The organism is Ruegeria sp. AB9 (assembly GCF_056542585.1).
The window spans coordinates 173,015-219,583 of sequence record NZ_JBQGAA010000006.1; the positions used below are offsets into that span (position 1 = coordinate 173,015).

Consider the following 46,569-nt stretch of genomic DNA (forward strand, 5'->3'; position numbering starts at 1 on the left):
ACCGTATCGATCATGGACGTCACCAAGCTGGACGCCCTGTTCGAAAGCGATGCCGATCCGCGGTCCTGCATCGTGGGCGAGCCGCAGCTGGGTCTTGGCCCGCTTCACACCGCATATGACGGTCAGGGCAACGCGTTCACTACGCTGTTCCTCGACAGCCAGATCGTGAAGTGGAACATCGATAAAGCAATCGAAGCGTACGGTGGTGCTGACGTCGACCCGATCATCTCGAAGGTCGATGTGCATTATCAGCCGGGTCACAACTCGACCTCCATGGGTGAAACCAAGGACGCCGATGGCAAGTGGCTGATTTCGATGAACAAGTTCTCGAAAGACCGCTTCCTGAACGTGGGTCCGCTGAAGCCCGAGAACGAGCAGCTGATCGATATCTCGTCCGATGAGATGAAGGTGGTTCACGACGGCCCGACCTTTGCCGAACCGCATGACTCGATCATCGTTCGCAGCGACATCGTCAACCCGGTCAACGTCTGGGACCGCAACGACGTCACTTGGGAAGACGCCCGCAAACAGGCCGAAGCCGATGGCATCGATCTGGAAGAAGGCGCCGAGGAACCGATCCGGGACGGCAACAAGGTGCGGGTCTACATGACTTCGCAAGCCCCAACCTTCAGCCTCGAGAAGTTCACCGTCAAACAGGGTGACGAGGTGACGGTTTATATCACCAACCTGGATGACGTGGACGACGTGACCCACGGCTTCTGCCTGGGTAACTATGGCATCGCAATGGAAGTTGCACCGTTGGCAACCGCCTCGGTCACCTTCACCGCTGACCGTCCGGGCGTACACTGGTTCTATTGCCAGTGGTTCTGCCACGCGCTGCACATGGAAATGCGCGGCCGGATGCTGGTCGAACCGCAGGGAGCATAACCCATGCGCTGGTCCCTGCTCATACCGCTCCTGCTCGGCTCGCCCCTTTGGGCGGCGGACTGGGATGTGCCCAACCGGGCGGGGGCCATCAATGAAACACTGGCGCAGGCGGCGGATGGCGACACCCTCCGCCTGAGCCCCGGTGTCTACACCGAAACGCTTGTGCTGGACCGGCCCGTCACGATTGACGGGCTGGGACAGGCCACCATCGACGGACAAGGCGCAGGCAGCGTCATCACCGTGACCGGACCGGGCGTGATCGTACGCGGTCTGACAGTGATCGGCTCGGGTTCAAGCCATGACGGGATCGACAGCGGTATCCAGCTGACCAAAACGGCAAAAGCGCCGGTGGTTGAGGATAATGTGCTGCTGGGCAATCTCTATGGTGTCGACATTCATGGTGCCAAGGACAGCATCGTCCGTGGTAACCGGATCGAAGGTCGCCAGGACCAGCGGATGAATGACCGCGGCAATGGCGTCTATGTCTGGAACGCGCCGGGTGCGGTGGTTGAAGGAAACGACATCCGCTATGGGCGTGACGGGATCTTTGTGAACTCGTCCAAGAAAAACACCTTCACCGGCAATCTGTTCCGCGATCTGCGATTTGCCGTGCACTATATGTATGCCGACGACTCTGTCGTCAGCGACAACATCTCGATCGGCAACGATCTGGGCTATGCAGTGATGTTCACGACCAATGTGCGGGTGGCCAACAATGTCTCGATCAGTGACCGTGAGCATGGCGTTATGCTGAACTACGCCAACAAAAGCGTTATCACCGGCAACGTGGTGAAAGGTGCAAAGGAAAAATGCACCTTCCTCTATAACTCCAACAAGAACGAATTCACCGACAACTGGTTCCAGGGATGCGGCATCGGCATCCACTTTACCGCCGGCAGCGAACGCAACCGCATTGTCGGAAATTCATTCATCGGCAACCGGACGCAGGTAAAATACGTCTCGACCAAATGGGTCGAGTGGTCCGAAGACGGGCGCGGCAATTACTGGTCCGACTTCGCCGCCTATGATGTGGATGGCAACGGTATCGCCGACGCCCCATATCGCCCCAATGACAGTATGGACCATGTGCTGTGGACCCAACCCTCAGCCAAACTCCTGCTCGGCTCCCCTGCCGTGCAACTGGTGCGCTGGTCTCAATCCGCCTTCCCGGCCCTGCTGCCGGGCGGCGTGATGGACAGCAACCCACTGATGCAAGCCCCTGAACCCCCAGCTATGAAAAAGGTGCCTCATGACGGACAAGGCCCTGTCAATTGACCATGTCTCAAAGGACCGCGGGAAGACCCGCGTTCTTGACGATATCACCCTGTCTCTTGCCCCCGGTCAGCGCGTTGCGCTGCTGGGCCACAACGGCGCGGGCAAGTCGACCCTGATCAAATCCATCCTCGGCCTGACGCCAATCCACGGCGGAGCCATTCGAATCGGAGATGCCACTCCCGGCAGCGCGCAGGCACGTCGCGAAACGTCCTATCTGCCCGAAGCGGTGTCGTTTCACCCAGCCCTGACCGGGCGCGAGCAGTTAACGCTGTTTGCCAAATTGTCCGGCACCAAGGCGGATGTACCCGGCCTGCTGGAGCGTGTTGGTTTGAGCGACGCCTTGGACCGTCGGATCGGAACCTATTCCAAAGGCATGCGGCAACGTCTGGGTCTGGCGCAGGTGCTGCTGGGTCAGCCGAAAGTGGCGCTTCTGGACGAACCGACAAGCGGGCTGGACCCGATCTCGCGCCAGGACCTTTACGCCATTATCGACGAGCTGGCGGCGCAGGGCACCGCCGTTCTGATCGCGTCTCATGCGTTGACTGAAGTTGAGGCGCGCACCGACCGCATTGCTATCATGCGCAAAGGCCGGATGGTCGCCGATGACACGTTAAACAACCTCTCGGCGCTGGCGGGTCTGCCAATCCGCCTGAAGGTGCGCGCAAGCGCAAACGTCGATGCCCTGGCCGCCGAACTGGGCGGCAACCGGATAAACGGCGCGTCAGTTGAACTGCTCTGCAGCCCCGACGACAAGATGGAGGCCCTGCGCCGCATTGCCGGGCTGGGCGACGCGGTGGCGGATGTGGAAATGACGCCGCCCAAGCTGGAAGACCTGTATCGCCACTACGCACAGGAGGGAATTCAATGACCCGCTTCCTCGCCATCACCCGAACCGAAATGCTGATCCTGCGCCGCAACCGCTGGCTGCTGGTCGCCACGCTGATCATGGTGCTGTTCGCTTTGGCGCTGACCTTTGCGGGTAGCGCACCAACCGGTACGTTGGGCGTTGATATGCTGACCGTCTCGGTCGCATCAATGACCACTCTGTCGGTCTACCTCGCGCCCCTTCTGGCGCTGATGATCTCATTCGACGCCATCGCGGGAGATGTGGACCGGGGCAGCCTGTCGCTGCTGTTGTCCTACCCGGCCGGGCGAGGAGAAATCCTGCTGGGCAAGTTCACCGCACACCTTGCAGCACTCGCATTTGCCATGACCATAGGCTTTGGCACTGCAGGTGCAGTGGCCGCCTTCTTTGGTGGTGCCGGGCCGGAAAGCCTGATGGCTTTGGTCCGCCTCATCCTCACCTCGATTCTGTTGGGCGCCGTGTTTCTGGCGCTGGGATACCTGCTGTCCGCTCTGGCGAGGGGCGCTACAGCGGCGGCAGGTCTGTCGGCCGGGCTTTGGCTGGTCTTTGTCGTCCTCTATGATCTGGGCCTGTTGGGGGCTGTCGTCATGGACAAGGGCGGCACATTCACCCAATCCGTCTTTCCATGGGTGATGGTAGCCAACCCGGCCGACGCATTCCGACTGTGGAACATCGCTGCGACTGAAGGCGTGGCAATGGCATCAGGCATGACCGGGGCCGCGCAGGCCCTGCCAGTCTGGGCCGCGCCTGCCTCTTTGTTGATCTGGCCGGTCATAGGCTTTGCTCTTGCGCGGTTGGCATTCCGGAGGGTCGAGCCATGAAACACCTCGCCCTGATCGCGTTGATCGCGTTGACCGCTTGCAAGGAAGAGGTCGCCGAGGCCCCCGATCCGGTCGATCTGACCCCCGATGCGCTGAGCTTTTTCTGCCAGATGAACATAGCCGAGCACGGCGGCCCCAAGGGCCAGATCCATCTGGAGGGGTATCCCGCACCCCTGTTCTTTGCGCAGGTACGCGACATGGTGGCATACCTCAAAAGCCCCGAACGTGATGCCGACATCACCGCTGTCTATGTCAGCGATATGGGCGTCGCGCCAAGTTGGCGACAACCGGGTATCTCGAACTGGATCGCGGCCGAGGGCGCGACTTTTGTTGTTGGCGCCAATGTGGCTGGCGGCATGGGCGCGCGCGAAGTGGTGCCATTTGCCGATCCTGCTGATGCCCAGGCCTTCATTAAGATCTACGGCGGAACCCCATTGAGTCTGCCTGACATCCCGGATACCGAAGTGCTCGGCCCTGTCGATCTTGAACTGCCGTTGGAGACCCCCGTATGACCGCCCTGTCCCGCCGCCGATTTCTGATCATCTCAGCCGCTTGTGCTGCGGCCACACCGGCTGCGGCCTCTGACGCGCGCTGGCAGGGCACTGCGCTGGGTGCCGCCGCAAGCCTGCGGTTGGTCGGGCTGACGGATGCTGAAGCCGCACCTGTCATTGCCGCCGTTGAGACGGAGGTTGCCCGGCTGGAGGACATCTTTAGCCTGTACCGCCCTCAGTCGCAGCTCAGCCGGTTGAATCGCGACGGAGTTCTGACAGCGCCCGCTCCTGAAATGTTGAACGTGCTGAGCCTGTGTTCAGCGCTGCATCAGGCCTCGGACGGAGCATTTGATCCAAGCATTCAACCTCTGTGGTACGCTTTGGCCACTGGGGCACGTCCTGAAGATTTGGTTGAAATTCAGCAAGTGATAGGCTGGGAACAGGTATCCTTCGACGCTTCGGTCGTGCGTCTTTCCGTGCCCGGCCAGTCGGCCCTGACATTGAACGGCATTGCGCAGGGCGCGATCACGGATAGGATCGCTGCATTGCTGCGCGACTTCGGTCTGCGCGACATTCTGGTTGATATGGGCGAGGTTGCTGCCGTGGGTGCACGGGGCGATGGTACGCCTTGGAAAGTCGGTTTGGCAGCGCCGGATCAGACGGTTCTGAAGCGGATCGCATTGCGCGACCGGGCCGTTGCGACATCGTCTTCGCTGGCGACTCAGCTTAGCCAGGGATTCGGACACATCATTACCCCGGATGGACCTGCAAGCCGCGACAGAACCGTTTCGGTTTCCGCCCCGGAAGCGGCAATTGCAGATGGGCTGTCCACGGCGATTTGCGCGGCATCTGCCGACAAAGCGAATAAGATCGCAGGGCGCTTCCCCGAAGCCCGTGTCGAGTTGAATGTATGACAATGGATCACAATTCTCAGACCGATCAGAAAAATTCTCAAAAAATATGATATAGGTCAAATCGTGCGCGGTTTCAGACCGCTAGGAAGTAGAGACGCGAACCTATCTATCCAAATTCGAGTCGCCAGCTATGAGCCAGATGACGAGCAGACGCGCTTTTCTGAGCGCGCGTGTCCTGCGGGAGGACCACGATGCGATCCGCCCGCCGGGAGCAGTCGCAACTGGCTTCAGCGATCTGTGCACGCGTTGCGAAGACTGCGCCGGGGCCTGCCCGGAAGACATCATCACATTCGACGACAGCGGTTTTCCTGTTCTGGACCTTTCCGCAGGCGGCTGCACAATGTGTGGTGACTGCGCAGAAGCCTGTCCAACACCGGCATTGTTGCCCGAGCGTGTGGCCGAGTGGCCATGGCGCGCTCGGATCGACGCCGCAAGCTGCCTGTCGATGAACGGGGTGAGCTGCCGCCTGTGTCAGGACAACTGCGAGCAGGATGCCATCCGCTTTCGCCTGCAACTGGGCGGACGCGCTGAACCGGCGCTTGAAACTGAAACCTGCATCGGATGCGGCAGTTGTTCCGCCGCCTGCCCTGCCGGGGCCATCGCGATGCACCGCCCCGCCCCACAACACCCGGAGGTGACCCAATGAATATCTGTGGCTGTCTAGTCCACATCGCCCCCGATCACACCGACGCCGCACGCGCGGCGATGACCGGCACCCAAGGCGTCGAGCTTCATGCCGAAGCCGAGGATGGCCGGTTCGTGGTGGTTGTCGAGGATACAGCCGACCGGTTGGCCTCGGACACCATTATGGATCTGCACCAGATCCCTGGCGTGATCTCACTGTCACTGACTTATCACCATTTCGAAGATCTCGCGGAGAAAGCTCCGCGTCCTGATGCTCCAAGCCAACCGTCCAGCAGGAGGCCCATGCAATGACCATATCTGAATCCCGTCGTACATTCCTGAAAGCGTCCGCAGCTGCCGCTACTGCCTCGGCTGCGGGCATCCCCATGGCCGCAGGTCAGGCCAACGCTCAGGCCGCCGCACCTGACATTCGCTGGGACAAGGCCGCCTGCCGATTCTGCGGTACAGGCTGTTCTGTTCTGGTCGGCACCAAAGATGGCCGCGTAGTCGCCACTCAGGGCGATCCTGACGCGCCGGTGAACCGGGGCCTGAACTGCATCAAGGGCTATTTCCTGTCCAAGATCATGTATGGCAAGGACCGCCTGACAACGCCGCTGCTGCGCAAGACCAATGGCGTATATGACAAGAATGGCGAATTCGAGCCGGTCAGCTGGGACGAAGCCTTTGACGTGATGGCCGCCAAGTGGAAAGAGGCCCTGGCCAAGAAAGGCCCGACCAGCGTGGGCATGTTCGGTTCAGGCCAGTGGACAGTCTGGGAAGGCTATGCCGCTGCCAAGATGATGAAAGCTGGCTTCCGGTCGAACAACATTGACCCCAACGCGCGTCACTGTATGGCCTCGGCTGTGGTTGGCTTTATGCGCACCTTCGGCATCGATGAGCCGATGGGTTGCTATGACGACTTCGAGCACGCCGACACTTTCGTGCTGTGGGGCTCGAACATGGCCGAGATGCACCCCATCCTGTGGTCACGCCTGACCGATACCCGCCTGACCAAGCCCGGCTCGGAAGTTCATGTTCTGTCGACCTACGAGCACCGCTCGTTCGAGCTGGCCGACAATGGCATGGTCTTTGCGCCGCAGACCGATCTGGCGATCCTGAACTATATCGCGAACTACATCATCCAGAATGGCGCGGTGAACGAAGAGTTCGTCAAAAACCACGTCAACATCACCAAAACGGCAACTGATATCGGCTATGGCCTGCGGGACAACAACCCGCTGCAACAAGAGGCTGAAAATCCGAACTCGGGCAAGATGGAACCGATCAGCTTCGAAGAATATGCCGAGGCCGTTTCGGAATACACGCTGGAATACACTTCGGAACTGTCCGGTGTACCGGCGGACAAACTGGAACGTCTGGCCAAGCAATACGCCGACCCGAACCGCAAGGTCATGAGCCTGTGGACCATGGGCTTTAACCAGCACACCCGCGGGTCGTGGGTGAACTCGCTGATGTACAACGTGCACCTGTTGGTCGGCAAAATTTCGGAACCCGGAAACTCGCCCTTCTCGCTGACCGGTCAGCCATCGGCCTGTGGCACCGCGCGCGAGGTTGGCACATTCGCCCACCGTCTGCCTGCGGACATGGTGGTGATGAACGACAAGCACCGTGAGATCTGCGAGACTGCCTGGAACGTGCCTGCCGGCACCATTCCACCCAAGCCAGGCTTCCACGCCGTGCTGCAACACCGCAAGCTGAAAGACGGCGATCTGAACGCCTATTGGGTTCAGTGCACCAACAACATGCAGGCCGCGCCGAACATCAACGAAGAAGGCTATCCAGGTTATCGCAACCCGGAAAACTTCATCACTGTTTCGGACCCTTATCCGACCGTTACTGCGGTTTCTGCTGACCTGATCCTGCCGACCGCCATGTGGGTCGAAAAGGAAGGCGCCTACGGCAACGCCGAGCGCCGCACCCAGTTCTGGCGCCAGCAGGTGAAAGCTCCGGGCGAGGCCAAGTCGGACGTCTGGCAGGTGATGGAGTTCTCGAAACGCTTCACCGTCGAAGAGGTCTGGGGTGAAGAGTTGCTGGCTACCATGCCGGAACATCGTGGCAAGACCATGTACGACGTTCTGTTCGCCAATGGCAGCGTCGACAAGTTCCCGCTATCGGAAACCGCCGAGGGCTTTGACAACGACGAATCCGAGCATTTCGGCTTCTACGTTCAGAAGGGTCTGTTCGAGGAATATGCAGAATTCGGACGCGGCCATGCACACGATCTGGCACCGTTTGAAACCTATCACCAGGCTCGTGGCCTGCGCTGGCCGGTCGTCGACGGCAAGGAAACGCTCTATCGTTTCCGCGAAGGTTATGACCCCTACGTGTCCGAGGGCGCTGGTGTTGAGTTCTATGGCCACAAGGATGGTAAGGCCAAGATCATCTTCGCGCCATATGAACCGGCCGCAGAGGAGCCGGATGCGGAATTCGATCTGTGGCTGTGCACCGGTCGCGTACTGGAGCACTGGCATTCAGGTTCGATGACTCGCCGGGTACCAGAGCTGCACCGCGCCTATCCGGCTGCCGTGGTTTACATGCACCCGCAGGACGCCAAGGATCGCGGTTTGCGCCGAGGTCAGGAGATTGTTCTGTCCACCCGTCGCGGCGAAGTCACCAGCCGGGTTGAAACCCGGGGCCGGAACAAGGTGCCGCGCGGTCTGGTCTTTATGCCGTGGTTCGATGAGCACCAGCTGACCAACAAGCTGACGTTGGACGCGACCTGCCCGCTGTCGAAAGAGACCGACTTCAAGAAGTGCGCCTGCAAGGTCGAGCGCGCGTAACCAGCTAAGGATCGTACGGGTCGTTTCCCATGTCTCTTGTCGATAAACCCCTCTCGCCGCAGCGGCGCCGGTTCCTGCAGGACTCGGCGCGGGCGGCAGGCGGCTGCGTGGTCGCCGGGACGGTGCTGGCCTATCTGGCCCGCGACGCCCGCGCCCTGCCCGCCGAAGCCTTGCGCCCTCCCGGTGCATTGCCGGAGAAGGAGTTCCTGTCGGCCTGCATCCGCTGCGGTTTGTGCGTGCGGGACTGCCCTTACGATACCCTGAAACTGGCCGAACTTGGGTCGGATGCGGTGGCGACGGGAACGCCGTATTTCACCGCCCGGGATATTCCCTGCGAAATGTGCGACGACATTCCGTGTGTCGCCGCATGTCCGACCGGTGCATTGGACCCTGGCCTGGACAATATCGACGATGCCGAGATGGGTGTTGCTGTGCTTGTCGATCAGGAAAACTGTCTGAATTTCCTCGGCCTGCGTTGCGACGTCTGTTATCGCGTTTGCCCCGTCATTGACGAGGCGATCACATTGGAAACCGCGCATAATACCCGGTCGGGGCACCATGCGTTGTTTATTCCCACTGTACATGCCGACCGCTGTACCGGTTGTGGCATGTGCGAAAAAAGCTGTGTTCTGCCCGAGGCCGCCATCAAGGTTTTGCCTACCCGGCTGGCGCGTGGCAGTTCGGCAGAGCATTACCGTAAGGGCTGGGAAGAAAAGGCTGCCAAGGGCGCGCCGGTGGTTGAGGGGATCATCGATCTGCCCGACCGTTTGCCTGGACCGGGCACTGACAATCTTGTCACGCCGGGCGGGTTTGCCCCGGGATATGATTTGCCGGGGGTCGGACAATGAGCACCCGCACACATATGCCCGTCGGTCAGGAAGCTGTCGCCAGCAAAGGCTGGATTGGCGCACATCGATACCTGCTGTTGCGTCGCGCAAGTCAGGTGTTCTTTCTGGTTCTGTTTCTACTGGGCCCGTGGTTCGGCATCTGGATTGTTGAAGGCACTCTGGCCGGGTCACTGACGCTGGGCGTGTTGCCTTTAACCGATCCGTTCATCTTGTTGCAAAGCTTCGTCGCGGGTCACTGGCCCGAGATGACGGCGCTTATCGGTGGGGTGATCGTTCTGGCGGCCTATGCGCTGATTGGCGGTCGGGTCTATTGTTCCTGGGTTTGTCCCATCAATCCGGTGACGGATGCGGCCAACTGGCTGCACCGCAAGTTGGACCTGCCGAAAGGCTGGCAACCCAAGCGCGGCACCCGCCTGTGGATCCTTGCAGCCGTCCTGCTTGTCTCGGGCCTGAGCGGCGTAATCGCGTGGGAACTGATCAACCCGATCACCATGCTGCATCGCGGGCTGGTTTTCGGCATGGGCTTTGTCTGGGCCATGATCGCGTCCATCTTCGTCTTTGACGTTTTCGTCTCGCGCCACGGATGGTGCGGACATCTGTGCCCCGTCGGAGCGTTTTATGGTCTGATCGGGTCAAAAAGCCTGCTGCGGGTCAGCGCCACAAATCGCGCCGCCTGTGACGATTGCATGGATTGCTATGCGGTCTGCCCGGAAAACCAGGTGATCTCACCCGCGCTGAAAGGCAAGCCGGGGACCACACCACTGATCCTTTCACCCGACTGTACCAATTGCGGGCGTTGCATCGATGTCTGCGCAGTCGACGTTTTTAACTTTACTCACCGGTTCGACGATCACATCGTCCAACCTTCCGATCCAGTTGCCGCGCCTGAGCCGCGCGCCGCCAGACCTATCTAGGGGAGTGCCAAGATGAAAAAAACAATCGTTACAGGCGGAATTGCCCTTCTACCCGTATTACTGCTGAGTGGATGGGCCCTTGCCCAGTCCGCACAGGTTGAATCCCTGCGCGGCGCCGAAGTTGACGAGCCTGTGCCGCTGGATCAAATCCACCGCAACGTCGAAGGCCGGCAGCAGCGCAATTATCGCCAACAGCCGCCATTGATCCCGCATTCGGTAGAACAATACCAGATCGATATTCGAACCAACCAATGCCTGACCTGCCATGACTGGACCAAAGCGGGCGAGCGCAACGCACCGACCCTGTCGATGACCCACTATCTGGATCGCGATGGCAACGAGCTGGATAAGATCGCCGGAACCCGGTATTTCTGCAACCAGTGTCACGTTCCGCAGGCTGACGCTCCGCCGCTGGTCGATAACGTGTTCCAGCCCTCCGCCGGCAACTGATCCAACGCAAGACTGAAAGGAGCACCGACATGGCAGACTCCCCTGAAAAACGCGGCTTGCTTGGTCGCCTCTGGAACGCGATCTGGACACCGGCAGTGATGTTCAGCTCGGGCTTTCTGATCCTCGCTGGCTTTCTGGCAGGTATCCTGTTCTGGGGTGGGTTTCACTGGACCCTGGAACTGACCAACACGGAAGAATTCTGTGTCTCGTGTCACACGATGGAAACGAACCTGGGCGAATATCGTGAGACGATCCACTACAACAACCACTCCGGTGTGCGTGCAATCTGTTCCGATTGCCACGTTCCGGATGAGTGGAACCATAAGATCAAAGCCAAGATCATGGCGGTGAAAGACGTCTATCACGAACTGGCAGGCACCATCAGCACGCCCGAGAAATACGAGGATCACCGTCTGGCGATGGCCTCTGCCGTGTGGAAGAAAATGAAAGCGTCTGACAGCCGCGAATGCCGCAACTGCCACAACTTTGACTACATGGACTTTACCATTCAGGAAACGCGTGCCGCATCGGAACACCAGCGCGCCATCGACAGCGGTATGACTTGCATCGATTGTCACCAGGGCATCGCGCACAGCCTTCCGCCCAATTATCTGGAAGAGTACCAGAAGGTTAGCGAGGCCATTGAAGGTGAGGTTCTGCAGGAACACGCAGCCGCCACTGGCGACGACATCCGCGATTTCCTGAACAACAGCTCGAATTGATGTGGGGGCGGAGATGTTAGAGATACTTGGAACCATTGGCGGCAACATCCTGAGCCTGCCTGGCATACTTGGTTTGGCCCTTGGCATGATGACCCGCAAGCTGTGGCTGGGTGCGGCAATGGGCGGTGCAGTGGGGGTTTTTGAACCACTGGTTTTCGCGGGCTTCCAGTTTACACATGTGGAACCGCTGGACCTGATCATCGCCGTCGTCGTCGGCGTCTGCGCAGGCAGCCTGGGCACCGCCATTCGCATTAAAGGCGCGACGGCCTAAATCTGACTGGCCTGGCGGGTTCACCTGCCGGGCCTTTTTTTGAGCCTTAAAGTGACCCCCCGGTTCCACGCGACGATGTACGAATTTACATTTGTGACTGTCATGGTCGGCGGCATACATACAGGATTGGAATGATGTTCCGTCTATTGTGTAAATACGCACCCGGTGGATAGAAGTTCGAACATTTCCAGTGTCTTACAAGATATTGACACAATTTGAGACTTGATGCATGTTAGGATTATTAACGTTGTTAAGAGTTTTTGGGGTCTGGGAAATGTTCGTTAAAAAACTTTCAAAAACAGTATTTGGACTGCTTTCATTTGTTTGCCTCGGATCCTTTCCAGCGAATGCGCTGACCGTCACGCATGAGTTTTCAACACACGTTAATGGCATCAGTTTCGGTAGCGGATCGAACGAGCTCGTTACCGTTCGATACTCGTTTGATAACGCGAGCGCTCCAATCGACACGGTTTCTTACTCCGGCGGAGGTGCATATTCAGTATACGGGGGTGTGCAAGGTTCTATTCTTTTTGGCCGCGATACAGTAACATTTTCGAATGCAACCATTAGCGTCTATGACGATCAAGGAACCCCACGATACAATGGGCAGGTATTGCAGGCCAAAGGCAGCCTTGGAGCCACGTTCAATGGCTCTGTAAACGGTCGAAGCTTGTCCGAGATGTGGTTAAGCGCCGACCTTCCCTTTGCCACGTTGGGCAGTACGTCGATTGTATCGTCACCAAGTGTTCTGAATAACGCTGCCTCACATAGATTTTGGGTAATATCCAACACAAGTACTGGTTCCCTCTACGCAACAAACTCAGCCAGTAAATCCGGGAACTTTTCCACACCCGCTCCTGTGCCGCTTCCAGCCAGCGGCTGGCTGTTGATCGGTGGGTTGGGCACGATGGCTGCGCTGCGCAGGCGAAAAGCCAGTAGGGCTCGCACTGCCTAACCGGAAAACCAAAATCCAGCTCAACCTTCCCTTCGTCTGCAGGCACCTACGCCCCTGACGCTTCGTTGTTCGGACCCGCTATCACCAGTTCGGCATCTCCGGGCAAGAAACGAAAGGGGGCGGGAAGCTGTCGGTCAGTGATGAGCACGTCATTCTGGGTCAATCCAGGCAGGCGTAGTGCGGGGCTGGTCTGCGCCTCGTTGAATTTTGTTGAATCAACCGCCATGAAGATTTGGTCAGCGATATCAGTCATCGCGCGGGCCATATCGGCCTCGCATTGGTCATAGACCATGAAGCCTTTGCCGGGATGGACCAGAGATGCTGACAATATGGCGGTTCGGGCCGAAAACCCTGCAATGACGTCATAGGCTGCCCGGTCAAATGCGGCTCCGTCATGGTTGCGCAATTGCGTTCCTGCCATGAAGACCCTGTTGCCCTCTTCCATCGATAACGTAGCAGCGATGAAGGCCGAATTGGTCACCACCGTGAGGTTTCTGCGTACCCGAAGGGCCTGAGCAATGAAGCCCGAGGTCGAACCAGTGTCGATGGCGATAGCCGAGCCGTCAGGTATCCGCCTGGCAACAGCATCGGCAATCGCAACCTTGGCGGCGCGGTTCTGCGTCATGCGGGCCAGAAACGGTGGATCCAGTACGTTCTGCGTGCTGACCAATGCACCATGCACTTTGGACAAGCTGCCTTTTGCGACCATCGGCTTCACGATTCGTCGCACGGTCTGGTCCGAAACCTGCAGGATTCGTGCCAGTTCCATGACCGAGATCCGCCCGTACAGGTTTACCGTGTTGAGTATGTCTTGCTCGTATTTCGACATCAAACGCCGCGATATTTGTTGATTTTCTTAGGCTAAAGGTAAGTTTGGCGTCGTTCAAGCGACAAAATTCAACATCTTTGCAAAGTAAATGTTGATTACTGTTGCTTTGAGGGTTTTGATGAATTCGTAGCATTTGCAGTGAGTAGGCTCATGACGACGCATTCGGCCAGACATCTCATTATTGGCGGCGGCATCATTGGATGTTCTATCGCTTATCATCTTGCACGCTCGGGCGAGACGGATGTGGTTCTTCTGGAAAAGGCGTCCCTGACTGAAGGGGCCACCTGGCATGCGGCGGGGCTGGTCGGGCAGTTGCGGTCGTCTCGTAATACGACGCGGATGCTGAAACGATCGGTGGCGCTCTATGATCGGCTGGCCGAGGAAACCGGGCTGGAGTTCGACTGGAAAAAGGTCGGCAGCCTGCGTCTTGCGGCAACCAAAGAGCGGCTTCTGGAGGCCAAGCGCCTGGCAACAATGGCACGCAGTTTTGATCTGGAGATGGAGATTATCTCGGCGGCCGAGGCCAAGACGTTGTTTCCCTATATCGACACGGAGGGATTGGAAGGCGCGGCCTTTATCCCATCGGACGGTCATGTTGATCCCGCGGGCTTGTGTCAGGCAATCGCTTCCGGTGCCCGGATGCATGGCGCGCAGATTCGCCAATCTGTGCAGGTCACGGATTTTGAAATCCGCGACAAACGCATCGCCAAAGTAGTGACGTCCGAAGGGGAATACGAAGCGGATACCGTGGTTCTGGCCGCAGGAATGTGGAGCCGCGAACTGGCCGAGAAACTGGGAGTGGTCGTCCCGGCTTGTGCCATCGAGCATCAGTATATCGTCACGGAACCTTTGCCCGACCCGGAACTTGTCAAAGGCTTGCCAACCCTGCGAGACCCTGAGCGGCTGGTGTACTACAAGCCTGATGCGGGCGGACGACTTGTGATCGGCGGGTATGAGGACAACACATTGCCGTTCGGCGACAAAGGCATTCCCGGAGAGTTCGTCCGGCAGTTGTTGCCCGACAATCTGGACCGGTTTGCCCCCCTTGCCGAACTGGCGGGTCAGGTCACACCGGTCGTCAACTCCGTCGGCATCCGGCAGGTCATCAACGGACCCATCCCCTATTCCGCCGACGGCGACTTTGTCATGGGATGGGCGCCAGAGCTAAGGAATCTGATGCTGGCGACAGGGTTCCTGTATGGTATTGCCGCAGGCGGCGGCGCTGGCGAAATGATTGCAGAGTGGATCGTCGAAGGCCGCCCGAGCCTAGATCTCTGGCCACTCGATGTGCGCCGGTTCAGCCCGCATCACGCCACGCGGGCTTTCATGTATCCCCGCGCGGTAGAGCATTACGCGCATCACTACAAGATGCGCTATCCGGGGCAGGAGGCAGAGACGGCCAGAGACCTGCGCCTGTCGCCCCTGCATGACCGGCTGAAACAACACGGCGCGGTTTTCGGATCAAAAAATGGCTGGGAAAGGCCGCTTTGGTTTGCTCCGGCTGGCGTGGATCCGGTGGATCAGCTGGATTTTCTGGCCCCGGGTTGGAAAGTTTTTGCCGAACAGGAACATAACGCCGCGCGCGAGGGTGTTGTTCTGATCGACCAGAGCAGTTTTTCCAAGTTCGAACTGATCGGCCCCGGCGCGCTGGATGCCCTTCAAAACCTTGCCGTTTCAAACATGGACAGGCCGGATGGTTCGGTAATCTACACGCAATTGTGCAACGATCGCGGTGGTGTTGAGGCTGATATCACTGTCACCCGGTTGACGCGTGACCATTTCTACATCGTGACAGGGTCTGGATTTGGTGTGCATGACGCAGATTGGATACGTCGACACTTGCCCGGAGATGGGTCGGCGCAACTCATCGAAATGACGTCAGCTCGGGCCGTGATCAACATCTGCGGCCCGAAAGCGCGGGATGTGCTGCAGGCGGTTGCGGAAGAGGATACCTCGAACTCGGCGTTTCCCTTTGCGACTGCCCGAGAGATCACTCTGGGGGCAGCAAAGGTTCGGGCGATCCGCATAGGTTACGTGGGAGAGCTGGGATGGGAGTTGCACATTCCAACCGAATTCGCCCTGCACGTCTATGACCTGCTATGGCGAGCCGGTCAGAGCCATGGCATCCGTGATATCGGGTACCGTACCATCGAGTCCTTGCGGCTGGAAAAAGGTTATCTTTATTGGAGCGCCGACATCACCCCCGACTATTCGCCAATCGAAGCAGGCCTTGGGTCACGGATGCATCTGAAATCAAAACAGGACTTCATCGGGCGACCCGTGCTGGAGGCGCAGAAAGCAACCGGACCTGACCGGCATCTCTGTACATTCATAACGGATGAGCGGCTGCCGATCACCGGAGGGGAGACCATACTGCGTTCCGGCAAAACAGTCTCGCTGGCGTGTAGTGGTGGTTATGGGTTTACCGTCGGCAAGACCATCCTCTACGGTTATCTGCCTGCGGAACTGGCGAAAGCGTCTGAGTTTGAAGTGGAGTTGTTCGGGGAGCGCCACGCCATCCGCCGGGTGGATGGGCCGCTATTTGATCCCGCAAACGACCGATTGAAAGCCTGAGGGAGGGATTGATGCAGAACGAGCCAAAAAAAGAGGTTATTCAGGCCCTTCGCAATGTGAAAGGGTTCGAAACCATTGCTGAGGCCGACCTTCACACTCAGCGACTGGGCGGGTTGACCAATCTGGTCTACCGCGTCGAAGGCGGGCCAGGCACGGTGATAGTGCGCATCCCCGGCGAAGGAACCGAAGCCTATATCGATCGCGCGGTTGAGATCCACAACGCACGGGTGGCGGCAAAAACCGGGGTCGGCCCCAAAGTCTTGTGGGCGGATGCGTCAACGGGCGTGATGATCAGCGATTGCGTTCCTGACATCGTCACTATGACACCCGAAATGTTTGCGACGCGACCCGGAGCCGCCGCCCGTGCAGGAAAGGCTCTGAGACAGCTTCATGACGCCCTGGAGCCGTTCGAGTTCCGGTTCGAGCTGTTTTCAATGATCAGCGAATACATGAACGTGCTCGCGGACAAAAACGCAAGCCTGCCAGAAGGTTACGCAGACGTTGTGGCCGAAGCAGCCCCGATCCGCGAGCTGTTGCAGGACAATCCCGGGACATTGGTCCCCAGCCATTGCGATCCCTTGTGCGAAAATTTTCTGGATGACGGGGAGAGTATGTGGATCGTCGATTATGAATATTCAGGCATGAACGATGCCCTTTGGGATCTGGGTGATCTGTCAGTCGAAGCCGGGTTGAGCGAGGAACAGGAACTTGAGATGTTGACGGCCTATTTCGGTGGCCCGCCGAGTGAGGCTCAGATCGGGCGTATGGTGATCTACAAGGCTATGTGCGATCTTCTCTGGACGCTTTGGGGATTGATCCAGCACGCGGATGAAAACCCGGCCGAAGATTTCTGGGCCTATGCCACCAACCGGTTCGATCGATGCAAGGCGCTGATGCTGGCCCCGTCCTTTGCTGCGCATGTGAGAGCCGTGGCGCAAGAATAGACGCCTGAATTATTTTCCAACAATTTCAATTGTGTAATCCCGCCTCGCCGCGGTGGGCGGCGGCGGAAAGGGAGCCGCTGTTCTGACCTGAGCCAAGGCCACCTGATCAAGTCGGTTTGAACCGGAACTGCGCGCGACGCGGAGTGCTACAAGCTCTCCTCGATCTCCGATACGCAAAGAAATCAGTGCTTTCCCGCGGATGTTTACGCTTTTGCGGCGCGCACGGGCTATTTTGCGCTTTACCAAACCGGCATAGGTGCTGGCTGAGGCGTTCCCCTGCCCCTTTTTGGATTGCGTAGTTTTCTTTGCACTTGCTGCGCTGTCGGATTTCGTCCCGTCTGTCGATCCTTTTTCGGCTGATTTCTGCGCGTTACCTGCCTGTGAAGGTGCTTGGCTGGTTTCTTGTCGGCCGTCCTTGGTGTTGACTTTACCGGTGTCCTCAGGACGCAGGACGGAAGACGGTTGTTTATTTGGTTTCTGGATGTCCTGAGATGGAACGGTATGTGTATTGACCACAGCTTTTGACCGGGTCTTTGTTTGAACGGGTTGGACGACCGATTGCGTCTTCGATGTAGGAGTGACACCGGTGCTAACAGGAATTTTTGCAACGGTTTTCTGCCGTGCAGAAGCAGAAACGGGTGTGCTACTTCCGGCCACATAATCGTTAAACGACGACCCGAGCGCGGCTTTTCTTGCTTCTCCGCCACCTTCATTGCTAATCGTATCTGAAGTCGGGGCATCTTAAAGCGCCAGCCCATGCGCCGTGGCCGCGAGCAGAACGGCGGCTGTGGCGGCAATGGGGGATCGGGGGATCATTGCAGCCCCCTTTCGGTGACGACAAAGACACTTTCAGCACCCAAGTTGCGCAACGCGTCGCTGACCTGTTTCAGTCGAATTGCCGGGGTGGAGCGGTCGGGGACGATCCGCACCGTGTCCAGCGGCAGGTCAATCGAGGCCCGCTCCACATAGGCTTCGGCGCCGGTCAGCTCGGCGCCTCGGTATTCCAATGTGCCGTCAGCACGAATGACGAGCGCGTCGGGGGGTTCGCGTCCGTCAAGATCCAGGGTTTCAACCAGCTGTACGGCGTCGCTCAGCGGCGGAGCCAATGTGCCTGCGATCATGAAGAAAATCAGCATCAGAAACACAACGTTGATCAGCGCGATCGTCGGCTCGCGGGTGGTTCTGGATTTGGGGCGCAGCGAAATCATCCGATGACCTGTGTGTTCAACTGGTCGACAGCATGCAAGATGATGAGAAGGTCGATGAGTTGTTGTGACGATGCGCTTGGTCCAAGGCTGATCAGCGCGGTTTCCTCTGACTTTCCTTTAAACAATGAGGCCGCTTCATTCAGGGCAACGGGCGTGCCATCGATCAGAAGGCGATCACGCTCGAGCTTAACAAACCGGATCGTCCGATCTGGTTTTGCCCCTTCGCCAGCTGCTGCCGTGGCGAGTTCGATCTCGCCAAACTTGGAAAAGGTCGAGGTGAGCATGAAAAACAGCAGCAGCAGAAAGATTACGTCGATCAGGGATGTCATCGACAGCCGGTGGCGTCGTTTTCTGTGGGTCTCAAGTTGCATGAGCTAACGCAATGGCGGGCAATGTGTCTGCGGCGGTGTCAGCCGCATGGCCCGGAGCGAACACCGTGCGAAGCGCACGATTGGCAAAGATGCGTTCCCGCGTCATTCGGGCCTCGAACCAGGTCAGGATAAGCGAGGTCGGCATGGCCACGGCCAGCCCGGCGGCTGTTGTCATCAGCGCCACCCAGATGCCCCCGGCCAACAAGGACGGATCAACTGCTCCGTCCGCGTTCTGAAGGGTTTGGAAGGCGTCGATCATACCCAGAACGGTGCCGAACAACCCCAGTAGCGGTGCGATCTGGGAAACAATGTCCAGAACGTTCAATCCCCGCTCCAACTGAGCAAATCGGGCTTCAGCCTCAGCGTCAGTACGGTCGGACAGAGTGGTGCCCTGCCCTGTCATTGCCATGGCAATGACTGGTGCCAGGTAGCTTTGGCTTTTGTTCAGATGGTCTTGGGTTGCTGAGCTGTCCCGCCGGTCCCAGGCTTCGACAGCGCTGGACAGCTCGACATGGCGGCCAACGCCCGCAGCCTTGTATTGCCACAGTTTGTAAAGAACCAACGACAAGGTTGCGACTGAGGTCAGGATCAGAATGGCCACAACAGGGCCGCCCAGATCCACAAGAGCCATCAGTTTCTGTTGTATCTGATCCATTACCCTATCCAATAAATTCGGTTTTTAACCGGGTTTTCAGGCGCAAACCATTTGTGCAGGCATCGGTTGAACCCTTGGGCATCGTGCAGGTTTCCGCGCCGTTGATCAGAACGCGGCTTATCTGGTCACACGCCATGTCATTAAACTGAAACTGCCGCACGCGGGGGCGGCCTGATGGCAGGTCCTGAAAGTCCAGAAGGGTAAGTAAGGCGACGCCGCCTTCTGCATCGAACAGCACTGTTTCATAGACGGCCGCGCTGATGTCGGCCGGATGCGCGTTTTCCACCACAAAACTCAGCAGACAACTCTGTCCGTCTGACTGCGCAGCACTCAGCTCGATAGAGACTGCACTGTCTTGCGCCTGGGCCGTCCCCGCCACCGCAAGTGAGAGCAGGGACAGCAGGACCGCGCCAGCCGTTTTTGTTTGTTTTCGCATAGCGGGTCCTTTCCTGGGATCAGAAGGTTTTGGCCAGTGTCAGCTTGAAGTTCCGGCCCGGTGAATTTCGGGTCGAAAGGTTCGGCAGATAGGTCTTGTCAAAGATGTTCTCGATGCCGGCACGAACTTCGAAGCCCTGGAACGCACCCTCTTGCGGCAGATAGGTGGCACGCAGGGTGTTCACGCCGTAACCGCCGACAGAACCCCCGCTGGAATCCGTTGAAGATTTCGCGCCTAACAGTTCCCAGCTGACGTCGAGAGCCTTGCCGAACCTTTTGCCAATAGTAATACGCGCCGAGTCTGCAGGCTCATTCCGCCACGTGCTTTCAACGCCTGCTGCATTGGTTTCCGTGCCATTCACGAAATTTGCGTTAAAATCGACATAGTATCCACTCGCGTTTGCGTAAGAGGCTTCGATTTCGACGCCTTGCGTTTCGATCTCGGACAGTGGACGCGAGGGCCGCCCCGAGACATAGGAGGTCACGTCGCGCAGATTGGTGTCATACAGGTTGACCTTGGCACGAACGATGTCGCCTTCGGCAAAGATATCGCCTCGGTTAAAGGAAAAACCGGCCTCCCACGTGCGCGATTTCTCGGGTTGCGTCATATAGAGAGGCGTACCCAGATCATCGATGATCGGCAGGCTTTCAGTGTAGGCGCCGCCGCCAAAGATCGCAAAGCCACTGGCGAATTCGTAGCGTGCCGACAATCCTCCCATAAGGGCGTCGTTGTCATAGTTCGCGTTAAAGGGTGCGGTGGTGCCGTCGCCTTCGATATCCTGCGTTTCATATCGGATGGCCGGTGTGACAGTCAGCTGATCGCCGATCTGGATGTCATCCACAGCAAACAGGGCGACCCGGCGGTCTGTGCCGCCCGGGGCAGATGCCGCATCCAGACGTTCGCGAATGATGAATTCGATCCCGGCCCGGAGATCGTGCGAGGCGATGCCGGTCTGGAAATAAGACGTGTTCTTGATCGTCAGCTTGGTCGTTTCATAATTATGCGTCGCATCGGCCAATGCCCGAATGCTAGGGAAGAACGGCGTGCCCTCAAGGCTGGATGAGCCGGGAACGTAAGTGCTTTCAATGGCTTGTTCCGAATAGCTCAGATTGACATCCAGATCGACCAGATCGTTTCCGGCCGGGCGATATTGGTATCGCAGGACGGCAATCTGCGTGTCGATGTCACGGTCGACATTGCCAAAGGAATCTGTGGTGGTTCCGAACGAGTCATAGGGCACATCGCGTTCCTCCGATGTGGATTGGTTCCACGACGCGGTGATCGAGTGCTCCAGATTTTGACCGAAGCTGTATTTACCCTTTGCCAGCAGCGAAGGCAGGGTGAAGGCACTGTTGCCAATTGTGGCACCGCTTCCGTCTTCCTGATCATGCTGATCGCGATAGGTGTAGTTGAACAGAAACTCGGTTTGTTCATTCGGTTGCCATGCGAGAATCGAGGATGAGGCAATTCCGTTTCCGTTGGAGTAGCCCTCAAGTGTCTGGCGGAAACGGAAGCCCGGTTCGCCGCCTGTAAAGTCTGAAGCGTCCTTGGTTTCCAGCTGAACAACACCGCCGACGACGCCGGATCCGAATTCGAACGATCCGACCGTGCCGCGGATAACCGAGACGCTTTTGTAAAGCTGCGGGTCGGTGAACAACTGGTTACCGATGCGATACAGCTCTTCCGCCCCGGTAGTTGCACCATCAATCAGGATCAGGACCTTCTGGTCGGTGCCAAATGTGCCATTGGCCCCGAAACCCCGGATATTGATACCGGAGCCCTGCGGTGTTGACCCGTTCACCAGTGTAACGCCGGGTACAGAATCGATCAGCTCGGCCACGGTATTGGCCTGACGGTCGTTGATCTCTTCCTGATCGATATTGGTAATTGGTACGGCGGTTCCCGTCTGGATCTCTCGCTTGCTTTCACCCAGTTCCAGCGTGCCGAGAAAGCCGTCTTGTTGTTCCTGCGCCGAAGCACCCGAGGCGATCAGGCTGAGGCATGAGGCGGTGCCCAACAGCGCCATCTTTTGAATTCGCGTCCGCATTTCTGTCCCTTTGATACGGTTTTAGAGGACCGGAACTGCTTGCGCGCTGCTGGCGGTGGTCAGTCTTTATTTGTTGTTATTTGGAATCGCCTTTTTCAGCGACTTGTGTTCGTTAATAAAGCTTACTAAAACAGTCAACATATTTTCATGATCGATCAAACGATCCCTGCCAGCGGGTTTGCGACTTTGTCAGAGACCGGGCCAGCGCCTCCAGAAAACCACTCGAAGATGGAAAAACCTATGATGGAACAGGCGCTTATGGCCCCGGAAGACATTCGTGCATCTTATGTCCAGAACCCTGGAAAACGGGATCGCGATCTCGCAGAATCACTGGGCCTGACGGAAGGGCAACTGGTTGCGGCCTTTTCAGGAATAAACGTGACACGGCTGGCGGCCGACATGGACCAGTTGTTCCCGCGGCTTTCGGGGTTGGGCGAGGTCATGGCCCTGACGCGCAACCCGTCCTGTGTGATCGAAAAGGTCGGGCAATATGACAATTATCATTCCGGCGCTCATGCCGCGATGGTGCTGACCGAAGAGATCGATTTGCGAATGTTCCCAAAGCAATGGGTGCACATCTTTGCTGTCGAGCGAGCGACCGAGGCTGGCATCAGACGATCCCTTCAGGTGTTCGATGCCGCAGGGGACTCGGTGCACAAGATTTTTCTGCGTGAAAACTCCGATCTTTTTCACTGGCGCGAGCTGGTGAATGAACTGGCGTCGGAGGATCAGTCGCAAGTGCTGGATGCCGGTTCGCGCAAACCGGCAGAAGCCCCCAAGTCCACCCCCGAAAAGGCCGACATTCTTCGCACAGAGTGGGCCAAGATGACGGACACTCATCAATTTTTGCGCCTCACCTCAAAGCTGAAGATGAACAGGCTTGGCGCCTATCGCATCGCGGGTGAGCCACTGGTTCGCGCCTTGCGGCCCGGCGCGGTGCCGGGAATGTTCGAGCAGGTTCGTGATCAGGAACTGGAGGTCATGGTCTTTGTCGGCAACCGTGGATGTATCGAAATCCACGGTGGGCCGGTGCGTGTGCTTAAGCAAATGGGGCCATGGTTCAACGTGCTGGACCCGCGTTTCAACCTGCACCTGCGTACAGATCATATCGCCGAAGTCTGGGCGGTGAACAAACCCACGCAACGTGGTCCCGCAGTTTCGGTCGAAGCCTTCGACGCCGAAGGCGCACTAATCTTCCAGATCTTTGGGCGACGAGCAGGTGAGACAGATCATCGCCCAGCATGGGACAAGCTGGTTGCTGGTCTGGAAAGACTCTCACAGGTTGAGGTGGCGTAATGAGATCCCTTCTGGTCGCTTGCGGCGCACTGTTTCTGGGATCGGCTGCGTTGGCGGAACCGCTACGTGTCATCTCGATCGGCAGCTCGCTGACAGAGATTGTCTATGCCTTGGGGCAACAGGACATGCTTGTCGCGCGCGACAGGGTCTCGACCTATCCGTCAGAGGCGACAGAGCTGCCCGATATCGGATATCGTCGCGCCCTGTCACCCGAAGGCGTTCTGTCAGTGGAACCGGACCTGATCCTGGCGCTGGAGGGATCCGGCCCACCGGACGCCGTTGCAGTTCTGGAACAGGCCGGAGTGGAGTATGTCGCCATTCCGGATGAATTCTCTGAGGACGGTATACTTCAGAAAATTCGGGCCGTCGGGGATGCGCTGGGTGTTGCGGACAAGGCAGACGAACTTGCGGTACAGACTAAGCTTCAATTGGATCAGGCTCGGGCCGCCGCGATTGGCGCTGCTGGGGCGGACCCTGCCCGAGTGTTGTTCGTTCTTTCGGTGCAAGACGGTCAGATCATTGTCGGTGGGGCCGAAACGCAGGCAGACAGTATCCTTCGTCTGGCCGGCGCTGTGAACGCGGCTGAGGATGTAGTGGGGTTCAAACCGATAACGCCCGAAGCTTTGGCCGCAACCGCGCCTGATGTGATCCTGATGATGGACCGGCAGGGCGATCACATCATCACCGATGACGACCTGTTTGCGTTGCCGTCGATCAGGCTGACACCTGCGGGCCAGAACAGGCGACTGATCCGGATGTCAGGTGCTTATCTGCTGGGGTTCGGGCCGCGCACAGCCGGTGCTATTTCTGATTTGTCACTTGCATTGCGGGCCGATGGTTCATGACTCTGACAATGGAATGTGACGGCCTGCACCATGGCGCCCGGAACCGCCGGGCTGCGGCCCGACGGGTCACTATGGCTCTGATTGTTTTGCTGGGTGTGACCAGTGTGGTCAGCCTGTCCATTGGGGCGTCGCAGGCGTCGGTGACCACCGCGTTGTATAACCTGTTGACCGGGCGGGACGTGTCGGGGCTGAACCGCATTGTGTTGTGGGACATTCGCCTGCCCCGGCTGGCGATGGGTGTTCTGGTCGGCGCTGCGCTGGCGGTTTCGGGCGTGGTCATGCAAGGGCTGTTTCGCAACCCACTGGCCGATCCGGGCATAGTCGGCGTCAGCGCGGGTGCAGGGCTTGGCGCTATTGTCTCTATTGTTCTTGTCGGCTACCTGCCAGCCTCTCTACTGGCCTGGACGGGAAGCGGGCTTATCGCGATTGCAGCTTTTCTGGGTGGCTGGGCGTCGGTCCTGATCCTGTATCGGGTATCGACCCGGCAGGGACAGACTTCAGTGGCGACCATGCTGCTGGCCGGGATCGCGCTGGGGGCTTTGTCAGGTGCTGCCTCGGGAGTGCTGGTTTATATGGCGGATGACCAGCAACTCCGGGATCTCACCTTCTGGGGCATGGGCTCATTGGCCGGTGCAACTTGGGTCAAAGTTGCCAGTGCAGCGCCCATTATCCTGATCGCTCTGATCGCTACTCTGTTTCTGGCCCGGTCCCTGAATGGTTTGGCCATGGGGGAAGCGGTTGCCCATCACATTGGGATACCCGTGCAGCGCAGCAAGAACATCGCCATTCTGGCCGTCGCCGGAGCAACCGGGGCCGCCGTCGCCGTGTCTGGTGGCATCGGATTTATCGGCATCGTGGTGCCACATCTGCTGCGACTGGCCACCGGGCCGGATCATCACCGGTTGCTGATCAACGCCGCATTGCTTGGCGGCAGCTTGCTTCTGGGCGCGGACATGATCGCCCGCATCGTTGTGGCCCCGGCTGAGTTGCCAATTGGAATCGTTACCGCAATTCTGGGCGCTCCGGTCTTTCTGTGGATTCTGCTGCGCCGTCATGGAACCATGGGAATGTAACTGATGGATGGACATAGTATTCGCGTCAGCCTGGGCGGGAAGGACATCCTCCATGGTGTCGATTTTCACGCCAACCCCGGGCAGGTGACGGCAATTATCGGGCCCAACGGGTCGGGCAAATCCACCTTGTTGAAAGCGCTGGCTGGCGAAATTACGACGACGGGAAGGATTTCGCTAAATGGACGGAACATCGCGGATCTGCGGCCGTGGGAACTCGCTTCGATGCGTGGGGTTTTGCCTCAGTCTTCAACCGTGGCGTTCCCCTTTCGCGTGCTCGAGATTGTCCGGCTGGGACTGGCGGATGGGCTCGCTGCCGCGGATGATCGGTTGCCATCACGGGCACTCGACCATGTGGATCTGGCAGGGTTCGAATCCCGGCCCTATCAAGCTCTTTCGGGAGGCGAACAGCAAAGGGTGCAACTGGCCCGTGTTCTGACACAAGTGTGGGAGGCAACAGACAGCAATCAACCCAAGTGGCTGTTGCTGGACGAGCCGGTAGCAAACCTGGACATTGCACATCAGTTCACCGTTCTGGGTATCGCGCGGGACTTCGCCGCCAGAGGTGGGGGTGTCATCGTCGTGATGCATGATCTGAACCTGACAGCGATGTTCGCGGATCACGTCTATGTCCTGTCGCAGGGGCATGTCTGGGGCTCGGGTCCGCCCTCTGCCATCCTCAACGACGACACGATGCAGCAGGTCTATGGCATTCGGTTGCCGGTCAATACGCTTCCCGGCTTTCATGTTCCATTTGTCCTTCCGCAATCCGCTTCTCAACCGCTTTGAGGGGCGCGGTCTAATGGCCTGTATCCCTGACGCAGAAGTGGAAGCTGTGGCGCCAGCTTGGCGCGAAACATTTTGAATGAAACGGCCATGTATGTCGGCATCTGCGCCCACTGGCCCAAACACCCATCCGGGCTTTGCCTTTGGATCGAGATATGGACAATCGGGAATATTGGGCAACCTAGAACGTTAGCTTTCCGAAGCGTTTTCTATGTCTGCTGCAACGTTTACGGGCAACTTTTCATCTTAACGTCACGTCAGGTAAATAACGCCCCTGTTGGCGTACCATTGGTTCAAAATCCAACCGCGAAAAATCAAACTGATACTGGAAGCCAATGAAATAGCAGGGAAAATGCGCGACGGTGCGGTTATTCTGACATATTTCTGTCAATCAATGTAACAAGTTAACAGTACTATCCACACCTGATGCGGATTCAGCCTAATATCCTCTCAAATTTTGGCTTATACATATACAATATGTAATAAGGGGATAACAGGGGGACAGATATGGGCGGAGTCGCAGAAAAATGACGCGAGTCCTTGAGGCATCACCACGCATTTCAAAAGTCCTTCATCTGGCAGATCTGAATGACCATTCCACTCTGTTTCAGAGAGAAGGCGTGGACGACAGTGTTCTGGACGAGTTGACGGACCCGGAACTGCGTGACCTGGGGTTGACGGTTGGCGAAAGAAAACGGTTTCGGAAGGCACAGGCCAAGCTGAAATCACAGGAAGATTCGACGCGATACGAAGTCCGGTCGAAGGCTGAGCGTCGGCAACTTACTCTGGTTTTCTGCGATCTTGTGGGGTCAACACGGTTGGCTCAGCGGTATGATCCGGAAGATTTGATGCAGATCATGAACCTGTATCTGGATACGGCGATCGGTACCTTGAAACAACACGGCTGCCATCTGGCTTATCGGCAGGGTGACGGTATCATGATGTATTTCGGATACCCCAAGGCCATGGAGGATGATGCCGAACGCGCTGTGCGGGCTGTGTTGGAAACCATTGAAGCCGTTCAGAATCTTGAAAACGAGTTTGGAGAAAAGCTCGACCTGCGGGCTGGTATTGCGACCGGTATGGTTGTTGTGGGCGTTGTTTCTTCGAAAAGCCTGGGATCTCAGGATTTCCTGGTGGGTGAAACTGCGAACCTTGCATCCCGCCTTCAGGGGCTGGCCGATCCGGGTGAAGTGATCATTTCCTCAGAGACCTGGCGGCTGACCCAAGGTGCCTTTGAGTTCGAACCACGTGGCAGCCATGAGCTGAAAGGTTTTGACAATCAGCGCAAAGTGTATCGCGTGGTGTCGGAAATCATATCCACCAGCCGGTTCGACGCGCGGGTGGGTCAATCCGCGGTCGATCTTGTGGCCCGGCATGACGATCTTTCAACTCTGACCCGGCTTTGGAGCGAAGCCCAGGAAGGCTCAGGCAGGCTGGCGCTTGTTGGCGGTGCGGCGGGTATAGGCAAGTCGAGGCTGATAAAATCGCTGTCTGAAACAATCGGGGTCAAGCCCTTTACGTTGCAGTGTATCCCTCATCTGACCAGTCTTCCCCTGCACCCGATTGTCGGAGAGTTGAGGCGCGTTTCAGGTGACAAGTCGAATGACAGGATCAGGGCTGCGATTTCCGGATTCGTGCAAACCGCCTCTCGCCTGAGCGAAGCGGATTTGCCAGTTCTTCTTGATCTGGCGGGTGTAGAGACAGGCTTGTCGACAGAGTCAGACCCGTTGAAAAAAGCGCGCAAATCTCTGGACGTATTGCTGCGCAGTCTGGGCAGCCTGTGTGACAGGCGCGGTACATTGTTGTTGGTGGTTGAAGACGTTCACTGGGCCGATGCAACCACTTTGGACGTACTGGATGCGCTGGCGTCGGCGTTGAGCAATTTTCCGGTACTGGTGGTTCTGTCGCATCGACCTGAATACGAACCGCCGGAGCATTACGAAAGCCAAGCGGCACGCATTGATCTGTCTCCGCTTGGCAACACCGAAGCATCCGAACTGGTTCGGCGCGTGGCCGAGCCTTACAGTTTGCCGGTCATCCTGATCAGGCAGATTATCGAGAAAGCGGATGGCGTGCCGCTGTACATCGAAGAAATGACAAAGGCGGTTCTGGATCAATTGCCCCAGGACGCCCCGATCAATGCCGAGGTTCTGGATGCGCTGAGCGTCCCGGCCACCCTTCAGGACTCGTTGATGTCGCGTCTTGACCGGATGGAAAATGCCAAACCAATTGCCCAGCTCGGGTCGGTTATCGGGCGCAGTTTCACCGCTCAGATGATCCACGCGGTCGCGCATGACGATATGGATGTTGAAAGCGCCCTTATGCAGCTGATGGCGGCAGGCGTTGTGCTGATTACCAGCGATTCAGGATCGGCCACCTATACGTTCAACCACGCGCTGGTTCAGGACACGGCCTATAATTCGTTACTGCGGGAAGACCGACAGAAGGTACATCTGAAAATCGCCCAAGCCTTGCTGGCCGGTCACAACGCTTTCGGTAGCCCGGCCCCTGATACCGTGGCGCATCACTGCGACCTCGGCGGGTTGAAAGATGAGGCCGTTGCCAACTGGGTCACCGCCGGTGAGCTGGCTTTGTCCCGGCTGGCGAACCTGCCTGCGATTTCTGCCTTTCGGGCTGCCCTTCGCAACATCGGGACAATGAAAGCCAACGCGGAACGCGATGGATTCGAGCTTCGGGTGCAGATGAATATTCTGCCAGCTTACATGGCGATCTACGGATGGTCGGCCGACCAGGTCGGAGAGACTGCGGCCCGGGCGATGGAGCTGGCCCAGGCTTTGGGCGACGGCGAGACCCTGTTCGCTGCGACCTTCTGCCGATGGACCAACTTCTTTGTTGGCGGTCAGATGAACCGGGCGATGGAAATGGGGCAGGCTCTGGATATGATGGCCGGCATGTCCGCTGATCCTGTTGCCAATGTTCTTGCCGCGCGTGCTTCGAGCTTTACTCATTACTTCCGTGGTGAATTTGCGGAATGTGAACAACAGCTGGAACGCGCATTCGCTTTGATCACGCCGGAGCTGGACATGGCCATGATGCCTATGACCCAGTCTTCCACGACCGCATCATTGCTGGCCATTCAGGGATGCCTGCAGTGGCAGCAAGGGAAATTCGAGCAAGCAGAAGCCGCGCGGCTGGAAGCCATTGAGGTGAGCAGGGCGCTGAACCATGCGCCCAACCTTGTCTATATCATGGGTGCCTGCAGCATGTTCCTGCCCTACGCGGGCGAATGGGACCGGCTTGACGTGACGATGAAGGAGGCCCGAAAAATCGCCGACGAGGAAGGGTTTCTTTACCTTCACGCCATGCAGGACATCTATATGGGTCTTGCACAGGCCGGGAAAGGCGATATCGAGGGTGTTCCGGAACGCATCGAAGCGTGCATGAACCTGATTTCCAAATCTGGTGGAAACTTTACTTTTCCGCAGAATCAGATTGTTCTGTCCGAGTTAATGATTGATCGCGGCGACATTGATCAGGCTTTGGCCCGGCTCGAAACCGTTTGCATTCCCGGCTGGGAACGAGGAGAGACGCTGAACAAACCTGAATATCACCGTGTGCGAGCAAGAGGTTTTGCCGCAAGGGGGGATATGGACGCTGCAATTGCCGAGGCGGAACAAGCGCTCGCACTTGCCCATAGTTGCGGTGCCGCTGTTCTGGAGCAACGGGCCGGCGATCTGCTGGACAAATTGAACGAAACAAAATGAACGAGATTGACTGCCCTTCCGCACAGGGCAGCAGCACCAAGAGGGATTTGAAATGACCGACGCGTTGGATTGGAATGAAGACCAGTGGGGTACAGTGAACAAGGCCGTTCATGATGAAGCGCTTCGCGCACGTGTGGCTGCAAGCTTTTTGCCGCTATACGGGCCGCTGCCTGCGGACACCCAATCTGTACCTCTCAACAAACTCGATCTGGTCGACAATGCATCCGGAGCACCCAAAGAGCGTCTTGAAGTAATCGACTATGACACTCTGCGCCTTACAACTGTTTCGGTAAACGTGTACCTGAAAGGCGCACAGGTGGCTGATCCGGAACTGGCTGCGGCTTTGATCATGTTCCGCCGAGCCGCAGCCGTTGTGGCCCGGGTCGAAGATGACATCATTTTCAACGGCCAGCCTGGCACAGGAGAAGCCCCCAAACACGCCGGTGGCACGCCCGCGTCATTGCCGCAGATCTATACCATCAGCGGCGGCGGCAATTATCCGGGATTGCTGGAAGCAGGCGAGGACCCCTCCAAGACCTCAGCCACCAAGAAAAAAACCTATACCGGCCCCGAGGTTTTCGAGGCTGTCGTTGGAGGCATCAACAAGCTGGAATCGCACGGCTATCTGGGCCCCTACGCCTGTGTGATGGGTAATGGTCTGTTCCAGGCCGTCACGACTCCGTTGGCAAACTCGATGGTGCTGCCGCGTGACAGCATTCTTCCGTTCCTCGACGGGCCGTTGCTGCGTTCCAGCACCTTGCCGTCGGACAAGGCCGTGCTGGTGTCCCTTCTGGGCGCCCCGGTTGAAATCGTTGTGCCATCGGACATCGCAGTGAAGTATCTGCAAACCTCCGCCGAGGGCGAGCACGTCTTCCGCGTGCAGCAGAAATTCCACCTCAGGATCAAAGAAGCTCAGGCTGTCCACACTATCGCGTTCTGATCGGGGATCGGGTCGTGCGCGAATTTACAGATCGGGGCGTTACCCTGCGTTGGTCCGAGGCGATCAACGCAAACGGTCTTAATCGGGTCTTGGTCGAAGCAGGTCCGGCTGTGTCATCGCATGACACGGTACGCCTGATCTGTTCAGAAAACGGAGGTCCCGAACGCGCCATTCGCGGGTGGCCCCTGATGCGCAATCCGCAAACCGGGTTTCAACAATTTGCAGCTACTCTGCCATCGGTGACACAGGAGAAATCACTGTCTTGGCGCCCGGTCCTGACATCGGCTGGCCGCGAAATTGATCCCGGGCCTGAAAAAGCGCCTGAACCTGCCGTGCCGCAACCAACTCTTCCCACGGCGCAGTTACCGCTTTTGGAACATGTCGCCAAGTTCATCGTACCGTTCGAAAGTGACTTTCACCCCTCGGGCGAGACACCGGATGGAATCTGGCTGCACTTTGCGATCAAAAAAGGCGGCAGTGTCGAAGGCCCAAACATAAAAGGGACGATCGAACCGGTAGGCGGTGATTGGATGCGCGTACGTCCCGATGGTGTGGGTCTTCTTCATGCCAGAGCACTTATCAATCCTTCTGACGGTGGGGCTCCGGTGGTATTCGAAGATACCGGCGTTTGTGATTTTGGCGCGGATGGTTATGCCGCGTTGTCGAAGGGCACCCTGCCCGCTTCGGCACCGGTACGGCTCGCTCCGCGTTACCTGACATCAAACCCGCACTACAGCTGGATGAACAGGTTGCAGGGTTTTGGCATTGGCGAAGCCAGCCTGTCGGACATCACCCTGCGCTTTGACGTCTATTCCGTGAAAGGAATTTCCGATGCCTGAAAAGGTTGTCATTCTTGGAGGTGGCGTGGCCGGTATGAGCGCCGCGCATGAGCTGATTGAACGCGGATACGAAGTGGAAGTCCACGAACGCCAGCTGATCCCCGGCGGCAAGGCGCGCAGCATCCCTGTGATGAAGGGCGAAGGGGACCATGGCTCGAAAGCGAAACACATCAAGGCGCTTGAAAAATGGACTGAGATGGATGGGGCCAGTTATCCGCCCGGCGTGAAACGCCCATGGTTGCCCGGCGAGCATGGATTCCGTTTTTTTCCGAACTTTTACCGACATATCACGGACACGATGGCGCGCACGCCGTACTATGACAAAGGTACCTGTTACGATAACCTTGTCCCGACTACTCAGGTTCTGGTCAGCCAGCTCGACAAACCCGGTATCATTGTCCCGGAACGGTTTCCCCGGACGCTCAAAGATGTTGCGGATGCGTTCAAGACAATAGCCTTTACGCTCTCGCCCAGGGATCAGATTGCGTATGAGGATGTCGAGCATTTTGTCGCCTGCATGTGGCGGATCGCGACGTCCTGCAAGGAACGCCGTTTTGACGAATATGAACGGATCGGATGGTGGGACTTCATCGGCGCGGAAGAACGCTCGGAAGCCTATCAGAAGTTCCTTGCCATCGGCCTGACCCGTTCATTGGTGGCCGCCAAGGCCACGACAGCCAGCACGAAGACCGTGGGGGACATCGCCGTACAGCTTCAGCTGGGCATTGCCACGCCCGAGCCGCATAGCAACAGGCTGCTGAACGGGCCCACCAATCTTGTCTGGATTCAACCGTGGTTGGATTATCTGAAAAACAAAGGGGTCGTTTACGAGTTTGACTCCAAAGTCACTGGAATCGACTGCCAGAACGGGCGGATCGTTGGCGCAACGGTCGAACAGGACGGCGAAGAAAAACAGGTCACCGGAGATTGGTTTATCAGCGCAATGCCGATCGAACGTATTGCTCCGCTTGTTACCCCGGCAATGATGGATGTCGATCCAGCCCTCGCCAAATTGCCTTTGTTGGCCGATGACGTGCAATGGATGAACGGCATTCAGTTCTATCTGACCAAAGAAGTTGAACTGACCCACGGCCACGTCATCTTTATTGACAGCCCTTGGGCTTTGACCGCCGTGTCGCAAAAGCAGTTCTGGCACCAGATCAATTTCGAAAACTGGGCTGAAGGAAAGACCAAAGGCCTGCTGTCGATCGATATTTCCGAATGGGACAAACCCGGCCTGAACGGCAAAACAGCGCGCGATTGCAGCCGGGAAGAGATTGCAAGCGAGGTTTGGGAACAGATCAAGCGCAGCGTCAACGTGGATGGGCAAACCGTTCTGCGAGACGAGGATATGCATTATTGGTTCCTCGATCCCGATATCGTTCAGGATCCTAACGATCCCAAACGCCAGAGCAATGTCGAACCTCTGCTGGTCAACCGCATAAACAGCTGGCGATTGCGTCCGGATGCGGCCACGCTGATCCCGAATTTCTTTCTGGCATCGGATTACGTGCGCACTTTCACCGACCTCGCCACCATGGAAGGGGCGAATGAAGCGGCGCGCCGTGCCGTCAACGCCATCCTTCAGCGCAGCGGATCGGATGCACAGCCCTGCCAGATCTGGGATTTGCATGAGCCGGATATTTTGAAACCGCTGCGAGCCTATGATTATGCCCGATACCAAGCAGGTCTGCCTTGGGATAACCGGTTTGCGGTTGCTGTCGAGGCGGCACTGAAAATGGGTCAGGACTCGACCGGCATTGATTGTGGCGGTGATGGCCCCCTGGCCCTGATCGGAGAACCGGCTACCGAATATTCAAAACCGGGTGGCGTTACCGAAGATCCCGCAATTGCCGAAGCTCTTCGCATGATCTGCCCCCCGAAAGCGCTGTTTGACCTCATCGCGAATTACGAGCCTACTGCTGACCTTCCTATCCCGGGGGACGAGCTTGCGGAAGATGTCGCGTATGATCTGGGTCGGGACAGCGGTCAGTCAGATGTCTTGTCCAGTGCCTTACCTATGACGGACGCACCGTTCTCGTCTCTCGGCACCGGCCCTGATCCGTCCGGCGGTGGGGGGAACAGAAGCCGCGTGATTATCACCCAGAAGGGTTGATCCTGTGAAGTCCGGAACCGCGCATCTGGATCCTGCGGCAAAGCAGGATTTTCTGAAAACGCTAACCTCATACGGGGATCGGGCGCGCGAAACTCTTTTGAACCTTTTGCCAACAGGTGAACCTCAGGCCTATCTGTATGGTCCGATGCGGGATTACATTGAGACGTCCGGCAAGGGCCTCAGGCCTGCACTGTTGCTGGCTACCTGCGAAGCCTTCGGCGGCAACAGCGAGAATGCACGCGTTTCGGCCGCGGTTATTGAGCTGCTGCACAATGCCTTTCTGATCCACGATGACATCGAAGATCAAAGTGATTTCCGGCGCGGGCGGGAATGTATGCACAAAAGGCTGGGAGTTCCCCTGGCGATCAACACCGGGGACGGGATGCAATCGCTGGCCCTGCGCCTGCTGCGCCAAAATCTTCGGCCACTTGGTCTGGAAACCGGTATGCGTGTGGTTGATGAGTTCGACCATCTGTTACAGCAGTCCATCGAAGGTCAGGCGCTGGAGCTTGGCTGGATTCGCGACAACCGTCTGAATGTCGATGCGTCAGACTATCTGAGGATGTGTCTGAAAAAGACCTGCTGGTACAGTTTCATTCACCCAATGCGCATCGGAGCCTTGATTGCCCGGCCACAAGATGTTGCGTCCGGAGCGCTTAACCTGGACGATTTCAATGAGTTCGGTTTCTTTCTGGGCGCTGCATTTCAGATTCAAGACGACGTTTTGAACCTCGTAGGTTCTCAGGATAAATATGGCAAGGAAATCGGCGGGGACATTTACGAAGGCAAACGCACGCTGATGCTTGGGCAGCTAAGTTTGCAAGCAGATGAGCCAGAACAGGCACGGCTGTCGGATATGCTGTCAAACCCGCGTGACACCCGTTCCACACAGGATGTCGGCTGGGTTCTGGATCGCATGAACCACTATGGCTGTATCCGTTACGCGCAGGGCGCGGCAAATGACCTGCTCACGTCGGCCCGGCACGAGTTTACTCGGGTATTTGCGAACACAGAAGAAGCACCGCGCGCGTTTCTGGGACAATTCATGGACTACCTCGTGACCCGTCAGGTCTGAGCACCTGCCACCTCAAAAATCACTACAAGCGAGGTCTGGTCCGTCCCGGAGCAGGCGATCCGACCATGGTATTCTCCGGGTTCTGTGAGATCCGGCACTGTCACGGCGACGGCAACATCCGTTGCTTCACCCGGGCTGAGCTGGATTTGAGGCGGAATGACATTGACCCGGTTTGCAGGCAGAATGTCACCGTTCGGATTGGTCAAGTCACCCGGTTCGAACTGCATCTGAACGGAAGTCGCGCCTTCTGGCGCCGCGAACGACAGCAAAATGGTGGCAGTACTGCCGGGATGGCAGGTTTTGCGGCACTTAAACGGCCCATCAAGATGTTTTTGCGCGCCCCTCTCTGTATCCAGCACACGGCGCGCAATATCGGAAATCGGCTGTTGGTCCGGCTGCGGCACAATCGGGCTGATTGCGCGAGGCACACTAACGTATGGTTTTCGTTCGAAATAAGGCATACCTAACTGTGCACGCGCAGCGCAGATCAGTAAATGGCAAACTTGTACATTTGGGTCGAAGAAAAAGCCGTTTCGTTTATTTTCCCTTCCAGACCGGGTCCCGTTTCTCAGCGAAGGCGCGCGCGCCCTCCAACTGATCTTCGCTGGCATAAAGAACGTCCACAGTGCGCAGCTGACGCTTGGTGATGCGGTTCATGGCATCCTGAAACTTGGCGTCTTCGGCATCGCGCACAACTTCCTTGATCGCCGCATAAACCAAAGGCGGGCCCGAAGCTAACAGGCGGGCCAATTCCCAGGCGCGGTCCAGCAATTGATCGGCGGCAATGATCTCGTTCACCAGACCCCAACGATTGGCTTCCTCGGCGTCGAACCAACGGCCCGTAAGCAGCAATTCCATCGCGATATGATAGGGGATACGCTTGGGCAGTTTGACGCTGGCCGCGTCCGCGACTGTTCCGGACCGGATTTCCGGCAAGGCGAATGTGGCATGGTCGGCGGCAAGGATCATGTCAGCCGAAAGGGCCAGTTCAAGCCCACCGCCACAGGCGATACCGTTGACCGCGGCAATCACGGGTTTGTTCAGATCGCGCAGCTCTTGCAAACCTCCGAACCCGCCGACACCGTAATCCCCGTCAACCGCGTCACCATCAGCGGCGGCTTTCAGGTCCCAGCCGGGGCAAAAGAACTTTTCGCCAGCGCCGGTCAGGATGGCGACACGCAGCTCCGGGTCGTCGCGAAACTCGGCAAAGACCTCGCCCATTCTGCGGCTGGTGACCAGATCGATGGCATTGGCCTTGGGCCGGTCCAGCGTTACTTCAAGGATCGTTCCGTCGCGGCGGGTTTTGATCGGGTCCATATCTCAGGCCTTTCTTATCAGAGCATCCACGGCAACGGCCTTGTCCGGCGTGCACAGGAGCGGGTTAATCTCGACCTCGCCAAGCGTGTCGGCATTTTGCATGACATAGGCCTGAACGGCCTCGACCGCAGCAATTATCGCATCCATATCAGCCGCCGGTTGGCCGCGATAGCCCGCCAGCAAAGGCGCGATCTCCAATGTTCCAAGGGCGGTGCGGATTTCATCGGGGGCGCTGGGTACCAGCAATGATACTGTGTCGCGCAGTACTTCGGTCAGCACACCCCCTGCCCCCAATGTCAGAACGAATCCATGCGCAGGGTCACGAACAACACCGACCAGAATTTCAGCGACGGTTCCGGTAACCATCTCTTCAATTAGGATATCTTCGGTGCCGATATCCGCCGCCACACTGGCCACGTCTTCGGTTTGAATGCCCAACCGAACGGCGGCGTGTTCGGATTTATGCGCGAGCCCAACACCTTTCACAGCAAAGGGCGCCTCCATGTCCTGCGCCGCTGCCTGGGCTGCTTCCGGGCCCCGTGCTGTGCGGTTTTTCGGGATGCGCAGGCCGCATTCCGCCAGAGCCTCTTTTGAGGCGCCTTCGGTCAGGGTTTGGTTCGCCTCAACCGTTCCAGGCAACCAGACAGGGTGCGTAGAAGGGGCCGAGACCTGACCCGCCGCGCGGGTGGCGGCCAGCGCCTCGCGCAATCCCATGAACGGAACAACACCACCGGCCATCAGGTCTTGCGCAACATCTTCCGGCAGAAGTTCAGGCAGCGTCGCAACGATTGCAAACCGAGCACCGGTTTCAGAGCGCACTTTCAACGCAGCACTGGTTGCGCAACTCCAATCGGTCGAGTCGGTGGTCGGATAGTCGACAATAGAGTATGTCAGGTCGATATCTTCGCCTGTCATCCCGGACCATGCCTGTGCCATCGCCTCTTTGTCACGCCAGATATAGGTGTGATAATCCAACGGGTTGTTCAGCGCGACCATCGGACCAAGTGCGTCGCGCAGGCAAGCCCGTTTATCGTCACTCAAACGAGGGAAGTTAAGGCCCGTACCAACAGCCATATCTGCGATCAGACTCGCCTCTCCCCCGGAGCAACTGATCGAGGCGATGTTCCCACCCGGCAGTGGCCCATAGCAGTGCAACAGTTTCAGAGTTTCGAGGAAATCAGGCAATGCAGACAGACGCGGTATGCCCAGCCGGTCCAGTAGTGCCTGCGCGCCGGCATCGCTACCCGCAAGCGATGCAGTATGGGAGACCGTAGCGGCCTGCGCCTGTTCTGATGCGCCGACCTTGAGGGCGACCAGCGGGATACCTTTTTCATGGGCCTTGGCGGCCAGCGCTTCCCATTCCCGAATGTCCTTGAACCCTTCGATATGCAGGCCCACGGCTGTGACGCGTGGATCGTCGATCAGGGCCGAGGCAATCTCGGCCTGACTGGTCTGGGCCATGTTTCCGCAGGTCACCATGTAGGCAATCGGTAACCCGCGTTTCTGCATTGTCAGGTTGATCGAGATATTCGAACTTTGCGTCAGGATCGCCACGCCCTTGTCGACCGGCGTCGCCCCGTGCTGATCCGGCCACAGCAGGGCCCCGTCCAGCGCGTTGATATAGCCATAACAGTTCGGGCCAAGAATGGGCATGTCGCCGGCTGCGGCGATCAGCTGATCCTGAAGGTCACCGCCGGTGTCATCCTCTGCGACAGCCTCGGAAAAGCCCGAGGCGAAGCACACCGCCCCGCCTGCGCCCATGCTGGACAGGATGTGAACCGCCTCAATCGTAGCGTGGCGGTTGATGCCGATGAACACCGCATCCGGAGCTTCGGGCAGGTCTTCGATATGGCCAAAGACCTTGTGGCCCGCAATCTCCGAGGCTTTGGGATGCACCGGCCAGATCTGACCTGCGTAACCCATACGTTTGGATTGCAGAATAACCTGCTGGCACCAGGCACCGCCGCCAATGACCGCGATGGTTTTCGGGCGCAATAGCCGGGTAAGATCTTTGTTCATGGTCAGGCGCCCAGCGGACGCAAAAGATCACGGCTGATGATGTGGCGCTGAATTTCACTGGTGCCGTCCCAGATGCGTTCAACCCGCGCATCGCGCCAGAACCGTTCAATCGGGAAATCATCCATCAGACCCATACCACCAAAGATCTGCAGCGTGGTGTCGGTGACCCGCGCCAGCGTCTCGGAGGCATAGAGCTTAGCCGAGGCGATCTCTCGGTTCGATGGCATGTTCTGGTCCAGACGCCACGCGGCAGCAAGGGTCAGCCAATCGGCGGCATCGATCTCAGTTATCATGTCGGCGATCTGGAAGCCGACGCCCTGAAACTTGCCAATAGGCTGGCCGAACTGCTTGCGCTCGGCCGCGTAATTCAGGGCATAGTCAAAGCAGCGCCGTGCGCGACCGACCGAGAACGCCGCGACAGTCAGACGGGTCGCGTAGAGCCATTCGTTCATCACGGCAAAACCGCCATCGACCTCGCCCAGAACCTGCGCGTCAGGTAATCGGCAATTGTCGAAATAGAGGATGTAGTTCTTGTAGCCCTTGTGGCTGACCGAGTTATAGCCTTCGCGCACTTCGAATCCGGGAGTGCCGCGATCCACAAGGAAGGTCGTGATACGCTTTTTCGGGCCTTTCGGCGTTTCGTCCACGCCGGTCGCGATGAAGACGATAAAGAAATCGGCGTGTTCGGCGCCCGAGATGAAGTGCTTGGAACCGTTGACAACCCAGTCGCCGCCATCGCGCACCGCCTGACATTTCATTCCGCGCACGTCCGAACCGGCATCCGGTTCCGTCATCGCCAGGGCGTCCATCTTGTCGCCGCGCACGGCGGGCAGCAGATAGCGTTCGCGCTGCTCGTCATTGCAGGCCATCAGGATGTTCTGCGGACGGCCAAAGAAATGCGTCAGCGCCATCGAACCGCGGCCAAGCTCACGCTCAACTAAGGTGAAATCCAGATGCGATAAGCCTGCACCGCCTACTTCCTCGGGGAAATTGCAGGCATAGAAGCCCAGATCGATGCACTTCTGCTTGATCTGCTCACCAAGTTCAGGCGGAACGGTTCCCGAACGCTCAACCGCGTCTTCATGCGGGTAGATTTCATTTTCAACAAAGCTGCGGACTGTCGAGACGATCATGTCCTGTTCTTCTGTCAGACCAAACTGCATGGCGCGTGTTCCCTGGATCAGTTGTTGACCAACCAAACGCCATCACTCATGGTCATGACATGCAGATTTGATACGGAATCATGCCAAATTCGCAAATTTTAACACAGCAATACAATATCCTGCTCTTCAACGGGTTTTCGAACCACTGCCTTGCAAACATGGTTGAACCGCTCAGGGCGGCGAATAATCTGTCCAGGCAAGTTTTATATGCGTGGCGCTTCTGTTCCCTTGACGGAGAACCTGTTCAAAGCTCCAGCGGTCTCGGTGTCACTCCGAATGGTGCAATCTCCGATCAGCGCGGCGACGTTCTGGTTGTCATGCCGTCTTACGGTTATCTCAAGCTGGATACGCGTTCGACCACACGCGCCGTGCTGGCCGCGGCCAGAAAGCACCGACAAGTGGCTGGTTTGGATACCGGAAGCTGGCTGCTTGCCCGGGCCGGATTACTGGACGAACACAGGGCGACCATTCATTGGGATGAGCTTTCCCGATTCGAAGAGAGGTTTCCGGCTGTGGATGCGGTGCAGGAACGTTTTGTCATCGACGGCAATCGACTTACCTGTTCCGGGGCCATGGCAGCATTCGATCTGGCCTCGGCCCTTATCCGCCGGGACCACGGTCCGCTTCTGTCCATGGAAGTTGGGCATCTGCTGATGAGCCGTAATGGGCAGGATCATTATTCCTTACCTCTGAAGTCCGAAGACTCTTTGGTCAATCGTGCACTGGGTGTCATGCAAGCAAACCTTGAAACGCCGCTGTCGATCAAGGATGTGGCCAACAAGATCGGATGCTCGCAAAAGCGGTTCGAAACGCGCGTTCAGGCGGAACTCAAAACCACACCACAAGCGCTGTATCGCCGGTTGCGCCTGAATCTGGCGCGCAATCTGGCGGAAGACACCGAGCAATCCATCGCCGAAATTGCCGGGCGTTGTGGGTATGAAAACGCCAGTGCCATGACACGGGCGTTCAAGGCTGAATTCGGCCAGACCCCAACTGCTTTTCGCAACGGGAGTCTATCTGGCGGTTGAAAGGGTTGTACAATGCAAAGCCGCCTTCCCTCATGAACCAATGAGAGTCATTCGGCAGTCAGGGGTGTCATTCCAGCGAAACCCAAAGCACCTTGGCGTCTTCTTCGCTGGTCGAGATGCAGCCATGCCCCATACCGCTGTCATAATAAAGCGAGTCGCCGGCCTTCATGGACAATGGGCGGTAGTGTTCAGAAACAAAAATGAGTTCACCGCTGAGCACATACATGAATTCTTCTCCGGAATGTCGAATCCAGGTCTCGAACTCTGACAGGTCGCGCGCTTTGATTGTGGCGATATAGGGCAACATCCGCTTGCTGGTCAGTTCGGGACACAACAACTCGTGCAGGTAGGTGGGTGTACTTTTGAATTCCCCCTCGCCTTTTGGTGTGAAATCACGGCGGCCCGAAATGCCGGACTGGCCCGATTGCAGAAACAGCTGGGGCGTACTCATATCAAGCGCCTGTGTCAGGCGCCTTACAATGTCAAAGCTTGGCCGGGTCTGATTGTTTTCGATTTTGGACAGCGTGGATCGCCCGATCCCCGCAGCGCGACCGGCTTCTTCCAGCGTCCACCCTTTTGCGCGCCGTGCATCACGGATGGAACGGCCTAAGGCCTCACCTTCGTCCAGGTCTTCCTGCCCGGAAACATCATTTCGGCTTTCGTCACCCATTGTTCCCCCCCCGTTTTATCAAAGGCTACATGTTTCCCGCCACACACGCAACTTCTTGAATGAGAGATTTTTGTTGCTTTGTGTGTACGTTTTCCACTATAGGAAACAAAGTTTCGTACTGAGGATTCGGGACAAGAGGAGGAGACTATGTTCAACACGTCGCTGACCGAGGCTGATCCGGTAATTGCTGCATCCATCTCACGCGAGGGAGAGCGCCAGTCGGAACAGATCGAATTGATTGCCTCGGAAAACATTGTCTCGAAGGCTGTGATCGAAGCGCAGGGTTCGGTGCTGACCAACAAATATGCCGAAGGCTATCCGGGCCGCCGTTATTATGGCGGGTGCGAATATGTTGATGAGGTCGAAGTCGAAGCCATCGAGCGCCTCAAGAAGCTGTTCGGGTGCGAATATGCCAACGTACAGCCCCATTCCGGGGCTCAGGCCAACGGTGCGGTCAAGCTGGCATTGCTGAGCCCGGGCGATACCATTCTGGGCATGTCGCTGGACGCAGGCGGTCACCTGACCCATGGAGCGAAACCGGCCCAATCCGGTAAATGGTTCCGGCCCGTACAGTACGGCCTGACTGATGCGGGTCTGATCGATTATGATCAGGTTGCAGAATTGGCGCGGGCAGAAAAGCCCAAGCTGATCATCGCTGGTGCGTCGGCCTATTCCCAGAAGATCGACTTTGCAAAATTCCGCGAAATTGCCGATGAAGTTGGCGCATGGCTGTTGGCCGACATGGCCCATATTGCAGGGCTGGTGGCGACCGGCCTGCACCCCTCGCCCATCGGGCATGCGCATATCGTGACTTCAACCACGCATAAGACCCTGCGTGGGCCCCGTGGCGGTATTATTCTGACCAATGACGAAGCGCTGGCGAAAAAGATCAACTCGGCCGTATTCCCAGGCTTGCAGGGTGGTCCGCTGATGCACGTGATCGCGGGCAAGGCGGTTGCATTTGGCGAGGCGCTGAAGCCTGAGTTCAAAGAGTATATGCAGCGTGTTGTCGACAGCGCATCAGCTTTGGCGAACGTCATGATGGCGCGCGGATGTGACATCGTTTCAGGCGGAACCGAGAACCACCTGATGCTGGTCGACCTGCGCCCGGTCGGCGTGACCGGCAAAGACGCCGAAGCGGCACTGGAGCGTGCTGGGTTCACCTGCAACAAGAACAGCGTTCCCGGTGACCCGGAGAAACCCACCATCACCAGCGGCATCCGTCTGGGCACCGCTGCCGGGTGCAGCCGTGGCTTTGGCCCGGAAGAGTTCAAGCGGATCGGCCATCTGATCGGCGATGTTCTGGACGCACTCGCGCAGTCTCCTGAAGGTGACGAAACCGTTGAAAAGGACACCCGCGAACAGGTTCGCGCGCTCTGCGCAAGTTACCCGATCTACTGAAAGTACGCGAAATGAACACCTACGATCTCATCGTTATCGGAGGCGGACCGGGCGGCTATGTCGCCGCGATCCGCGCGGCTCAGCTGGGCCTGAAAGTTGCCTGTGTCGAAGGGCGCGGCGCACTTGGCGGCACCTGTCTGAACGTGGGGTGCATCCCCTCCAAAGCGTTGCTGACCTCCTCGGCCAAATATGCCGAAATTGCACATCTCTCCTCCCACGGTATTGCGGTCGAGGGGGCCAGCATCGACGTTGGTGCGATGATGGGACGCAAGGACAAGATCGTTGGTGATCTCACGAAGGGAATCGCGTTTCTTTTCAAGAAGAACGGCGTCGATCTGATTGAAGGCTGGGCCAGTATCCAGGCCGCTGGCCAGGTCAAAGTCGGCGATGACGTATATGAGGCAACGAACATTCTGATCGCCACCGGATCAGAACCGACCTCTCTGCCGGGCATTGAAATTGATGAGCAGGACGTGCTCAGCTCGACCGGCGCAATTGCGTTGGACAACGTGCCGGATCATCTGGTGGTCATTGGTGCAGGTGTGATCGGTCTGGAACTTGGTCAGGTTTGGGCGCGTCTGGGTGCCAAAGTCACTGTTGTTGAATATCTGGACCGCGTACTGCCCGGCATCGACGGCGAGATTGCCAAGCTGGCGCAGCGCGCCCTGTCAAAACGTGGTTTGAAGTTCCAGCTGGGTCGTGCCCTCAAATCAGTCGACAAGACCGACGCTGGCCTGACTCTGACCGTGGATCGCGTCGGCAAGGACAAGGAAGAAGTGATCGAGGCCGACAAGGTTCTGATCGCCGTCGGCCGTCGCCCAGTCACCCGTGGCCTTGGACTGGAAGAGCTGGGCGTGTCCGTGAACTCACGTGGGTTCATTGAAGTAGATGGCACTTTCCAGACATCGGTACCCGGCGTTTACGCCATCGGCGACTGTGTTCCCGGCCCAATGCTGGCACACAAGGCTGAAGAAGACGGTGTCGCCTGTGTCGAGATGCTGGCAGGTGAAGCCGGTCACGTCGATTACAACACCGTGCCGGGTGTGGTCTATACTGATCCTGAAGTGGCGTCAGTTGGTCAGACCGAAGAAGCGCTGAAAGAAGCTGGCATCGAATACGCTGTCGGTAAGTTCGCCTTCATGGCTAATTCGCGTGCGCGGTCAACGGGTGAAACCGATGGTGCAGTGAAGGTTCTGGCCGGTTCGGACGGCAAGATCCTGGGCGCACATATCTGTGGTGCGCATGGGGGCGATCTGATTGCCGAACTGGTTTTGGCTATGACCAAAGGCGCAACTGTTGCCGAAGTCGCAGCCACCTGTCACGCTCACCCTGCCATGGGTGAGGCGGTAAAAGAAGCTTGTCTCGACGCCTTGGGTCGTGCGATCCACGCATAACGAGGGAAAGCCAGATGACAATCCAGCTCAGACCACGCCACCCGGAGAAAGCCAAGAAGGCTGACAGCGTCATCCCGCGCAAACCCAAGTGGATTCGCAAGAAAAAGGGCGACAGCACCGAGTATTACGAAACCCGGCGACTGATGCGCGATCACAATCTGGCAACGGTCTGCGAAGAAGCCGCCTGCCCCAATATCGGCGAATGCTGGTCCAAGCGCCACGCAACCATGATGATCATGGGAGAGATCTGCACACGCGGATGTTCTTTCTGCAATGTGGCTACAGGCCGCCCCGATGCGTTGGACGCGTTCGAACCCGGTCGGGTTGCAGCGGCAGTCAAGAAACTGGGCCTGCGCCATGTGGTGATCACTTCGGTTGATCGGGACGATCTGGATGATGGCGGGGCCGAGCATATTGCCCAAACGATCCGCGCCGTGCGTCATCAGAACCCCGGCACCACGGTCGAAGTTCTGACCCCGGACTTCCTGGGCAAGGGCGACGCCGCCAATATCGTCTTCGACGCAGCGCCGGACGTATTCAACCACAATCTGGAAACCGTTCCGCACCTGTATCCAACAGTACGACCTGGCGCGCGCTACTATGCCTCGCTACGGCTGCTGGACGATGCCAAACGTGCCAACCCCGAGATATTCACCAAGTCGGGCCTGATGGTCGGGCTGGGCGAAACTCTGAACGACGTGCGTCAGGTGATGGATGACCTGCGCGCCGCACAAGTCGATTTTCTGACGGTCGGGCAGTATCTGCAACCGACCCCGAAACACCATTCGATCGACCGGTTCTGGTCGCCGGAAGAATTCGCCCAATTGGAACAGATCGCTCGCTCCAAGGGCTTTTTGCACGTGTCGGCCACACCGCTGACCCGTTCATCGTTCCACGCGGACGAAGATTTCGCTGCTCTCAAGCAGGCCCGCCAACGGGCCATCGCAAACAGGGCATAAACCTAACGCAAATGGGAGGGAAACCATGGAAGCGTTAAACTCAATCGTAGGAGCCATCAATGGCGTCGTATGGGGGCCGATGATGCTGGTCCTCATCCTCGGCGTCGGCTTCTTCTTGCAGGTCGGGCTGAAATTCATGCCGATCCTGCGCATTGGCACGGGCTTCAGCCTGCTGTTCAAAGGCCGTGAAGGTCAGGGCGAAGGCCAGATCAGCCCGTTCAACGCGCTGATGACCTCGCTGTCGGCGACCATCGGTACGGGTAACATCGCCGGTGTGGCCACTGCTGTCTTCCTGGGCGGTCCAGGCGCCTTGTTCTGGATGTGGATGACCGCCCTGGTGGGCATGGCCACCAAATATGCCGAAGCCGTCTGCGCCGTGAAATACCGCGAAAAAGACGAGCTGGGCAACTATGTTGGCGGCCCGATGTACTACATCAAGAACGGTCTTGGCGCGAAATGGGCCTGGTTGGGCGTTGCATTTGCCCTGTTCGGCGCTGTTGCGGCCTTCGGCATCGGCAATGGCGTGCAGGCCAACGGTGTTGCACAGGTTCTGGAAGCGAACTTCGGTCTGAACACCTCGGTCACCGGTATTGTTCTGATGGTTCTGACTGCAGCCGTTATTCTGGGTGGCATCACCCGTATCGGTGCGGTTGCCGGTAAACTGGTTCCGTTCATGGCGATTGCCTATATCGTCGCCGGTCTTCTGGTTCTGCTGATCAACATCGGCAATATCGGTTCCGCTCTGTCGCTGGTTTTCACCTACGCCTTCACCCCGTCGGCTGCCGAAGGTGGTTTCGCCGGTGCAGCGGTCTGGGCCGCAATCCGCTTCGGTGTGGCACGTGGTGTGTTTTCGAACGAAGCCGGTCTGGGTTCCGCTCCGATCGCACACGCCGCAGCCGAAACCAAAGGTCCGGTCAACCAGGGCCTGATCGCAATGCTGGGTACCTTCATCGATACTATCATCGTCTGCACCATCACCGGTCTGGCGATCATCTCGTCGGGTGCCTGGACTTCGGGTGAATCCGGTGCTGCGCTGACCAGCCACGCGTTCGAACTGTCGCTGCCGGGTATCGGTGGGTATCTGATCGCCATCGCTCTGTCGATCTTTGCCTTCACCACCATCCTCGGCTGGTCGTTCTACGGCGAGAAATGCGTCGAGTTCCTGCTGGGTGTCAAATCGCTGATCCCCTACCGCGTCCTGTGGATCGTCATGATCTATTTTGGCGCAACCGCGGATCTGGGCTTCATCTGGCTGCTGGCGGATACGCTGAACGCCATGATGGCTATCCCGAACCTGATCGCCCTGGCCTTGCTGAGCCCGATCGTCTTCAAGCTGACGAAAGAGTTCTTCGCCTCAGGCGGCAAGTCCGAAGAGCCGGGCAGCACACCTGCCGAGTAAGCTCGGTCTGAGTTAAAACGGGGGGCCATCCCGGCCCCCCGCCTTTGAAACAGAATTCAATATCTCGAGGAGAGACGTGATGGCCACGAAAATCCTGCTGCCCATTGATCACACCGACGACCGCTCGTGGAAGAACGCCCTGCCGCTCGCGCTGGAACAGGCCAAGTTCTACGGTGCCGAACTGCATGCAGTTGCCGTCATCCCCGAGATCATCCAGCTGCCAAATCTACCCGCCAACTATGGCGCAGGCGCAAAAGAACACGTGCGCAACGCGATTCAGGCAATCCTGGATCATGGCAACGCCTCGGACGTTTCGATCCACATCGAAGAAGGCAGCGTCTATCGCGAAATCCTGAAGCTTGCCCACAAGGAAGGCTTCGATCTGATCGTCATGGCATCCACCAAGGGCGACTTCCCGAACTATGAAATTGGCCCGAACCTGGCCCGTGTCGTGCGCAACGCGCATTGCACCGTGACCGTCGTTCGCGACCAGTCTCGCTGATCGAAAGGTTAGAATAATGACCGATATTAAACGCACTCCCCTTTACTCATTGCATGTTGAGTTGGGTGGTAAGATGGTTGATTTTGCTGGTTGGGAGATGCCTGTTCAGTATCCATTGG

General features: G+C 57.8%; 44 protein-coding genes (1 of these 44 running past the window's edge). 32 read left to right on the forward strand and 12 right to left on the reverse strand.

Going from position 1 to position 46,569, the window contains the following annotated elements:
• The 15 genes from nosZ to ACR0K5_RS14770 form a co-directional block, all read left to right on the forward strand.
• Positions 1 to 888, forward strand: partial view of a TAT-dependent nitrous-oxide reductase gene (gene nosZ / locus ACR0K5_RS14700; protein WP_480630399.1) — the final stretch only. 1,020 nt of this gene lie to the left of the window's left edge; only the last 888 of its 1,908 coding nucleotides appear in the window; the start codon falls outside the window, past its left edge; it ends in the stop codon at positions 886 to 888.
• Between the two features lie 3 nt (positions 889 to 891).
• Positions 892 to 2,163 (forward strand): nitrous oxide reductase family maturation protein NosD, encoded by a 1,272-nt coding sequence (locus ACR0K5_RS14705; protein ID WP_480630400.1) that lies wholly within the window; start codon positions 892 to 894, stop codon positions 2,161 to 2,163.
• Positions 2,138 to 3,031 carry an ABC transporter ATP-binding protein gene (locus ACR0K5_RS14710; RefSeq protein ID WP_480630401.1) on the forward strand — a complete coding sequence of 298 codons (894 nt, stop codon included), beginning with the start codon at positions 2,138 to 2,140 and terminating at the stop codon, positions 3,029 to 3,031. Before ACR0K5_RS14705 ends, ACR0K5_RS14710 begins: the two co-directional genes overlap by 26 nt.
• The gene (locus tag ACR0K5_RS14715) at positions 3,028 to 3,849 is read left to right on the forward strand and encodes an ABC transporter permease (RefSeq protein ID WP_480630402.1); all 822 of its coding nucleotides are present in this window, start codon (positions 3,028 to 3,030) and stop codon (positions 3,847 to 3,849) included. Before ACR0K5_RS14710 ends, ACR0K5_RS14715 begins: the two co-directional genes overlap by 4 nt.
• Positions 3,846 to 4,361, forward strand: coding sequence for a nitrous oxide reductase accessory protein NosL (locus tag ACR0K5_RS14720; RefSeq protein WP_480630403.1), 516 nt, complete (start codon positions 3,846 to 3,848; stop codon positions 4,359 to 4,361). Before ACR0K5_RS14715 ends, ACR0K5_RS14720 begins: the two co-directional genes overlap by 4 nt.
• Positions 4,358 to 5,254, forward strand: coding sequence for an FAD:protein FMN transferase (locus tag ACR0K5_RS14725; RefSeq protein WP_480630404.1), 897 nt, complete (start codon positions 4,358 to 4,360; stop codon positions 5,252 to 5,254). The genes ACR0K5_RS14720 and ACR0K5_RS14725 overlap by 4 nt, the downstream gene beginning before the upstream one ends.
• Positions 5,255 to 5,393: 139 nt before the next feature.
• On the forward strand, positions 5,394 to 5,900 hold the full coding sequence (gene napF, locus ACR0K5_RS14730) for a ferredoxin-type protein NapF (RefSeq protein WP_480630405.1): 507 nt from the start codon (positions 5,394 to 5,396) through the stop codon (positions 5,898 to 5,900).
• Positions 5,897 to 6,190 carry a chaperone NapD gene (locus ACR0K5_RS14735; RefSeq protein ID WP_480630406.1) on the forward strand — a complete coding sequence of 98 codons (294 nt, stop codon included), beginning with the start codon at positions 5,897 to 5,899 and terminating at the stop codon, positions 6,188 to 6,190. The genes napF and ACR0K5_RS14735 overlap by 4 nt, the downstream gene beginning before the upstream one ends.
• Complete coding sequence (napA, locus tag ACR0K5_RS14740) at positions 6,187 to 8,679, forward strand: nitrate reductase catalytic subunit NapA (RefSeq protein ID WP_480630407.1); 2,493 nt, start codon at positions 6,187 to 6,189, stop codon at positions 8,677 to 8,679. The genes ACR0K5_RS14735 and napA overlap by 4 nt, the downstream gene beginning before the upstream one ends.
• 29 nt (positions 8,680 to 8,708) lie before the next feature.
• Positions 8,709 to 9,527, forward strand: a complete 819-nt coding sequence (gene napG, locus ACR0K5_RS14745) for a ferredoxin-type protein NapG (protein ID WP_480630408.1) — start codon at positions 8,709 to 8,711, stop codon at positions 9,525 to 9,527.
• A complete protein-coding gene (gene napH, locus ACR0K5_RS14750) occupies positions 9,524 to 10,441 on the forward strand; it encodes a quinol dehydrogenase ferredoxin subunit NapH (RefSeq protein WP_480630409.1) in 918 nt (305 codons plus the stop codon). The genes napG and napH overlap by 4 nt, the downstream gene beginning before the upstream one ends.
• 12 nt (positions 10,442 to 10,453) lie before the next feature.
• On the forward strand, positions 10,454 to 10,891 hold the full coding sequence (locus ACR0K5_RS14755) for a nitrate reductase cytochrome c-type subunit (protein ID WP_480630410.1): 438 nt from the start codon (positions 10,454 to 10,456) through the stop codon (positions 10,889 to 10,891).
• 29 nt (positions 10,892 to 10,920) lie between these two features.
• Entirely contained in the window at positions 10,921 to 11,613 is a 693-nt protein-coding gene (locus tag ACR0K5_RS14760; protein WP_480630411.1) for a NapC/NirT family cytochrome c, read from the forward strand.
• Between the two features lie 13 nt (positions 11,614 to 11,626).
• Positions 11,627 to 11,884: a hypothetical protein gene (locus tag ACR0K5_RS14765; protein WP_480630412.1), complete on the forward strand. Its 258-nt coding sequence runs from the start codon at positions 11,627 to 11,629 to the stop codon at positions 11,882 to 11,884.
• A gap of 229 nt (positions 11,885 to 12,113) precedes the next feature.
• Positions 12,114 to 12,839, forward strand: a complete 726-nt coding sequence (locus ACR0K5_RS14770) for a VPLPA-CTERM sorting domain-containing protein (RefSeq protein WP_480630413.1) — start codon at positions 12,114 to 12,116, stop codon at positions 12,837 to 12,839.
• Positions 12,840 to 12,885: 46 nt separating this feature from the next.
• Here ACR0K5_RS14770 and ACR0K5_RS14775 read toward each other — a convergent pair whose 3' ends face one another.
• Positions 12,886 to 13,668 carry a DeoR/GlpR family DNA-binding transcription regulator gene (locus ACR0K5_RS14775; protein ID WP_480630414.1) on the reverse strand — a complete coding sequence of 261 codons (783 nt, stop codon included), beginning with the start codon at positions 13,666 to 13,668 and terminating at the stop codon, positions 12,886 to 12,888.
• Positions 13,669 to 13,818: 150 nt separating this feature from the next.
• Here ACR0K5_RS14775 and ACR0K5_RS14780 point away from each other — a divergent pair, with 150 nt between their 5' ends.
• Both ACR0K5_RS14780 and ACR0K5_RS14785 read left to right on the forward strand, forming a co-directional pair.
• On the forward strand, positions 13,819 to 16,242 hold the full coding sequence (locus tag ACR0K5_RS14780) for a GcvT family protein (protein ID WP_480630415.1): 2,424 nt from the start codon (positions 13,819 to 13,821) through the stop codon (positions 16,240 to 16,242).
• A gap of 11 nt (positions 16,243 to 16,253) precedes the next feature.
• Positions 16,254 to 17,186: a phosphotransferase gene (locus ACR0K5_RS14785; protein ID WP_480630416.1), complete on the forward strand. Its 933-nt coding sequence runs from the start codon at positions 16,254 to 16,256 to the stop codon at positions 17,184 to 17,186.
• A gap of 9 nt (positions 17,187 to 17,195) precedes the next feature.
• Here ACR0K5_RS14785 and ACR0K5_RS14790 read toward each other — a convergent pair whose 3' ends face one another.
• The 6 genes from ACR0K5_RS14790 to ACR0K5_RS14815 form a co-directional block, all read right to left on the reverse strand.
• Positions 17,196 to 17,843, reverse strand: a complete 648-nt coding sequence (locus tag ACR0K5_RS14790; RefSeq protein WP_480630417.1) for an energy transducer TonB — start codon at positions 17,841 to 17,843, stop codon at positions 17,196 to 17,198.
• 155 nt (positions 17,844 to 17,998) lie between these two features.
• The gene (locus tag ACR0K5_RS14795) at positions 17,999 to 18,394 is read right to left on the reverse strand and encodes an ExbD/TolR family protein (RefSeq protein ID WP_480630418.1); all 396 of its coding nucleotides are present in this window, start codon (positions 18,392 to 18,394) and stop codon (positions 17,999 to 18,001) included.
• Positions 18,391 to 18,765 carry a biopolymer transporter ExbD gene (locus tag ACR0K5_RS14800; RefSeq protein ID WP_480630419.1) on the reverse strand — a complete coding sequence of 125 codons (375 nt, stop codon included), beginning with the start codon at positions 18,763 to 18,765 and terminating at the stop codon, positions 18,391 to 18,393. The genes ACR0K5_RS14795 and ACR0K5_RS14800 overlap by 4 nt, the downstream gene beginning before the upstream one ends.
• The gene (locus tag ACR0K5_RS14805; RefSeq protein WP_480630420.1) at positions 18,755 to 19,420 is read right to left on the reverse strand and encodes a MotA/TolQ/ExbB proton channel family protein; all 666 of its coding nucleotides are present in this window, start codon (positions 19,418 to 19,420) and stop codon (positions 18,755 to 18,757) included. The genes ACR0K5_RS14800 and ACR0K5_RS14805 overlap by 11 nt, the downstream gene beginning before the upstream one ends.
• A 4-nt stretch (positions 19,421 to 19,424) precedes the next feature.
• Positions 19,425 to 19,856 carry a hypothetical protein gene (locus ACR0K5_RS14810; protein WP_480630421.1) on the reverse strand — a complete coding sequence of 144 codons (432 nt, stop codon included), beginning with the start codon at positions 19,854 to 19,856 and terminating at the stop codon, positions 19,425 to 19,427.
• Positions 19,857 to 19,875: 19 nt separating this feature from the next.
• Entirely contained in the window at positions 19,876 to 21,903 is a 2,028-nt protein-coding gene (locus tag ACR0K5_RS14815) for a TonB-dependent receptor domain-containing protein (protein ID WP_480630422.1), read from the reverse strand.
• Between the two features lie 240 nt (positions 21,904 to 22,143).
• On the opposite strand from ACR0K5_RS14815, the gene ACR0K5_RS14820 reads away from it, so the two are divergent.
• From ACR0K5_RS14820 to ACR0K5_RS14860, 9 genes are all read left to right on the forward strand, one after another.
• The gene (locus ACR0K5_RS14820) at positions 22,144 to 23,199 is read left to right on the forward strand and encodes a hemin-degrading factor (RefSeq protein WP_480630449.1); all 1,056 of its coding nucleotides are present in this window, start codon (positions 22,144 to 22,146) and stop codon (positions 23,197 to 23,199) included.
• Positions 23,199 to 24,044 (forward strand): heme/hemin ABC transporter substrate-binding protein, encoded by an 846-nt coding sequence (locus ACR0K5_RS14825; RefSeq protein WP_480630423.1) that lies wholly within the window; start codon positions 23,199 to 23,201, stop codon positions 24,042 to 24,044. The genes ACR0K5_RS14820 and ACR0K5_RS14825 overlap by 1 nt, the downstream gene beginning before the upstream one ends.
• A complete protein-coding gene (locus ACR0K5_RS14830) occupies positions 24,041 to 25,117 on the forward strand; it encodes a FecCD family ABC transporter permease (RefSeq protein WP_480630424.1) in 1,077 nt (358 codons plus the stop codon). Before ACR0K5_RS14825 ends, ACR0K5_RS14830 begins: the two co-directional genes overlap by 4 nt.
• A 3-nt stretch (positions 25,118 to 25,120) precedes the next feature.
• The gene (locus ACR0K5_RS14835) at positions 25,121 to 25,903 is read left to right on the forward strand and encodes a heme ABC transporter ATP-binding protein (protein WP_480630425.1); all 783 of its coding nucleotides are present in this window, start codon (positions 25,121 to 25,123) and stop codon (positions 25,901 to 25,903) included.
• A 524-nt stretch (positions 25,904 to 26,427) separates the two neighbouring features.
• A complete protein-coding gene (locus ACR0K5_RS14840) occupies positions 26,428 to 29,628 on the forward strand; it encodes an adenylate/guanylate cyclase domain-containing protein (RefSeq protein WP_480630426.1) in 3,201 nt (1,066 codons plus the stop codon).
• 52 nt (positions 29,629 to 29,680) lie between these two features.
• Complete coding sequence (locus ACR0K5_RS14845; RefSeq protein WP_480630427.1) at positions 29,681 to 30,568, forward strand: encapsulin; 888 nt, start codon at positions 29,681 to 29,683, stop codon at positions 30,566 to 30,568.
• A gap of 14 nt (positions 30,569 to 30,582) precedes the next feature.
• On the forward strand, positions 30,583 to 31,407 hold the full coding sequence (locus ACR0K5_RS14850) for a DUF3237 domain-containing protein (RefSeq protein WP_480630428.1): 825 nt from the start codon (positions 30,583 to 30,585) through the stop codon (positions 31,405 to 31,407).
• Positions 31,400 to 33,523 carry a hydroxysqualene dehydroxylase gene (locus ACR0K5_RS14855; RefSeq protein ID WP_480630429.1) on the forward strand — a complete coding sequence of 708 codons (2,124 nt, stop codon included), beginning with the start codon at positions 31,400 to 31,402 and terminating at the stop codon, positions 33,521 to 33,523. Before ACR0K5_RS14850 ends, ACR0K5_RS14855 begins: the two co-directional genes overlap by 8 nt.
• 4 nt (positions 33,524 to 33,527) lie before the next feature.
• On the forward strand, positions 33,528 to 34,598 hold the full coding sequence (locus ACR0K5_RS14860) for a polyprenyl synthetase family protein (protein WP_480630430.1): 1,071 nt from the start codon (positions 33,528 to 33,530) through the stop codon (positions 34,596 to 34,598).
• On the opposite strand, the gene ACR0K5_RS14865 is transcribed toward ACR0K5_RS14860, so the two are convergent.
• The 4 genes from ACR0K5_RS14865 to ACR0K5_RS14880 form a co-directional block, all read right to left on the reverse strand.
• The gene (locus ACR0K5_RS14865; protein WP_480630431.1) at positions 34,589 to 35,026 is read right to left on the reverse strand and encodes a hypothetical protein; all 438 of its coding nucleotides are present in this window, start codon (positions 35,024 to 35,026) and stop codon (positions 34,589 to 34,591) included. The two genes, ACR0K5_RS14860 and ACR0K5_RS14865, sit on opposite strands and share 10 nt — an antisense overlap.
• A gap of 109 nt (positions 35,027 to 35,135) precedes the next feature.
• Entirely contained in the window at positions 35,136 to 35,915 is a 780-nt protein-coding gene (locus tag ACR0K5_RS14870; RefSeq protein ID WP_480630432.1) for a carnitinyl-CoA dehydratase, read from the reverse strand.
• A gap of 3 nt (positions 35,916 to 35,918) precedes the next feature.
• Positions 35,919 to 37,934, reverse strand: coding sequence for an acetate--CoA ligase family protein (locus ACR0K5_RS14875; protein ID WP_480630433.1), 2,016 nt, complete (start codon positions 37,932 to 37,934; stop codon positions 35,919 to 35,921).
• Positions 37,935 to 37,936: 2 nt separating this feature from the next.
• A complete protein-coding gene (locus ACR0K5_RS14880) occupies positions 37,937 to 39,097 on the reverse strand; it encodes an acyl-CoA dehydrogenase family protein (protein WP_480630434.1) in 1,161 nt (386 codons plus the stop codon).
• 158 nt (positions 39,098 to 39,255) lie between these two features.
• Here ACR0K5_RS14880 and ACR0K5_RS14885 point away from each other — a divergent pair, with 158 nt between their 5' ends.
• Entirely contained in the window at positions 39,256 to 40,125 is an 870-nt protein-coding gene (locus ACR0K5_RS14885; protein ID WP_480630435.1) for a GlxA family transcriptional regulator, read from the forward strand.
• A 67-nt stretch (positions 40,126 to 40,192) separates the two neighbouring features.
• Here ACR0K5_RS14885 and ACR0K5_RS14890 read toward each other — a convergent pair whose 3' ends face one another.
• The gene (locus tag ACR0K5_RS14890) at positions 40,193 to 40,795 is read right to left on the reverse strand and encodes a helix-turn-helix domain-containing protein (protein WP_480630436.1); all 603 of its coding nucleotides are present in this window, start codon (positions 40,793 to 40,795) and stop codon (positions 40,193 to 40,195) included.
• 147 nt (positions 40,796 to 40,942) lie between these two features.
• On the opposite strand from ACR0K5_RS14890, the gene glyA reads away from it, so the two are divergent.
• From glyA to ACR0K5_RS14915, 5 genes are all read left to right on the forward strand, one after another.
• Positions 40,943 to 42,196 carry a serine hydroxymethyltransferase gene (gene glyA, locus ACR0K5_RS14895; RefSeq protein WP_480630437.1) on the forward strand — a complete coding sequence of 418 codons (1,254 nt, stop codon included), beginning with the start codon at positions 40,943 to 40,945 and terminating at the stop codon, positions 42,194 to 42,196.
• Between the two features lie 11 nt (positions 42,197 to 42,207).
• Complete coding sequence (gene lpdA, locus ACR0K5_RS14900) at positions 42,208 to 43,590, forward strand: dihydrolipoyl dehydrogenase (protein WP_480630438.1); 1,383 nt, start codon at positions 42,208 to 42,210, stop codon at positions 43,588 to 43,590.
• Positions 43,591 to 43,604: 14 nt separating this feature from the next.
• Entirely contained in the window at positions 43,605 to 44,549 is a 945-nt protein-coding gene (gene lipA / locus ACR0K5_RS14905; RefSeq protein ID WP_480630439.1) for a lipoyl synthase, read from the forward strand.
• Between the two features lie 25 nt (positions 44,550 to 44,574).
• The gene (locus tag ACR0K5_RS14910) at positions 44,575 to 45,948 is read left to right on the forward strand and encodes an alanine/glycine:cation symporter family protein (RefSeq protein WP_480630440.1); all 1,374 of its coding nucleotides are present in this window, start codon (positions 44,575 to 44,577) and stop codon (positions 45,946 to 45,948) included.
• Between the two features lie 79 nt (positions 45,949 to 46,027).
• Positions 46,028 to 46,450 (forward strand): universal stress protein, encoded by a 423-nt coding sequence (locus ACR0K5_RS14915; RefSeq protein WP_480630441.1) that lies wholly within the window; start codon positions 46,028 to 46,030, stop codon positions 46,448 to 46,450.
• Positions 46,451 to 46,569 lie beyond the last annotated feature (119 nt).

What these genes read in the sequence shown, in the direction of transcription:
- ACR0K5_RS14705 (WP_480630400.1), top strand. Translation starts at nt 892, where the DNA reads ATGCGCTGGTCCCTGCTCATACCGCTCCTGCTCGGCTCGCCCCTTTGG.
- ACR0K5_RS14710 (WP_480630401.1), top strand. Translation starts at nt 2,138, where the DNA reads ATGACGGACAAGGCCCTGTCAATTGACCATGTCTCAAAGGACCGCGGG.
- ACR0K5_RS14715 (WP_480630402.1), top strand. Translation starts at nt 3,028, where the DNA reads ATGACCCGCTTCCTCGCCATCACCCGAACCGAAATGCTGATCCTGCGC.
- ACR0K5_RS14720 (WP_480630403.1), top strand. Translation starts at nt 3,846, where the DNA reads ATGAAACACCTCGCCCTGATCGCGTTGATCGCGTTGACCGCTTGCAAG.
- ACR0K5_RS14725 (WP_480630404.1), top strand. Translation starts at nt 4,358, where the DNA reads ATGACCGCCCTGTCCCGCCGCCGATTTCTGATCATCTCAGCCGCTTGT.
- napF (WP_480630405.1), top strand. Translation starts at nt 5,394, where the DNA reads ATGACGAGCAGACGCGCTTTTCTGAGCGCGCGTGTCCTGCGGGAGGAC.
- ACR0K5_RS14735 (WP_480630406.1), top strand. Translation starts at nt 5,897, where the DNA reads ATGAATATCTGTGGCTGTCTAGTCCACATCGCCCCCGATCACACCGAC.
- napA (WP_480630407.1), top strand. Translation starts at nt 6,187, where the DNA reads ATGACCATATCTGAATCCCGTCGTACATTCCTGAAAGCGTCCGCAGCT.
- napG (WP_480630408.1), top strand. Translation starts at nt 8,709, where the DNA reads ATGTCTCTTGTCGATAAACCCCTCTCGCCGCAGCGGCGCCGGTTCCTG.
- napH (WP_480630409.1), top strand. Translation starts at nt 9,524, where the DNA reads ATGAGCACCCGCACACATATGCCCGTCGGTCAGGAAGCTGTCGCCAGC.
- ACR0K5_RS14755 (WP_480630410.1), top strand. Translation starts at nt 10,454, where the DNA reads ATGAAAAAAACAATCGTTACAGGCGGAATTGCCCTTCTACCCGTATTA.
- ACR0K5_RS14760 (WP_480630411.1), top strand. Translation starts at nt 10,921, where the DNA reads ATGGCAGACTCCCCTGAAAAACGCGGCTTGCTTGGTCGCCTCTGGAAC.
- ACR0K5_RS14765 (WP_480630412.1), top strand. Translation starts at nt 11,627, where the DNA reads ATGTTAGAGATACTTGGAACCATTGGCGGCAACATCCTGAGCCTGCCT.
- ACR0K5_RS14770 (WP_480630413.1), top strand. Translation starts at nt 12,114, where the DNA reads ATGTTAGGATTATTAACGTTGTTAAGAGTTTTTGGGGTCTGGGAAATG.
- ACR0K5_RS14775 (WP_480630414.1), bottom strand. Translation starts at nt 13,668, where the DNA reads ATGTCGAAATACGAGCAAGACATACTCAACACGGTAAACCTGTACGGG.
- ACR0K5_RS14780 (WP_480630415.1), top strand. Translation starts at nt 13,819, where the DNA reads ATGACGACGCATTCGGCCAGACATCTCATTATTGGCGGCGGCATCATT.
- ACR0K5_RS14785 (WP_480630416.1), top strand. Translation starts at nt 16,254, where the DNA reads ATGCAGAACGAGCCAAAAAAAGAGGTTATTCAGGCCCTTCGCAATGTG.
- ACR0K5_RS14795 (WP_480630418.1), bottom strand. Translation starts at nt 18,394, where the DNA reads ATGATTTCGCTGCGCCCCAAATCCAGAACCACCCGCGAGCCGACGATC.
- ACR0K5_RS14800 (WP_480630419.1), bottom strand. Translation starts at nt 18,765, where the DNA reads ATGCAACTTGAGACCCACAGAAAACGACGCCACCGGCTGTCGATGACA.
- ACR0K5_RS14805 (WP_480630420.1), bottom strand. Translation starts at nt 19,420, where the DNA reads ATGGATCAGATACAACAGAAACTGATGGCTCTTGTGGATCTGGGCGGC.
- ACR0K5_RS14810 (WP_480630421.1), bottom strand. Translation starts at nt 19,856, where the DNA reads ATGCGAAAACAAACAAAAACGGCTGGCGCGGTCCTGCTGTCCCTGCTC.
- ACR0K5_RS14815 (WP_480630422.1), bottom strand. Translation starts at nt 21,903, where the DNA reads ATGCGGACGCGAATTCAAAAGATGGCGCTGTTGGGCACCGCCTCATGC.
- ACR0K5_RS14820 (WP_480630449.1), top strand. Translation starts at nt 22,144, where the DNA reads ATGATGGAACAGGCGCTTATGGCCCCGGAAGACATTCGTGCATCTTAT.
- ACR0K5_RS14825 (WP_480630423.1), top strand. Translation starts at nt 23,199, where the DNA reads ATGAGATCCCTTCTGGTCGCTTGCGGCGCACTGTTTCTGGGATCGGCT.
- ACR0K5_RS14830 (WP_480630424.1), top strand. Translation starts at nt 24,041, where the DNA reads ATGACTCTGACAATGGAATGTGACGGCCTGCACCATGGCGCCCGGAAC.
- ACR0K5_RS14835 (WP_480630425.1), top strand. Translation starts at nt 25,121, where the DNA reads ATGGATGGACATAGTATTCGCGTCAGCCTGGGCGGGAAGGACATCCTC.
- ACR0K5_RS14840 (WP_480630426.1), top strand. Translation starts at nt 26,428, where the DNA reads ATGACGCGAGTCCTTGAGGCATCACCACGCATTTCAAAAGTCCTTCAT.
- ACR0K5_RS14845 (WP_480630427.1), top strand. Translation starts at nt 29,681, where the DNA reads ATGACCGACGCGTTGGATTGGAATGAAGACCAGTGGGGTACAGTGAAC.
- ACR0K5_RS14855 (WP_480630429.1), top strand. Translation starts at nt 31,400, where the DNA reads ATGCCTGAAAAGGTTGTCATTCTTGGAGGTGGCGTGGCCGGTATGAGC.
- ACR0K5_RS14870 (WP_480630432.1), bottom strand. Translation starts at nt 35,915, where the DNA reads ATGGACCCGATCAAAACCCGCCGCGACGGAACGATCCTTGAAGTAACG.
- ACR0K5_RS14875 (WP_480630433.1), bottom strand. Translation starts at nt 37,934, where the DNA reads ATGAACAAAGATCTTACCCGGCTATTGCGCCCGAAAACCATCGCGGTC.
- ACR0K5_RS14880 (WP_480630434.1), bottom strand. Translation starts at nt 39,097, where the DNA reads ATGCAGTTTGGTCTGACAGAAGAACAGGACATGATCGTCTCGACAGTC.
- ACR0K5_RS14885 (WP_480630435.1), top strand. Translation starts at nt 39,256, where the DNA reads ATGGTTGAACCGCTCAGGGCGGCGAATAATCTGTCCAGGCAAGTTTTA.
- ACR0K5_RS14890 (WP_480630436.1), bottom strand. Translation starts at nt 40,795, where the DNA reads ATGGGTGACGAAAGCCGAAATGATGTTTCCGGGCAGGAAGACCTGGAC.
- glyA (WP_480630437.1), top strand. Translation starts at nt 40,943, where the DNA reads ATGTTCAACACGTCGCTGACCGAGGCTGATCCGGTAATTGCTGCATCC.
- lpdA (WP_480630438.1), top strand. Translation starts at nt 42,208, where the DNA reads ATGAACACCTACGATCTCATCGTTATCGGAGGCGGACCGGGCGGCTAT.
- lipA (WP_480630439.1), top strand. Translation starts at nt 43,605, where the DNA reads ATGACAATCCAGCTCAGACCACGCCACCCGGAGAAAGCCAAGAAGGCT.
- ACR0K5_RS14910 (WP_480630440.1), top strand. Translation starts at nt 44,575, where the DNA reads ATGGAAGCGTTAAACTCAATCGTAGGAGCCATCAATGGCGTCGTATGG.
- ACR0K5_RS14915 (WP_480630441.1), top strand. Translation starts at nt 46,028, where the DNA reads ATGGCCACGAAAATCCTGCTGCCCATTGATCACACCGACGACCGCTCG.